This is a genomic window from Haloferax prahovense, assembly GCF_000723845.1.
GTDB classification, from domain to species: domain Archaea; phylum Halobacteriota; class Halobacteria; order Halobacteriales; family Haloferacaceae; genus Haloferax; species Haloferax prahovense.
In genome coordinates this window covers 1,726,057-1,778,331 of sequence record NZ_LK053000.1, presented here as the reverse complement: position 1 = coordinate 1,778,331, position 52,275 = coordinate 1,726,057, and the positions used below count along the sequence as shown (strand labels likewise).

The following is a 52,275-nucleotide window of genomic DNA, read 5'->3' as shown; positions in this document are numbered from 1 at the left end:
CACCGCCGAGGAGCGGCAGCTTCTCGACGAGGTGGACGCGGAGCTCGCGGGCGACGGCGGCGACGGACTCTGGGGGACGGACGAGTACGCGGTCGTCATGGGACATCCGAAGAATCACCCGATTTCGGTCGTCTGCACCCGCCACCCGGAGATTCCCTCGTCGTGGTCGCGGGGCGGGGAGAGCCTGACCGAACCGGAGCGCGAGCAGTTCAACGACCTCCTGTGGGACTACTGCGAACGCGTCCGCCGGTACGTCCAAGACGAGGTCAACGAGTTCGTCGGGGTCGCCGGCGTCCCCGAGGAGTAATCCGAGGCCGATGCGCGTCATCCACCCGGCGGACCACCGGCCCTGTTATCGCTGCGGCGAGCGCGCCGACGTGGTCGTCGCCCGCGGCCACGACCTGCGGTACTGCTGCTGGGACTGTTCGTACTCGCTTCTCGAACACGGCGGCGTCATCGTCGCGGGCGAACTGGGGAAGTCGCGACCCAGACCCCCGTGAGCCGGCGTCAGGCCACCAGAGCCCCGGATATCGCCGCTCTGGAGCTCCGTTCGCCTCGATTCCGACGCCGTGAGAACGAGTCCCGCATTCAAGCCCGCGGAGACCCTACCGGTCGACTATGAGCGACGCAGATACGCTGGACGCCGTCCGTGAGTTCGAACACGACGGAACCACGTACAAGATGGCGGACCTGACCGTTCTGGAAGAACAGGGGCTCTGCGAACTCGACCGACTGCCGGTGAGCATCCGCATCCTGCTTGAGTCCGTGCTGCGAAACGTCGACGGCGACATCGTCACCGAGGAGGACGTGCGGAACGCCGCCTCGTGGGAGCCGGACGTGCCGAACGTCGAAGTCCCGTTCACGCCGTCTCGCGTGGTGCTACAGGACCTGACGGGCGTGCCCGCGGTCGTCGACCTCGCGGCGCTCCGGTCGGCCGCCGACCGCGCCGGGAAGGACCCGAAACTCGTCGAACCCGAAGTCCCCTGTGACCTCGTCATCGACCACAGCGTGCAGGTGGACTTCTTCGGCTCGCCCGACGCCTACGAGAAGAACGTCGAACTGGAGTACGAGCGCAACGCCGAGCGTTACAAGGCGCTCAAGTGGGCGCAGAACGCCTTCGACAACTTCAGCGTCGTCCCGCCGGGGACGGGCATCGTCCACCAGGTGAACCTCGAACACCTCGGGCGCGTCGTCCACGACCGCGAGTGGCGCGGCGACCGCTGGCTCCTCCCCGACACGCTCGTCGGCACCGACAGCCACACGCCGATGATAGGCGGCATCGGCGTCGTCGGCTGGGGCGTCGGCGGCATCGAGGCCGAGGCGGCGATGCTCGGCCAGCCCATCACGATGAAGCTCCCCGAGGTCGTCGGCGTCAGACTCGACGGCGAACTGCCGGAGGGGGCGACCGCGACCGACCTCGTGTTGCACGTCACCGAACAGCTCCGCGAGGTCGGCGTCGTCGACCGGTTCGTCGAGTTCTTCGGCCCCGGCGTGGGGAACCTCTCGGTCCCCGACCGGGCGACCATCTCCAACATGGCCCCCGAACAGGGGTCGACCATCAGCGTCTTCCCGGTCGACGAGGCGACGCTGGACTACCTCGAACTCACGGGCCGCGAGCCCGAACACATCGAACTCGTCCGCGAGTACCTCGACGCGCAGGGCCTCTTCGGCGAGCAACACCCCGAGTACACGGAGACGGTCGACGTGGACCTCTCCGCCGTCGAGCCGAGTCTCGCCGGGCCGAAGCGCCCGCAGGACCGCGTCGCCATGGGCGACATGAAGGCCCACTTCCGCGAACTCCTCTACGGCGAGTTCGAAGACACCGTCGACGACGTGGACGAGGAGGCCATCGTCCGCTGGCTCGGCGAGGGCGGGGGCGACCCCGACGGCGAACTCGCGGGCGACGGCGGGACGCTGACCGAGACGCCAGAGACGGCCCCCGAAGAGCCCGACCTCGGGGAACTGACCAAACGCGTCGAAGTCGACCTCGGCGGCGAGACGGTCGAAATCGGCCACGGGAGCGTCGTCGTCAGCGCCATCACGTCCTGTACGAACACCTCGAACCCGTCTGTCATGGTCGCCGCGGGCCTCCTCGCGCGCAACGCGCTGGAGAGGGGTCTCGACGTGCCCGAGTACGTCAAGACGAGCCTCGCGCCGGGGAGCCGCGTCGTCACGGAGTACCTGAAGAAAGCCGACCTGCTCCCGCACCTCGAAGCGCTCGGCTACGACGTGGTCGGCTACGGCTGTACGACCTGCATCGGCAACGCCGGCCCGCTTCCGGAACCCATCGAGAACGCCATCGACGAACACGGGCTGTGGACGACGAGCGTCCTCAGCGGCAACCGCAACTTCGAGGCGCGCATCCACCCGAAGATTCGCGCGAACTACCTCGCCAGCCCGCCGCTCGTCGTCGCCTACGGCCTCGCCGGCCGGATGGACATCGACCTCGAGACCGACCCGATCGGTACCGACGACGAGGGCAACGCCGTCTACCTCGCCGACATCTGGCCGGACGCCGACGAGATTCGAGAGACCATCCACGACAGCGTCGACCCGTCGATGTTCCGCGAGAAGTACGCCGAGGTGTTCGAGGGCGACGAGCGCTGGGAGGCGCTCGAAGCGCCGACCGGGGACGTGTACGACTGGGACGACGAGTCGACCTACATCCGCGAGCCGCCGTTCTTCACGGACTTCCCGCTGGAGAAACCCGGCGTCTCCGACATCGAGGACGCCCGCTGTCTCCTGACGCTCGGCGACACGGTGACGACCGACCACATCAGCCCCGCCGGGCCGTTCGGGTCGAAGCTCCCGGCCGGCCAGTGGCTCATGGACCACGGCGTCGACCCCGTGGACTTCAACACCTACGGCTCCCGCCGCGGGAACCACGAGGTGATGATGCGCGGGACGTTCGCCAACGTCCGCATCGAGAACCAGATGCTCGACGACGTGGAGGGCGGCTACACGGTTCACCACCCGACGGGCGAGGAGACGACCGTCTTCGAGGCGAGCCAGCGCTACCGCGGGGAGGAAACCCCGCTCGTCGTCCTCTCGGGCGTCGAGTTCGGGACCGGTTCCAGCCGCGACTGGGCGGCGAAGGGCACGGACCTCCTCGGCGTGCGCGCGACCATCGCCGAGAGCTACGAGCGTATCTACCGGGACAACCTCGTCGGCATGGGCGTCCTCCCGCTCCAGTTCGAAGACGGCGACTCGTGGGAGTCGCTCGGCCTCGACGGCTCCGAACAGTTCGACATCCGCGGCCTCGACGACGGCCTCGAAGTCAACGACGAACTGACCGTGGTCGCCACGAAGGACGACGGAACCGAAATCGAGTTCGACGTGACCGCGCAGGTCGGCACGCCCGCCGCGGTGACGTACGTCGAAAACGGCGGTATCCTCCACTACGTGCTCCGTCGGCTCCTGACCGAGAACTGAATCAGGACGCTGCGCCGGTGAACTGAGTCGGAGCGGCGACCGGCCGCCTTCGACCCACGCGTCGGACTCGCCGAGAATCACGAACCGCCGAAGACGCGTAGATTCATCAGCCGTGGAGTGCTATGTTGTGGCATGGCAACCGTGACACCGGCGGTCCGCCCGACGTGGACAGACCTCATGCGTCGCGGAGCGGCGACCGCGGCGGTCGCGACCGTCACGAACGCGCTCCTCTTGACGCTCGTCCTCGAAACGGGCCTCGTCGAACCGTTCGCGCCGCTTTCGTACCCGCCGGTCGTGTTCCTCTCGGCCGCCGGCGCGGTCGCGGCGACGCTCGTCTACGGGCTGCTCGCGGGCCGTGTCGCGGACACGGACCGGACGTTCTTCAGGGTCGCCGTAGCGGTGCTCGTGGTGTCTTTCGCACCCGACCTCGGACTCCTGTACGTCGACCCCGGAGCGACGGTACCGGGCGTTCTCGTGCTGATGCTGATGCACGTCGTGGTCGCGGCGGTCTGCGTGGCGTCGCTCACCGAACTCGGCTGGGGCGTTCCGGAGGGTAAACGGCCGGACGCGACCGACGAGTGACCGCCTGACGCTCGACGCGCGGGCGCTCCCGTGTTACCCTCATTTAGGACAGCCTAAAAACCGAAGACACTATGTTGTTTTAGGTTGCCCTAAATAATATGACCAGAGCGGATTCCGAGGCAACCGCGTCGACGGCGCCCTCGCAGGGAGACTGAGATGAACGCTGAGCGCACCGCGGGCGTCAGGGACGCGCTGGACCGCGTCGAACGCGAGCGCGAACAGGTGCTGGCGAAGCGGCGGGCAGTCGAGCGGTTCGAGCGGCGCGTTCGAAAGCTCGCCGCACGGCCGGAGCGTCCACCGAGCGGGACCGCCCGAGCGACCGCCTGCGGGACCACATCGATACCCGCGACGACGCGACGAGACGCCGGCGCTGGCCCGGGGCGACGGCGGGTCCGCGAGCTATTCGCGGAGACGATACGACCACACAGCGTCTCCGACGTGAACGGGTCCGAACCGCTCGCGGTGACGATTCGCGAGGAGTTCGGCCCGGAGGTCGCGACGGCGCTCTCCCCCGACGCCGGGGGGCGGTTCACACCGGCGGTCAAGGAGGCGGTCGTGTCGGCGGCGACGGACCGGCAACGGGGACTCGACGGGATGCGCCGGGCGCTCGACGCCGAGGAACGGTCACTCCGGGCTGCGCTCGCCGTGCTGGACGAGTGCGAGAACTGGCTGGGGCGGGCGGACGCGACGCCGCTTTCGGAACTGGGGTTCGAGGGACTCCAGCGGCGTCACGAGACGCTCGCCGACCACCGGGAAGCGTGTGACCGGCTCGTTCACGAGCGACAGCGGCATCTCGACGGGGCGACCCGCCACACCGCGTCGGTCGAAATCGACCACCGGTTTCTCGCTGAGTATCTCTACGAGGACCGCGCGACCGACTACCCGGTCTTGACGGCCGCGACCCGCGCGGCGGGCGTCTGCGTGGATTGCCAGCGGGCCGTTCGCGACCACCTCGTCCGGCGCGTATGATCGGCGCGCCGCAGTACCTCCTCACGCTGTACATCGCCGAGCGGGAGGACGACGAGGAGACGCCGATTTCGCCGGGCTACGTCGCCGACGCGCTCGACCGCTCGCCGCCCGCGGCGACGGAGCGCCTCCAGAACCTCGACGCGAAGGGGCTCGTTCGCTACGAGCCCTACGAGGGCGCGACGCTCACCGACGAGGGCCGCGACGCCGCCGGAGAGCTCTACGACACCTACCGAATCCTCTCGCGGTTCTGTCGGGACGTGCTCGGCGTCGACGACCACGAAGACGAGGCGATGCAACTGGTCGGAAACGTCAGTCCGACGGTTGCCGAACGGCTCGCAGCGACGCTGCTCCGCGGGGGCGACAACCGCGGCGAAGCGACCGAGGCGGGCGAGGCGGCCGAATCGGCGTCGCAACCCTCTCCCGACAGCCCCGCGAGCTGAACACGTCGCGGTAAAGTCGCCCGACACTGATAATTGTCAACAAATGCCACGCAAATACCGCCGCAGAACCGCACCCTTTTTGTTTTAGGTTTCCCTAAACCCTCGTAATGGCCGCTGGTACGCAGTCGAACGCTGAATCCGCGTCGGAACCGGACCGACCCGACTCCCCCGAGATATCCGTCTGCAAGGGCGGGCCGGGGAAGTCGGTGTTCATGGAGTCGGGCAACAGCGATGGCTGGATTTCGAGCGACGTGACCGTCGACGTGACGCGGTAACTCCGTTCGACCTGGGTTGCGCGGAGTGTGGACCTGACGAGCGCAGTAGCTGAACAGCGCTGGCAGCTGTCGCAACAAAAAGCGTCGAACGTCGGAAACGTCGGAACGGGGGCGTCGTCCTCCGACGCGTCGGCGGCGGTGCTTACTGGACGAGCGTGTCGTCTTCGAGGTAGTGGTCGATGACGTGGGCGTGTTCTTCGATTTCGATGAGCTGCTCGCGGAGCATGTGCGCCGTCGCGTGGTCGCCGAGACCCGCGGCGAGTTCGATGTGTTCGCGGTAGCTCTCGATGATGTCGCCGTACATCTCGAGGTCGTTCGAGAGCGACGTGCGGATGTCGTAGACGTCCTCGTCTTCGGGTTCGACGGTCGCGGCCTCGCTCAGCGCGGGCATGCTGGCGTGGGGGACGCCGCCGATGGACTGGAGGCGCTCTGCGATTTCGTCCGCGGCCGCCTCGACTTCCTCGTAGGCCTCCTGGAGGAACTCGTGGATGCGGAGGTGCTCGGCTCCCTCGACGTTCCAGTGGTGCTTGTGGAGCTGGTGGTAGAGGACGTAGGCGTCCGCGAGGTCGGTGTTCAGCGCTTCGATTATCTGTTCGGCCTTTTCGGTGTCGAGCCGAACGGGGTTGTCGCCGACGCTGCCTGCTTCCTTGAGGACTGACTTCTGCGTGCTCATTACAATCAGTAGTTGGGGCTGAGGCCACTTAATACTTATCCGAGAACAAACAATTTTTCGTGTGGCCTAAAACATCGTTTTCCGGAATCGCCTGATTGCTTCTAAAACGACGAATGATGCGTGTGAGATGGACGCACGGGACGGGGCGTGGAGTCCGGTCGTTGGAGAGGACTGCCCACGAGCTATCATATTCGTTATGATTGTTCTGAGCGGTCGGCGCGGTGTCTCGTGGGGGTCGGAAGACGCGTTCCAACCGTCGGCGCTACCGACTGCGAGACTGCGGTAGAGTCCATCAAGAAACGTGTTCGAATCCAATCTGTCGGGTCGAACGCTCGCGTCTCGAATACCCGACTGAGCGCCGATATCGCACAGCAACGGAGGATACACTATGGGCTCGATTCCGTATGAAGAACGTATGGGCCCTATGGGGTTCGAACCCATGACCACCCGGTTATGAGCCGAGCGCTCTGACCAGACTGAGCTAAGGGCCCTCGGTCGATTCTTTCCCGTCGTCCCTCTTATGTCTTATCAGAAGCCGCCGCCGGCGAATCGGAGACGAACCGCTCACCGGCGCGAGAAACGGAGAAGCGCCACCGCCAGGACTCGAACCTGGGACAACCTCGTTAACAGCGAGGTGCTCTACCAACTGAGCTACGGCGGCTTTCGTCTGCACTCTCTCGTATTCGATGTTTCTTGATAGGGCTTTCGTTTTTACCCGACGGCTGGCGGATGCCACCGCCTGACGCGGTCGGGGGAGCACCGTCACGCTTTCGCCCGCCCGCGGGAAACCAGCGGGCATGACGAACTCGGACCTCGACGCGGTCGTCGCCGCGGTCCGCGAGCGCATCGACCCCGACGAGGCGGAGCGTCGGGCGCTCGCGGAGGCCGCGTCGGCCCTCGAATCCCGCGTCCACGACGCCCTCGCAGACCTGCCGGTGGACGCCGACGCGCTCCAAGTCGGCAGCACCGCCCGCGGCACGTGGCTCTCGGGCGACCGCGACATCGACCTGTTCGTGCGCTTCCCAGCCGACCTCGACCGCGAAGAGCTCGAAACGTACGGCCTCGAAGTCGGCCACGCCGTCCTCCCCGACGGCCACGAGGAGTACGCCGAACACCCCTACGTGAAAGGCGACTACGACGGCTTCGACGTGGACCTCGTCCCCTGTTACGACGTACCCACCGCCTCCGACATCCGCTCGGCGGTCGACCGGACACCCTTTCACAACGCCTACCTGACCGAACGCCTCGACGACGACCTCGCGGCCGACGTGCGCGTCTTCAAACGGTTCCTGAAGGGAATCGGCGCGTACGGGAGCGACCTCCGCACCGAGGGCTTCTCCGGCTATCTCGCCGAACTCCTCGTGGTCGAACACGGCGGCTTCGAGCCGCTGCTTCGGGCGGCCGCCGACTGGAGCCCGCAGGTCGATTTCGACCCGGAAAACCACGGAACGCGGCGTTTCTCGGACCCGCTCGTCGTCATCGACCCGACCGACCACGAGCGGAACGTCGCCGCAGTCTGCTCGGCTGAGAACGTCGCCCGGCTTCAGCACTACGCCCGCGACCTGCTCGCTGAGCCGCGCGAATCGCTGTTCTTCCGGCCCGACCCGCCGGCGCTCGACGCCGACGGCGTTCGGGGTCACCTCGACCGCCGCGGGACCACGGCCGTCGCCGTCGTCTTCGACTGCCCGGACCTCGTGGACGACCAGCTCTACCCGCAGCTGAGAAAGTCGCTGAACGGCGTCGCCGACGGCCTCGACAGGCGCGGCTTCGACGTGTTCCGGCGCGCGACGTTCGCCGCCGACGCCGACGAGGGCGACGCCGTCCTCTTCGCGGAACTCTCCGTGGCCGAGCGTCCCGCGGTCGAGCGCCACGAGGGGCCGCCGGTCCACGTCCGCCGCCACGCCGAGGGGTTTTACGGCGCGTACGAGGACGGCGACGACCACTACGGACCGTTCCTCGACGGCGACCGCTACGTGGTCGAGCGGGAGCGGGAGTTCACCTCGGCGACCGACTTCCTCGAAAGCGACGCGCTGTTCGACGTGGCGCTCGGAAAACACGTGAAATCGACGCTCGGGGAGGACGGCTACGACGTGCTCGTCGGCGACGACGTGGCCGCGCTCGCCGAGTCGTTCGGCGCCGAGTTGGGTCGTTACTTCGCGCCGAGACCGTGAGCGGCGCGCACGTCGTCGACTAGCTCGACGTTCTTCTCGTCGGGGTCTTCCTCGGGGTCCATCGCGATGCGACCGTCGAACGTCTCGTGGACGGTCGCGACGCCCTCGGAGAGCGTGTCGAGGCCGTAGCCGCCTTCGAGGACGAAGGCGATGGCGGCGTCGGTCGCCTCACAGAGGTCCTGGACGCACTCGGTGAGCATCGCGTAGCCCTCGGTCGAGACGCGCATCCGCGAGATGGGGTCGTGGCGGTGGGCGTCGAAGCCGGCGCTCACGATGAACAGGTCGGGGTCGAACCGCTCGACTGCGGGGGCGACCGCCTCGTCGAACGAGTAGACGTAGTCGGCGTCGCCCGCGCCGGCGTGGAGCGGCACGTTGAGAGTCGTCTCCTCGCCGTCACCCTCGCCGGTCTCTTCGACCTCGCCCGTACCGGGGTAGAGGCCGTCCTCGTGGATGGACGTGTAGAACACGTCGCCGCGGTCGTAGAAGATGTCCTGCGTGCCGTTGCCGTGGTGGACGTCCCAGTCGAAGATGGCGACGCGCTCGGCGAGGCCGTCCTCGATGACCGCCTGCGCGGCGACGGCGGCGTTGTTGAAGAAACAAAAGCCCATGGCGTCGTCCTCGACGGCGTGGTGGCCCGGCGGGCGGCCGAGCGAGAACGGCGTGTCGCGGCCGTCGTCGCCGTCGAGGGCGGCCCGGGCGGCCCACTCCGCGAGACCGGCGGAGGTGAGCGCGGCGTCCCACGACGCCTCGACGGCGACGGTGTCGGGGTCCCAGTTACCGCCGCCGTCGCGACAGAAGTCGTGGAACTCGTCGACGTAGCCGTCTTCGTGGACGGCCGCGACGGTCGATTTCTCGGCGGGGGGCGCATCGACGTACTCGACGCCGTGGCGCTTCGCCAGCCCGCGTCGTATCGCGCGGAGTCGGTCGGCCGTCTCGGGGTGCCGCGGCCCGGTGTCGTGGTCGAGACACGTTTCGCTGTAGCCGAATTGCATTATTCGAAGAGGGAGAAGTAGGTCTCGATGTCCTCGGATTGGACTGTCCGTCGGTCGGCGTGGTGGGCGAGTTTGACGGCGGCGCCCGCCACGTTGACGGCGTAGTCTTCGAGGATATCGGCCAAGGCGATTCGAGCGTCCATCGCGACGCGGTAGCGGTCGTCGATTCGGAGGCGGGCGATGCGGTCGATGGGGGCGATAGGGAGGAGGAGTTCGTCGCGGTTGACGACCTGCTGGACGCCGAAGTCCTCGGCCATCAACGTCTTGCGACCGTCCGCCGTCGCCCGGTCGGCGGCGTCTATCGCGAGTTCGGCGCCGTGGTCCTGAATCCGGCGGGCGAGCGCCTCGGCGGCGCCGGCGCTCACTCGCAACTCACCTGCGTTCTGCCGGATAATCGCGTCTACCGGGGCGAACGGTAGCTCGACACTCATACCCACATATCGGGTCCGTGCGGCGTATAATCCTTTCCGTCGCGGCCCCTTCTGTATTTTATCGCACGCAGCGCTCCCGAGCGGTGAGATTTCGCTGTGAGAACCCGCAAAACCGGACGAACGATGAGTGGGATTCGATGGCCCGCCGACGGCGGGGCGGTGTGCGACTGCCGTCGATTCGCCGCTTCGCAGCGCCGTCGTTTCGTCGCGTCCTCGTCGTTACCGCTGTGCGCCGGTGTGGACCTCGACCGTCTCGGCGCTGATGCGGCCGTCGGTCTCCGTGCCGGAGACCGTCACCTCGTCGCCGAGGCCGAGGTCGGCGTCGGTGTCGACGGTCTTGGTCTCCGTGCCGTCGTCGAGGATGACCGGCGTCCCGGCCTGCACGACCGTCCCGGTGAACTCGACCGACTCGCCGGCGGACCCCGTCGCAGCCGCGTCCGAGGAGGTCCCGCCGTCCGCGGCGGACGTGTCGTCGGACGACCCGGACGATCCACCGGACGAACCGTCACCGGAGAACGCGCCGAGGCCCTGGTCGCTCGGCGGCGTCGGTGCCGAACCGCCGGCGTCGGTGCCGGCCGCACCCTCGGGGGCCTCGTCCATCACGGTGACGGACGACCGCCAGCCCGCGGAGGCTTCGAGGTCCTCCTGCCAGCCCTCTTTTATCTCCACGTCGGTGATGACGACGTAGTCCGCGAGGTCGACGTCGGCGTCGGCCTTCTCGCCCCAGAGGGCGACCCGGATGTCGCCGGTGCCGTCCTTGACGCGGATGTTGCGGACCTGTCCCTCGGAACCGTCGTCGCGGTCGAAGGTGCGCTTGCCGTCCGCCTCGATGACGCCGCCGGCGATGTCGACCGTCTGGCCGAGTTCGAGCGTGCCGATGTCGGTCGTCTCGGGGACGTACTCGATGTCCTCGTCGATGACTTCGACCGCGCCGCGGGAGCCGACGTGGAGTTCGAGCGAGCCGTCGCGCTCGCGGACGTAGCCGTCGACGACCTCGACCGACTGGCCGGTCTCGAGTTCCTCGGCGAGGTCCGCCCGCTCGTCCCAGAGCGTGACGCGGACGCGACCGGTCGGGTCGCCGACGGAGAGGTTCGAGACGCGGCCCTCGGTGCCGTCGTCGCGGTCGAACGTCCGGACGGTTCCGGTGTCGAGAATCTTGCCCTCGAGGTTCACGTCCGAGAGGCCGAGCGCGAGGTCTTCGACGCGGTAGGTGTCGAGCACCTGCACGTCGACCTCGGCGTCGAGGTCCTCTTCGACCTTGCTCGCGCTGACCTCGACGCCGTTGTAGCCGTCTTTCGGGCGACCGCCGATGCGGAGGACGGTTCCGACTTCGAGGTTCTCCTTCGCGCCGGCGGCCATCTCGTCCCACAGCGAGACGCGGATGCGGCCGGTCTCGTCGGCGACCTCGATGTTGACGACCCGCCCGTCTTCGTCCTCGCCGTCGCGTTCGAACGTCCGGACCTCGCCGATGCTGACGACCTTGGCGAGGAATTTCACGTCCTCCATGCCCGGTTCGATGTCGGCGATGCCGTTGACCTCCTCGTCGCGCAGTTCGTGGGCGATGAGCATCGCCGCCGTCTCCTCGTCGGCGAGGCCGCCCATCTGTTCGACCTTGTCGTTGACCGCCGCCTCGAACTTCTCGAACTCGACATCGGTGTCGAGGTCGTCGTAGACCTCCCGAATGACGCCCATCAGGCGTCACCTCCCGGAACGAAGCGCGCGCGTCGCGGCAGACCAAACGTCGTACTCATACTATGGACGAACAGGGAAGGGCGGCGCTTAAGCGTTGTTTTCCTCCGGATTGGACCGCCGAACCGGCCGCGCGAATCGAACGACATAGCGGGGGTGGCCGCGGCCTCGGATTTGAACCTTCGGACCGTCAGGCGTCCGCGTCGACGCGGGCGACCTCGCGGCGACCGTCGGCGTCGTCGTGGACGACGACCGCCCGACCGGGGAGGCCGCTTTCGAACCTGAGCGTCGCCTCGTAGCCGCGGGCGACCGGCGATTCGGCGCAGTTCTTCACGTCGGTCCGCTCGACGGCCTCGACGACGAGCGTGGCCGTGTCCGCGTCGGCGTCGTAGTCGGCCCGCGCGAGTCGGGCGATGGTACACTCGGTCGCCCCCGAGACACAGCCGACGACCGAGAACCCGGTCTCGGTCTCGGTCGCGAGCGCCCCGTCGGCCGGACAGGCGTCGGCGCGGACGGGCGTGAACGAGCGCCCGACGAGTCGCGGACGGCGGGGGGCCTCCGTCGGCGTCGGCGACGCGGTTCCGGTCTCGGTGCTCGCCGCCGACTGCTCCGCCGCGTCGTCGCCGCTCGCGCACCCCGCGAGCGAGGCACACAGTCCGGCGGTTCCGAGGAGGAGCGCGCGTCGGTTCACACACGAGGCTAGGCTCGCCGGCGAAAAAGTCCTTTGCGTGCGGTACGCACGGTCGCCGCGGCGGCGGAAACGCGCCGGAGACGGCGTGAGAAACGGTCGTCGTTCACGCCGGAGACCGGGTTCCGTGCCCGGCGTTCGACGCCAGCCTCGTGCCGTGGTCCCGCGGTTCACTGGGAGTTCACATCGTAACCGTCTTAAGTAACCGTCGAGTACCGAAGAATGCAGCAAGACAGTCCTGATAGGGTAGTGGACTATCCTCCTGGCTTGCGGAGCCAGGGACCGGAGTTCAAATCTCCGTCAGGACGTTTCTCTCTGGGAACTAACCTTCGAGAGCCTTCTGTTCTCTCGGGTCAGTCCACGTTCTCCGTACGGAAACCTGAACGGGGAGTGACTTCGGCGCGACCGGGTTCACCACTACGTCAGAACTCGACGTGGGCGGCCAGTCCGAGGTCCACTTCTTCGACCCCGTCGAGCACTAGGTCGGCCATGCGGCGCGCTCCGTGTTCGCTGAAGTGCGTGTCGTCGGCGATTCCATCGGGATAGTTCGGGTGTTCGCCCGGCTCCAGATGGTTGTAGAGCGCCGTCGAATCCGCGGGGCCGAGTTCCTCTAAGAGCGACCGCGTTCGCTCGTCCATGTCAATAAACGGCACGTCGCGGTCGCGCGCGACGGCTCTCGTCAGGTCGGCGTACTCGTGGTGGGTGTCCTTCGGGACGCCGTCGTCGAAGTGACGGCGCGCGATGGAGGTGAGCAACACGGGCGTCGCCCCCTGCTCGCGCGTCTCGCCGACGAACTTCCGGAGGTTGTCGACGAACGCCTCCTCGGTCGTGTGCTGTTCCTTCGACGGCACCTCGTCGTTGTGGCCGAACTGGACGAACACGTAGTCGGTCTCGGTCAACTGCCGGACGACGGGACGCCAGCGACCCTCCTCCAGAAACGTGCGGGTGCTCCGGCCGTTTCGGGCGTGATTCGCCACCGCGACGGCGTCGTCGAAGCGGTCGGCGAAGGGCATTCCCCAGCCGGTTTCGGGACGCTCGTTCGCATCCTTATCGGCCATGGTAGAGTCCCCGACGAGATGGACGGTAATCGACTCGGACGACATTTCGATAGCGCTCGTCCGGGCGGCGTATAGAGTCACCGGTCGGGTCAATCCGCGGGGCGAACGCGTCCCCTAACCGTCGCTAACGGGAGCCTACCCGTCGCGGGTACGAACGTAGCGGTTGACGAAACCGAACCCGGACCCCCGAGCGCACTCGGCAGTCTGGCCGGAAAAACGAGCTTACGCCTCGTCGTAGGGCGGTTCGAGGCCGGGCGACCGCTCGTCGTCCTCGCGGCGGCGGACCGACGAGGTCGTGCGCGGCCGCTGTGGACGGGGGCGAGGCGTCTCCTCGGACCGGGGCTTGGTGGCCCACGACCCGTGGCAGTCCCGACAGTAGTTGCCTTTGTACGCCCGCGTGAACAGGTACTGCTCACCGCAGCGGATACAAACCGGGGACTGGGTCATCGTACGACACCTCGGACGAGGGTTTCGAGGGCATTCATATGCTATCATACCACATATGTTCTCGAGAGGCATAAGTATGCAAGGCCTGCGGCGGGAGAGCCCGCTCTTCGCGAAATCTTTACTCGTGGACGGCGAACGGTTCGCATGGACGATTCGCTTCGCGCAGGCGTCGCCATCTACAACGCGGGCGCGTACCGGGCGGCCCACGGCGCGTGGGAGGCGACGTGGCTCTCGCTCGACCGCGGGGGCGACGACGAGCGGTTCCTCCACGGCCTCATCCAGTTCACCGCGGCGGTCCATCACGCCCGCGACGGCAACGACTCGGGCGCGGTCGGCCTCGCCCGGAGCGCGCGGGAGTACCTCGACGGCCTCGGCGACGACTACCGCGGCGTCGACCTCGCCGGCGTTCGGACGTTTCTCGCACGACTCGAAGCCGACCCCGCCGTCGCCGACGACCCGCTCGCGCTCCGACTCGACGGGGGAGTCGTCACCTACGACGACCTCGATTTCGACGCGGTCGCCGTCGCGGCCGAGACGCTCGCGGAAGAACTCGACGGCTACGACGAGGATATCGTCGCCGACGCGGTCGCGTACGCCCGCGACGAGGTCGCCGACGGGGCGCAGACGCAGTTCACGGCGATGGTGTTCGACTTCGTGCGCAACGAGGCCCAGCGCGGGCTGGTGTTTCAGCGATTGAGTGAGCACGTCCGCCGTCGGCGGCGGCGCGAAGACGACGTGAGCGGCCTGTTCGAGTGAGAAGAGAGAGATGCCGAACGTCGTTGGTGACGATATCGTTTCAGAAATACGCCTCTCGAATGACGAGCAGTAGCCAGACGACCGGGGCGAGGGCGATGAGCAAGCCGACGATACCTAGCAGGTAGTTCCCTTCGACGAGTCCCCGCGCCCATCCCCTCCCGAGGTGAAAGATGAACAGGGAGCAGAGGAGTAAAACCGCGTTGCGGAGCGAAACTCCTGCTCCCTCCGCGGTGGAACTGAGTGATGACATTTCGTATACATTATCGTCGTATTTCTATAAGTATTCTCCCGTCACGTTCGCACGCCTCCTGACCGGCTGTTTCACACGACGACTCATCTGAAGAATCGGCGTTCAACGGGGTCGAAAATCGGGGTTCCGACGACGCAATCAGGCCTCGTCCAGCGGTTCGCCCTTGAAGGTGAACTCGGCGGAGTTGTCCTGCGGGTCGTAGCCGAGCACCGCGCGGGCGCGGTCGATGGAGTAGTACTTCCGGTCGTTGTCGGAGATACCGTAGACGATTTCGTAGTCGTAGTCGGCCTCGATACAGCACTCGAAGAGGTGCGCACAGTCGCGGTACGACAGCCACATCGCCTGGCCGCGCTCGTACTCCTTCGGCGGGTGGTGCTGGGTGAGGTTGCCGATGCGGACGTTCACGACCGAGATGTCGTGGTGGTCGTGGTAGTACCGGCCGAGCGTCTCGCCGGCCGCCTTGCTCACGCCGTAGAGGTTACTCGGACGCGGGAGTTCGGTCCCGTCGAGTCGGAACTCGTGGTGCGGACGGTACATGTCCGGGGTCCGGTCCATCGTCTCGTACGCGCCGACGGCGTGGTTCGAGGAGGCGAACGCGAACTTCTCGACGCCCGCGTCGACGGCGGCGTCGAACATCTGTTGGGTGCCGTCGATGTTGTTCCGCAGGACGCTGTCCCACGGCGCTTCGGGACGCGGGTCGCCCGCGAGGTGGATGACGGCCTCGGCGCCGTCCATGGCGTTTCGCACGGCGGTCTCGTCGGTGACGTCGGCGACGTACACCTCCGTGGGGTCGACCGAGTCGGGTATCTTCTCGTCGGAGAGTGGCTCGCGGTCCAGCAGCCGCCAGTCGTAGGCGTCGCCGATGTGCCCTAGTATCGCCTGGCCGACGCGCCCGCCAGCCCCCGTCAGCAAAACCGGCTGGTCCATTCGGTGTAAGTTCTAACAAGAGAGGCTAAGTAAGGACCGGTTCGCGCTCGCGCGACCCCTCAAACCGCCGAACTTTACCCGAGGGCGACGGAGTTCCGGGCATGGTCACAGACCCGCAGACGGCCTGCTTCGAGGCGGGCATCAAGTTCGGAACGCTCTACCACCAGTTCGCCGGGACGCCGGTCTCGCCCGACAGCGCCCGGAGCCTCGAACGGGCCATGGCCGAGGCCATCGAGAACCAACCGTACTGCGAGTCGGTCTCCGTGCACATCCTCGACGGGGCGCTGGAAGCCGAACTCGCCGAGTCGGCCGCCGACTACACGGAACTCACGGGCCGGTTCATGGAGGTCGAGATGGAAATCGACTACGAGGGCGTTCGCGTCCGGACGCGCATGGAGATGGAAGACGGCTACCCGCTGATGAAGCTCGTGTCGGTCGAATGAGCCGGCCGCGAAGCGCCGCCCGCGGACTCGTCGTCCGCGACGGCGAACTCCTCACGATTCGGTACCGTACCGACGGCGAGGACTGGTACGTCGCACCCGGCGGCGGCCAACAGCGCGGTGAGTCGCTCGCGGAGACGGTCCGCCGGGAAGTGTACGAGGAAACAGGCTACGAAGTCGCCGTCGGGTCGCTCGCGTTCGTCAGGGACTTCGTTCCCTCGACGCACTACGACGACAGAGGCGACGACGGCCACCAAGTGGACCATTTCTTCTGGTGCGAACGAGTGAGCGAGGACCCGGACGACCCGACAGAGCGAGATTCGGTTCAGGTGGGCGTGCGGTGGCTCCCCCTCGACGAACTCGGCGAGGTCCGGTTCTTCCCCGGCCCGCTCGGCGACCGACTTCGGGACGTCGGCCCCGACGAGATGGGCGACGGACACGACGCGGTCTACCTCGGCGACGTGGACTGAGAATCCACCCGCGACGAGCGCGGAGTCGTTCGATTTCACTTTCACTTTCGGGGTCGTTTTTAAACCCCCGCGCGCCGAACGTGTGGGCATGAGTCAAAGCACGCTCGACGACGACGACCTGTTCGGAGAGGCGGCGGCGGAGATGCGCACCGACGTCGAGGAACACCTCGGCGAGGCCCGGTCGGTGCTTCCCGACCCGGACGACGTGTGGGAGGCCGACGCCGACAACGTCCTCGGCGTCCTCAACGGCCTTCGCTCCTCGCTCAACGTCGAGGGTGCGGCCGAACACGTCCGACAGGCCAAGAAGTGGTACGTCATCGGCCAGCGCGCCGAGGCGTTCGACGACCCCGAGGACCTCGAAGAAGCCATCGAAGAGCTCGAAGAACTCATCGAGATGGTCGAGGAGGCCCACGAACTCGTCGGGGAACTCACCAACACGATGCCGCAGCTCCGCGGCGCGCTCACCGACGCGGCGGAGCCGGCAGCGGCCGACGACGAGGACGAAGAAGACGGGGAGTAACCCGCCAAACGTCAGCCGGTTCGCGGGCCGTTCAGTCGAGTTGCCGGCGCTCGACCGCGTCGAGGAGCGACGCGAGCGCCTCGGCCGCGAGCGATTCCAGTTCCGCGCCGCGTTCGGCGTCGCCCTCGGCTGGGTCGCCGACGACCCCGTTGTCGGTGAACTCGTCGGAGTCGTGGGCCAGGTTGACGCCCGAGACCCACTCGCCCCAGCGGTCGGCACCTCCATCGCGGGCCTCGTCGATTCGGTCCTCACGGACCAGTTCGGGGTGCGTGTGGCGGAGTAAGGCGGTTTCTAGCGGGCCGCCGTGGCCCATGTCCGAGGAGTGGTCGCCGACGGCGTCGAACCACGTGAAAGCGACCGCGTAGACGTCGCCCGTCCGCGAGACGCGCCGGCAGAGCTCCGCGAGCGCGTCGATGTTACCGCCGTGGCCGTTGACGACGACGACGCGGTCGAAGCCGTGGTGGGCGAGCGATTCGATAGTCTCGCGGACGTACGCGCGGAAGGTGTCCGGCGAGACCCAGAGCGTGCCGTCGAAGGCGCGGTGTTCCTCGGCGACGCCGACCGGGATAGTCGGGCCGACGACGACCTCGCCGTCGAACGCGTCGGCACCGACCTCGGCGACCGATTCGGCGTTGAGCGCGTCGGTGCCGAGCGGCGCGTGCGGGCCGTGCTGTTCCGTGCTTCCGACCGGGAGGAGCGCGAGGTCGCCGTCGAGGTCAGCGACCTCGGTCCAAGTGGCTTCGGAGAGTCGCATGCCGAAAGAAGTGTTTGCCCCCTCCTTAGTGGTACGCGAAGCCTCAGTCGTCGCCGGCGTCGACCTCGGCCTGCCGGCGGGCGGCGCGCTCGACGAACTCGTCGGGGAGTTGGTCGATTTCGCCCGCCTGAACCCCCCAGAGATGGGCGTAGAGACCGTCTTCGGACAGGAGGTCGTCGTGCGCCCCGCGCTCGACGATGCGCCCGTCTTCGAGGACGACGATTTGCTCCGCGTCCTTGATAGTCGACAGGCGGTGGGCGATACTGAACGTCGTCCGGTCGGCCGTGAGTTCGTCCAGCGAGCGCTGGATGAGCATCTCCGTCTCGGTGTCAACGTCCGAGGTCGCCTCGTCGAGGACGAGGATGTCCGGGTCCTTCAGGATGGCGCGGGCGATGGAGACGCGCTGGCGCTGGCCGCCCGAGAGCTTCACGCCGCGCTCGCCGACCTTGGTGTCGTACCCCTCGGGGAGGTTCGAGATGAACTCGTGAGCCTCGGCGGCTTTCGCGGCCGCGACGACCGCCTCGTCGTCGGCGTCGAACGTGCCGTAGGTGATGTTGTCGCGGACGGTCCCGTAGAACAGGAACGTCTCCTGGCTGACGTAGGCGATGGACTCCCGGAGGCTGGAGATGGTCACGTCGCGCACGTCTTGGCCGTCGATGTTGACGTGCCCCTCGTCGGGGTCGTACATGCGCATCAGGAGCTTGAGAATCGTCGATTTCCCGGCGCCCGTGGGGCCGACGAGCGCGAGCGTCTCGCCGCCGTCGACCTCGAAGGAGATGTCCTCGACGATGGTCTCGCCGTCGCCGTAGCCGAAGGTCACGTCGTCGTACTCGACGCGGCCTTCGGAGACGGCGAGGTCGGGCGCGTCGGGCTGTTCGGCCAGCCGCGCGGGCTCGTCCATCAGGCCGAAGATACGGGCGCTGGAGGCGTGGGCACGCTGGTACATGTTGATAATCTGCCCGAACTGGGCGAGCGGCCAGACGAACTGCTGGGTGAGCAGGATGAAGGTGACGAACTCGCCGACCGCGAGGTCGCCGGTGAAGGGACCGGGGCCCTGTCCGTTGATGACCCACAGGCCGCCGACGACGAAGGTGAGGGTGAAGCCGATGCCCGCGAGGATTCGGAGCGCGGGGAAGAACTTGATGCGGGTGTTGATGGCGTCCCAGTTGGCGTCGAAGTAGTCCATCGAGACGCCGTCGACGCGGTCGGACTCGTGGGGTTCGGCGTTGAACGTCTTGATGACTTGGATGCCGCCGAGGTTGTTCTCCAACCGGGAGTTGAGTTTGCCGACCGACGAGCGCACGTCGGCGTACTTCGGCTGGATGATATCGACGAACTTCCACGTGAACAGCGCGATGAGCGGGACCGGCAACAGGGCGACGAGGGCGAGCTGCCAGTTGTACGACATGAGAACCACCGCGATGGCGACGACCATCACGGAGAGGCGGAAAAACGAGTTCATCCCGTCGTTGAGGAACCGTTCGAGCCGGTTCACGTCGTTCGAGAGGATGGACATCATCTCGCCGGTCTGCTTGTCGGCGAAGAAGTCCATGTTGAGCAGTTGCATCCGGTCGTAGGTGTCGGTCCGGACGTCGTGTTGAATCTGCTGGGCGTAGGCGTTCCAGCCCCAGTTTCGGAGCCAGTGGAACAGCGCGCCGGCGGTGAAACTGAACACGATGATGCCGACGGCAAAGAAGAACTGACCGTCTCTGGTCGCGGGGACGTACGGCGCTATCCACGCCTCGGGGAGGACGGGAAACCCGGCCGCGAAGGACTTGTCCTGCCGGATGATGGCGTCGATGGCGAGGCCGAGGATGACCGGCGGCATGAGATCGAGCACGCGGGCGGCGACGCTCGCGAGGACGCCCACGACGAACTCGAAGGTGTTCTCGCGGCCGTACTCGGCGAACAGCCGCCGCATCGGGTTGTCGACCCGCGCTCGTTGGTCCTCGAACGGGTCGTCGTCGTCGATATCAGGGGGCACGACAACGGTTCAGGGGGCGCTCGCAGTAAAGTACTCGGGTGGGGGAGCGGCCCGCCGGTAGATTAACACGAGGCGTTCTGGACCGTATTCCCGGTCGAGCCGCCGGATTCGACGACCGGTTGTTGGCTGACGCCGCAGAGGTCGTTCTGGACGAGTCGGTTGCGATGAGAGTCGTCCAGCGTGACGCCGTGGGCAAGGAGGCCGGTCGTCACGACGTTCTTACGAATTACGTTGCGGTCGCTTCCAGCGAGTTCGAACCCGGCGATGATGATGCGGACCTCGTTTTCGACGAAGCGGTTTCGATGGCTGTCGCGGAGTCGGAAGCCGGGGCCCTCTCCGTCGACGAGGTTTCGTTGGAAGCTGTTTTGCGTGCTCCCATACAGAGAGACCTGAAGCGTGTCGGTTCTGAACTCACAGTCGACGAACTCGTTTCGGTGCGAATCCGTGAGCGTGAGCACGACCGGACTGATGAGCGTACACGACTCGAACCGGGTTCGCACTACGCGGTCGAGAACCACGCCCCTGACGCTCGGCGTGAAGAAGCTCGTGTTCGTCACCGCACAGCGCGACGAGTCCGCGACGACGAACTGTGGCCTCCAATCGTCCGGATGGCCAACGACTTGCGAGTTCGCTATCGACACCCGGCTCGAATCGGTGATTCGACCGCCCTTCGTCAGCACGATGTCGGCTATCGAGACGCGACTGCCCGAAATCGTCGTCTCGCCGACGACGGCGTGCCCCCGGCCATCGATTCGGACGTCGTCGGCGAGAACCTCCAGACAGTCGAGGTTGCCATCGAGGTAGTACCGACCCGGTTCGGTGACGCTCGCACATCCCGAAAGCACCTCCTCGCCGGTTCTCAGTTGCAACACACCCGGCGCGAGCGCCGGAAGCGCGGCGAGACCCAGTCCGCGAAGCGCCCCTCTCCTCGTGAGTCGAGTTGACATGACACCCTCTCAACTACAACACGTCGGGACAAATACAGATATTGTGAGATACATACCAACTACGTATCAGCATTCGTGACGTACTGCAACTCCGACCGGCGGGGCCGAGTCGGGTGCGTCCGGGGCGCTCAGACCACTCGGTCTTCGACGTCGGGGTCGATGCCCGCCTCGACGAGGTCCTGCCGGACGCGCTCGCGAAGCGGGTCTGGGACCGTGTCGCGACTGACGGGAACCGCGACCTCGCCGTCGCCTTTTACCTTCCAGTAGAGGACGCAGTCGGACGGTTCGTAGTACTCGATGCTGTAGGCGTCGTCCGCCCCGCGATAGTGGACTCGTGCGGCGAACCCCTCGGCGCGCCAGCCTTCGAGTTCCGAGAGCGCCGCGACGTGTGCTGTCATAGTGGGGTCAACGGTCGCCGGCCCTTCGGGTGTTTCGCATCTACTCGGCTTCGACCCGGTCTCCCGCATCGATGCCGGTCTCGTTCGTGTACCCGTACGGGAGTTCGAGGACGTACTTCCCGGTTCCGCGGTAGCGGGTGAGGTCGGACTCGCTCGTTCCCTCGGGGTCGAGTTCGGCGTGGTGGATGCGCGTGATGGTGCCGTTTTCGGCGACAAAGACGATGTCCAGCGGGAAGTCCATGTCGCGCATCACGTAGGCGTAGGTGCCAGACGAGTCGTGGACGAACCACATCCCCTCGTTTTCGGCGAGCGACTCGGTGTCGCTCAGGCCGGTAAAGCGCTTGGCGCGGGTGTCGGCGACGCGGGCGTCCACGGTCGCCAGCGTCTCTCCGGTCTCGTCGTCGACGACGGTGAGCGTGGTCCGTTCGTAGTCGTCGGTCGAGCCGGGGACGACCGCGGGGTTGGTGAGGTACGCGACGCTCGCGACCGCGACGACGACGGCGACGACGAGCAGCGCGGTTCGCGCGCGGGAGGTCATTGCCGGACGTGACGGTCGCCGCGGGTCTAAGGGTTCCGGGGACCGGTCGAAACGAAAACCGTTATGAGCGCGAACCGGTTCGATTGAGATGCAGGGCTCGTGGTCTAGTTGGTTATGACGCGGCCTTTACAAGGCTGAGGTCGGTGGTTCGAATCCGCCCGAGCCCACTTCTGACGACACAGTACGACGAGCGTAGCGAGGAGTCTGTGTCGGCTGAGTGGGCGACAAGGATTCGAATCAGGGAGCAACTCGCAGAGTTGCGACCGAGGTTCGAATCCGCCCGAGCCCATGAAATCCGTGAGCGCAGCGAGCGTGATTTTCTGCCGCGAGGGCGGTTGAACCCTACGAGACGAGCGCAGCGAGTCTCGGTCCGGTTCGAATCCGCCCGAGCCGACTCACGCGCTCCGTTGCATCACCAAAAGCGACATCGGGACGCTGGCGGCGACGAGGCCGTACGCACCACCGAGGAGCGGTTCGACACCCAGCGACGGGGCGAGGAGGTAGCCGCCGACGAACCCGAGCGGGTCGAAGACCAACGCGAGGATGATGAGCTGTACTGCGAACGATTTGGAGGTGAACCAGCGGGGGAGCATCTGTGACACAGTCGTCCCGGAAGTGTTGATCTACGGACCATTTAGTTCTGTGTGATAGCGCTCAGAGCCACGAGGACGCGAACCCTTTTAGCCCAACACGAACCCACAACCGAGTAGTGAACACAGTCGCGCGGCTCCGTGAGACCCCTCGGCGGGCGGCCGTCGCGCTCGGCTACGCGCTCGTCGTCCTCGTGGCATCAATCGTTCCGACGCCGCCGGGGAGTCTCGCACCGATGGGTCCGCTCGGACTCGTCGGCCTCGATAAGTGGGTCCACGCGGCCGGGTACGCTGGTCTCGGGCTCGCCTTCGCGTCCGCGGTGCGCGCCAGGGAACGCAAAGAAGTCGTTGGAGCCGTCGTCGTCGCCGCCGCGTTCGGGACGGGTATCGAACTCGTGCAGGCGGTGCTGCCGTACCGGTCGTTCGGCGTCGCCGATGCGGGGGCGAACCTCCTCGGTGCGGTCGTGGGTGGGGCGCTCTGGGTCGCGGTCGCGTGGGTCGCGGAACCCCGGAGGTAGGGTTATCTCACCCCCTCACGAAGGGCGAACGAACGGTGAAGGCAATGGGCACGAGACGACTCATCCGGGCACTCGGTCTCGCGGGAATCGGCGTCGTCGGGACGTACCTCCTCGCGGTTCGACCGTGGCACAGGCGCTGGGGGACCACCGACGATGAGGCGACGGGCTGGCTCCCCGGCGACGACTTCGTCGGCGACGCGGACGTCACCTCGACGCGGGCGATTACGATTGCGGCCCCCGCGCGGGCGGTCTGGCCGTGGCTCGTCCAGTTAGGGCAGGACCGCGGCGGCTTCTACAGCTACGAGCGATTGGAGAACCTGTTCGGCCTGCAGATTCACAACGCGGACCAAATCCTCCCGCAACACCAGCGGCTCGACGTGGGCGACGAGATACGACTCGGCCCGCCGGGCTCGGGCGCGCCGTCGTTCCGGGTCGCGCTGGTCGAACCCGAGCGGACGCTCGTGTTGAGTGCGCCGGGCTGGGAGACCGGTGAGAGCGCGGCGGTATGGACGTTCGCGTTGCACGAGGTGGCTCCCGGCGCGACGCGGTTGATCATCAGATACCGCGGCCGGTCGGAGACGCTCCGCGGGCGCGCGATGAACCGCTTGGTCGTCGAGCCGGTCCAGTTCGCCATGGAGCGGAAGATGCTCAAGGGAATTCGGTCGCGGACGGAGCGGGCGCGGGCGAGCGCGACGGGCGGCCGGCACCGCTGACCCAGCGCCGACGGGCGATTCGAAAGTCTTTTTGATGCGGTCCGGCTTCGGAAGAGTGCGAGCCGCCTTAGCTCAGACTGGGAGAGCACTCGACTGAAGATCGAGCTGTCCCCGGTTCAAATCCGGGAGGCGGCATTTTCCTGCGAACTACCGAGAGAGCGTTGCAACCGAGTCGTGAGCAGTGAAAATGTCGCCTCCCGGATTCTGAACCAGCGAGCGACGCGAACAAAGTGAGCGAGCGAGTGAGGTTCAAATTCGGAAGGCGGCAGTCGAGTTCTCAACGACCAATCGGAACAACGCCCGAGTTCAGCGGCTCAGACCCGTAGACTCGAACACACAGCACCACAGAGACCTGCGGCGTTCTTCAGAAGACTTATGCGCGTGAGGTCGCTGGATGCAAAGGCAATGGCGAAAGGTAAGGTCGACTTCTTCAACGACACTGGCGGCTACGGTTTCATCTCTACTGACGACGCGGACGACGACGTGTTCTTCCACATGGAAGATGTTGGCGGTCCGGACCTCGAAGAGGGTCAGGAAATCGAATTCGACATCGAGCAGGCCCCCAAGGGCCCGCGCGCGACGAACGTCACCCGCCTCTAAGCAGGCTTCCGTTCACCGCAGTACATTCACAAACTGACGAACTTTCCTCCGTTTTTCACGACCGCGAGCGACGGCGTTTCGGCGACCGGGTGACTGAGTCACAGACATGCGGAAGGGTTATCCGTCCGCAGGGTCGTTGTACAGTTGCAATGGCGAAAGGTAAGGTCGACTTCTTCAACGACACTGGCGGCTACGGTTTCATCTCTACTGACGACGCGGACGACGACGTGTTCTTCCACATGGAAGATGTTGGCGGTCCGGACCTCGAAGAGGGTCAGGAAGTGGAGTTCGACATCGAACAGGCCCCCAAGGGCCCGCGCGCGACGAACGTCACGCGCCTGTAATTCGGTTTCCGAATTCAGCAGACAGACGAATCGATTTCTGAGAGTTTTTTTACGCACCCCTGAGCCGTGAGGCTGTGCTGTAGGACCCCCCGCCTCGAGTAGACGCAGTCCCGACCGGGCGTCACGAACCTGTCGAACCCAGAAGGCTCTTATCCTCTCGTAGTTGTGCATCAAACGAACAACAATGTCCGACGACGGGGAGCTGGAACCTCCCGCGGGAATAGACGACACCCATATCGGCGCGGGCGTCTTCGACGAGACGATGGGCCCTGGCTCGTCGTTTGCGCACCTTTACCGGGGCGAAATACACCGGATGAAGTCGTGGCGCGAGCGGCTCGACCGGACCAGTAACTGGGCGATTACGCTGATGGCCGGGATTCTGACGTGGTCGTTTTCCGCACAAACGCACCCGCACTACATCATCCTCCTCGGGGTAGTGACGCTGAGTATCTTCCTCTGTATCGAGGCGCGGCGCTTCCGCGCGTACGACATCTGGCGCTCTCGGGTCCGGATGATTCAGCAGAACGTCTGGGCCTACGCGCTCGACCCGGACGGCGGCGTCCTCGACGAGGACTGGCGGGAGAAACTCGGGGAGGACTACCGTACGCCGAACATGAAGATACCCTTCGAGGAGGCGCTTGCCCACCGGCTCCGACGGGTGTACCTCCCGCTGTTCGTCGTGATGCTCGTCGCGTGGGTCATCCAGCTCACGGCGTACACGGACGGGGCGACGCTCGTCGGGAGCGCCGGCGTCGGCGGCGTCCCCGGAAACATCGTCGTCGCCTTCGTCGCCGGGTTCTACGCGACCCTGCTCGGTATCTCGTTCCGCCCGCGCGAGTGGCACGTCAACGGCGAACTCATTCCGAGCGACGTGACGGGATGGGAGCAATCGGAGTACGGCGACTCGTAGCGTCGCAATTCGAAATGGTTTTTTCGCTCCTGCGCGTCTGTCGAATCGCGCCGCCTTAGCTCAGACTGGGAGAGCACTCGACTGAAGATCGAGCTGTCCCCGGTTCAAATCCGGGAGGCGGCATATTCTGAGATTCTGAGCGGAGCGAAGAATCGAAGAAACGACGCCGGACTGATTTGAACCAGCGAGCAAATCTCCGATTTGCGAGTGAGGTTCAAATCCGGGAGAACTACCCATTTTCAGACCGAGAGTGAGAGTCAAAGCTCCGCTTACGCCCGCGCCTCGTCGAGCCACGCGGGTTCGTCGACGGTCGTCGAACCGACGCCCGTAAGCGAGTACTCCCACGAGCCGCGTACCTCGGTGCCGTCGTCCATCCGCCCCGAGAACGCCCACGATTCGTGGCGCGAGAGGCCGTCTTCGTCGACGAGGACGGCGTACTCGAAGTTCGTAACCTCCAGATTCCCGGGGTCGCCCTGCGCCGCGGCCGACCCGGCGAGAATCAGCGCCTCGCTCGCGGTCGATAGCTCGTAGCGCTCGACCGACACCCCGTCGAACGTCTCGGTGCCGGCGAACGTCAGGTCGTCGTCAGCGCCGTACGCGCGAGCCTGCGAGAGCGCGATGGCGGTGGTGAGAACCTCCATCGACCCCTCGTACGAGGTGTACGTGGCCTCGTCGCCGTCGCCAATCCGGACGTACGTCACGCCGTCGGCGACGTACTGCTCGACGGCTCCCGAGTCGGGCTGGCCGTCGGTCGCCGAGGTCGTTCGACTGTACGACCGCTCGGCTTCGAGGTCGGCGTAGAACTCGCGGGTGACTTCGGTCTCGACGCCGTTCGCGTCGACGCCGGTGTACGACCAACTGACGGTGAAGCTCCCGGCGTCGCGGAGGACACGCTCGGGGTCGCTCAACTCGAAGTCGTCGGTTCCGCTCGCGTCGGAGTCCGCGCTGTCGCCGCCTCCATCGGGCTCGTCGATGTCGTCGGTCTGGGCGCCCGGCGCAACGTCCGCGCCGCCGGTACAGCCGGCGAGGAGCACGAGAACCGCGACAATCAGGACGGGAATACGGTTGGAATACACGACAACCATACGACGAGTAGAATCTTAAGTAGGCGCAGTGACTCGCGGCCGATTCGACGCGGCCGGCGGCGAAGCCGGCGAACGAAAGCGCGAGTGCGCCGCTCAGACCGTCACCGACGCCGACGTCGCCACGTCGCGGTGCGAGACGCGGACCTCGACCCCCGACGGGGTGACGGAGACGGTCACGTCGTCGACGGTGCGTTCGTACTCGGCGGTGTGGCTGCCGGACCGGGAAACGCGCAGGCGCTTCGAGAGGAGGCCGGCGTCCACGAGCGGGTCGAGTTTTCGGTACGTCGTCGAGAGCGGGAGGTCGCACGCCTCCGAGAGTTCGCTCGCCGAGCGGGCGACGCCGTCGGTCGCGTCGAGGATGCATCGGCAGTCGTCGTCTTCGAGAAGCGAAAAGAGCGCGTCGACGGCGGCGTGGTCGTCGACGACGCGGGGTTCGGACGAGGCGGTCGGGGAGCGAACGGCGAAGGGGAGCGAAGCCTGACTCATACTTCTGTAGAGTCGGCGGACCGGGACCAACGGACAACCACGATAGCGTGGGACGTTTATATACCTCCATCCCCTCACCCCGCCGCCGACCGCGGCGGCGAAATCGCTACCCCTCTTCGAGGACGTCGCCGAGCAGTTTCGTCAGGGCGGCGGCGAGGTGTTCCGAGAACGTCGATTGGTTGATGTCGAGTTCGGCCGCGACCTCGGTCGCATTGGCTCCGCGCGGGCGCTCGAAGTAGCCCATGTCGTAGGCCGTCTGGAGGACTTCGAGCTGACGGGCCGTGAGCTTCCCGCGGTCGACGAAGACGCTGTCGCCGGGGGCGTCGCCGGTGGGCGAGCGCACGAGGCGCTTGATGTCGAGTCCGGGAAAGCGGTCGCGAAGCTCGCCGATGACGGCCTGCAACTGTTCGTAGTCGGCGGCGTGGAAGACGAGCGTCAGACTGCCGCGCTGGGCGAAGTAGCGGTCGACCGGACAGCCGAACTCGCCGAGGCACTCGCACGGACAGCCGGCGCTCCCGTCGTGGGTGTAGCGGTAGAGGTGCTTCGAGCCGTAGGAGAAGATGGGTTCGAGCGCGGACGCCTCCGGAGGGTCGTCGGCCTCGACGACGAACTCGGAGACGCTGACGTCGCCCGGGGTAGAGACGACGCTGGTCGAGACGGAATCGACGACGGAGTCCGTCGAGTGAGCGACCGAGGCGACGGGACAGACCGACGGCGAGTCGAATTCGACCGTGGCGCGAATACCGGCGGGCATCGTGTTACGCGCGGGCGACTCGGTGTTCGCCGCGGGACGCGACGACCACGGACATTACTGGTCGGACTCCGCGACGTCCAGTTCGACCGCCCGGCCGCCCAGCGTCTCGGGGTCGAGTTCGAACAGTTGGATGTCGAGGTCGCGCTTCGTCTCGCCCCAGATTTCGAACAGCGGTCGCTTGGCCTTACCGTACTGGACGATGCGTTCGACGGTCAGCTCGTCGGGGTCGACGCGTTCGAGCGTCCCCTCGGCGATGATGCTCCGGTAGCTCCCGTCGTTCGACTCGTGGACGACGAGTCGGGCCCGCGGGGACGACGTGAGGAACTGCCGCTTTTCGCTTTCGGGCGTGGAGACGAGACGGAGATAGAAGCGACCGCTCTCGCCGTCGTAGCCGTAGGAGATTGGAATCGCGTATGGTTCGTCCGCCTTCGCGAGCGAGAGGACGCCCGTCTCGTGACGGGACAGGACCTCGCGTATCTCGTCGGGCGAGAGTTCGGTCTGTTGGTCCAGAGACATCGGTTCGTACCACCAGACTCGCGGCCGACGTAATTACTGTTACTTCTCGGCGGTGTCCGAGAGACACCAACCGGGCGATATCGGCGGGGTCGGTCGCAGGCGCGAGTCGCTCAGGCGGTCGAGAAGGCGTCCGGCGTGAGCGCGGCGCTGCAGATGACACAGCCGTTTTCGAGGAGGGCGTCGCGCATGGAGTCGTTGACCAGCATGGACTCCGCACACTCCGGGCAGACGAATGTGTAGTCCGCGCTGTCGCTCATGTGGTTCGTAGTACGCGTGGCACACGTATATGTAGCCTACTGTTTTTCGAACGCCCGGGGCGCGGTGGAGCGAACGTCCCAACCGGGCACAGAGAAGAATGGAACCTCACGCGGAACATGGAGCGAACGCCTCGGTCGAGGTCGGACTCCCGCAGATGGGACAGCCGCGTTCGAGGACCGCCGCACGCATCCCGTCGTTGACGGCGAACCGCTCACCGCACTGCGAGCACGTGAACTCGTAGTCGTCCGTCGGCGACGTGGCGCTCATCAGTCCACCTCCGGCGATGCGAGCGTCGCCGTCATCGCGACCGCCCCTCCTCGCCGTCTTCGCCGCCGTCGGTGGCGACCTGCCGGAACGCGAGCGACACGCCGGCGTCGTCGAACGAAACCGAGAGCGTGTCGAAGGTGGTCGCGAACTCCCGCGGGTGGTGCGTTGCGGTCTGAATCCGCAGTCGCTCGTCGAGGAGCGACGCCTCGGTGAGCAGGTCGAGTTTCCGGTAGACCGTCGACAGCGGCACGTCGCAGAGTTCGGCGCACTCCTGCGCGGTCCGCGGGGCCCCGTCGCAGGCGGCGAGGATTCGCCGGCTGTCGCCGTCGCTGAGCGCAGAGAGGACGGCCGACGGCTCCGCGGCGACCTGCTGGGGCCGGGTCAGGTCGAGCGTCGATGCACCACGGGCGGCGAAAGCGGAAGAGGAGTTCATACTTCGATAGACGACGGACAACGGGAGGTATCTCCGCCCGCGCTATCCGGGGAGGTTTAAGTACTCGACCCGTCTCCGGCTTCGAGTTGAGCCAGTCTGCGGCGCACCGCGGGGTTCGAACTCGGCGCGAGGATGAAGTGGCCCGCGCCCATCGTGAGGCTCCGCAGGTACCAGTAGACAGCGCGCTCGACCGGGCGGAACCGGCCGTCGGTCAGCGCGACCGCGCCGCGCCACGCGTTCCGCCGCCCCTCGCGGAGCGTGAAAAACGACAGCGCCTCGTCCAGCCGACCCAGCGACTCGTCGATGTCGGCGACGCCGTCGGCGTACCGCTCGGCGATGAGGTCCTGTTCCTCGTCGACGAGGCGGCGGAGGACCCGGTTGATGCGGCGGTGGTCGTCGTACTTCGCGGGGCGGTCGGGGTCGATGCCGACCTCGTGGAGCGCCAGCGCGAGGTCGTAGTTCACGTGCGCGTTGACGCCGAGCAACACGTCCTGCACCACGAGCGACTCCCCGGCGAGCGCCGTCTCGAAGGAGAGTTGCCACGGGTCGGGCACGTCGTCGTGGTCGCCGCGCTCGAAGGCGCGGAACGCCCGGCGGTAGTGGTCCGCGAAGGTAACGAGGTAGTCGGCGACCCACTCGGGGTCGGTGAACTCGCCGCCGCCGAGTCCGCGGTCGACCTCGGCGGTGACGCGGACGTAGATGGTCAGGAAGGCGGCGCGGCGGTCGCCGCGCTCGTACAGGAGCGATTCGAGCGCCGACAGCCGCTCGTGGGCGTCGGCCACGTCCCGGAACGGCGCGTCGACGAGTTCGAGAACCTCCTCGGTCGCGTCGCGGGCGACACCGGAGAGCGACGGATTCGGCGTCCGCACCGCGGCCGCGAGCTTTCTTCCCTCCTCGAACGTCGTCCGTCGCATGGGTTGGCCGTCCAGACGGTCCCGCCTTCGATAACGATACCGGCGCGCACGCGCTCGCGACCGAGAATCAGCGGGTGGGACGCTCACGCCCGGCGCTGGAGACCGGACCGGGAGTCGATACGAAGCTCCCACCCGAGGATGTCCTGCATCGGCTCCGTCTCCGAAAACAGAGTCGGATACCACGCGTTGTCTTCGAGCACGTCGTGGACGCGGTCCCAGTCGCCGTCGTCGACCCGGCGGAGTTCGCCGTCGACGACGACGCTCTCCCACTCGTCCCGCGAGGGGGCGTTCCAGACGGCGAAGCTCGCGCGGGCGGTCCGCTCGGCGAAGTCGGCCTTCTTCGAGGACTCGCCGGGGCGGAGGAAGACGAAGTAGAGTCGTCCCCGGTCGGCGTCGTAGCCGAACGAGAGGGGGATCCCGTAGGCGACGCCGTCGTCGGCGAGCGAGAGGACGCCGACGCCCTCCTCGCGGAGCAGGCGGTCTATCTCCTCCGACGGCATCTCGATTCGGTTGTGTTCGGCGAAGTCAGGGCCCATGGGAGATATACGCACGGAGATGACATAAGCCTGCCAGCGACCCGGAGACCGGCGACTAGCGACCGACGAGTGGCCGCCGCGGCGCTCGCTCGGCCCCGACGCGCGACGCGGGGCTTATCCCCGGCGACGACGAACCGCGGGACGACACCCGGATGACGGTGAACACACTCCACCGGCCGACGCACCGCGACGCCCTCGTCCACCTCGAAGCCGCCTTCGAGCGCGACGACATGGTGACCGTGTTCGGTCGGTGCACGGTCGACTACGACGGCCGCGCGACGAGCGAACTCGGCCCCGGCGACCGGCTCGTCGTCCTGAAGCCGGACGGCTCGATTCTGGTCCACACGGACGAGAAACGGACGCCCGTCAACTGGCAACCGCCGGGATGTACCCACTCCGCGAGCGTCCGCGACGGCCGGCTTCGGGTCCGGAGCACGCGCACGAGCCCCGACGAGCGACTCGACGTGCACTTCGAGCGCGTCGAGCAGTGTTCGGCCTACGCCGTGAACGACCGCAGCGACCTCGAACTGGTCGGCAGCGAGGAGGACCTGCGGCAGCACATCCTCTCGGACCCCGACATCCTCGAACCGGGCTTCGAGCCGCTCGAGACCGAGCGGCAGAGCGACGCGGGCGCAATCGACATCTTCGGCGAGGACGCCGACGGCGTCCCGGTCGTCGTGGAGTTGAAGCGCCGGCGCGTCGGCCCCTCGGCGGCGAGTCAGCTCCGACGGTACGTGGACGCGCTCCACCGGGAGTTCGGCGACGACGAGCCGGTTCGCGGCGTCCTCGTCGCTCCCTCGGTGACCGAGCGAGCGGCGGACATGCTCGACCGCGAGGGGCTGGAGTTCGTCGCGCTCGACCCCGAGACGGGCGAACCTCCGGTCGAGGAGGACGACGGCGAAAACAGCGGTTCAGACGGGGCCGAAGCGGAAGAAGACGGCGCGGCCGGCGACGAGGCCTAAATCAGTCCAGACCGGCGGCGGCGACGAAGTTCTCGACGGTCCGAGCGGCCGTCACGTCGTCGAAGTCGCGGTCGGCGCCACCGTCGGGCCAGCCGAAGTCGTCGGCGATGCGGTCGAGGAGGTCGGCCGTGAACTCGGGGTGGTACTGGACCGTCCAGACGGGCGCGTCCTCGTGGCGCGTCGCGAGGTGGTCGTAGTAGTCCGCGGCGGCGACGGTCTCCATGCGGTCGCCGGGGGCGACGACGTAGTCGCCGTGGACCATCGGAATGCGCCCGGAGACGCCATCGAACAGGGGGTCGTCGCCGAGGTCAACGTCGGCGATGCCGCGGCGCTGGTCGCCGGCCTCGACGGTGCCGCCGAGCGCGTCGTTGACGAGTTGGTGGCCGAAACAGACGCCGAGCGTGGGCAGTTCGCGGGCGACGAGGTCGCGGACGAGCAGGCGAGCGTCGGCGAGCCACGGGCGCTCGTCGGCCTCGTAGACGCCCGCGGTGCTCCCGGTGAGCACGACGGCGTCGACGTTCGAGAGCGTCGGGAGGCCGTCGTTGGGGAGCGAGTGAACGGTCCCCTCGCGGCCGTCGAGGGCGAGGTCGGCGAGCGCGTCGGTGAAGTACGCGGGGCCGTCCGCAGCCATGCAGTCGCAGACGAGCAACATGGTCCGAACCGTAGCGACGGCGGCGCATAAGCGTGTCTCCCGGTCGAGGGGTCGACTCGCCCGCCGCCGGGGACCGGTGGGACTCGAATGCGGTTCGGTGGCCCATCGCGGCGAACCGACGTGCGAGCCCCTGACACGACCGCGGCGGGCGAATGAAGCTTCGAAGCGTTTTTAGCCCGCCTGACCCTTCGGTTTCACAAGTAACCATGTCAGACAAACCCGCCTCTATGTACCGGGAGATTACGAGCCCGGCGTACACCCGACGCGAGTACATCACGGGTATCCCCGGTTCGAAGATCGCACAGCACAACATGGGCGACCTGCAGGCCGACCCCGAGGACTACCCCGTCCAGATCAGCCTGAAGGTCGAAGAGGAAGTGCAGATTCGCCACGGTTCGCTCGAATCCGCGCGTCTGTCTGCCAACCGCCTCATGCTCAAGCACGCGGGCGAAAAGCAGTACAAGATGATTCTGCGCAAGTTCCCGCACCACGTCATCCGCGAGAACAAGCAGGCGACCGGTGCGGGTGCGGACCGTGTCTCCGACGGGATGCGCCAGTCGTTCGGGAAGGTCGTCGGGACCGCCGCTCGCATCCCCAAGGGCGAGACGGTGTTCACCATCTACTGCGACGTCGAGGACGCCGCGACCGCGAAGGACGCCTTCCGCCGCGCGTACAACAAGATGTCGCCGCCGTGCCGCATCGTCGTCGAGCGCGGCGAAGAGCTGCTCGTCGCGTAAGTTCGCGACCTCGCGCCGGCGCGTGTTCGGAACGCGCCTCGCCTCGAACCCATCATTTTTCCCCCGGGACGTCACCTCGTAGCGTATGCTTCGGTTGGCGGTCACCACCTCCAGCGAGACGTTCGAGCGAATGCGCGGCCCGCTCGGCGACCGCGGCATCGACGTGGGTCACCTCCCCGCCGAGGGGTTCGCACTCGACCTCTCGACGCCGCCGGCCGGGTCGTTCGACGCCGGCTTCGTCTACCCCTCGCGTCCGATGGAAGGCGGCGTCGTCACCGCCAGACACGACATCCCGTGGGTGAACACGCGCGAAGACGTGCTCACCTCGCGGAACAAGGCGGGCGTCATCGCGACGCTCGAACGCGCCGGGGTGCCGGTTCCGCGGAGCGTCTACGTCTCCAACCCGGCCGACGAGTCCGACCTGCTCGACGCCGTCGAGTCCGCGGGTCTCGACTATCCGGTCGTCGTCAAGCCGAACTCCACGACGCGGGGCGTCGGCATCGCCAAGGCCCACGACCCGGACTCGCTTTCGGGGCACGCGGACGTGCTGAGCCTCGTCCACGACTTCCGGGCGACCGGCGACAAGTCGTTCCTGATTCAGGAGTGGCTGCCGGACGCCCGCGATTACCGAGCGATGGTGCTCGACGGCGAGGTGGTCGGCGCGGTGGAGCGCCGACTGACGGAGGGCGCGCGCGACGGCGGGCGCTGGAAGCACAACGTCCACCGGGGCGCGGAGGCGGTCGGGGCGGACCTCCCGAAGCGACACCGCGACCTCGCCGAAGCGGTCGCCGACGAGTTGGGCATCCGCTATCTCGGGGTTGACCTGCTGGAATCCGACGGCCGGGTCGTCGTCTCGGAGACGAACGCCCGGCCGACCATCGACGACGACGCGAAGTACGACGACGGCTTTTTCGACCGACTGGCGGCGCTCGTCGAGCGGGTCGCAAAGAAGTCCTGAGCGGGCCGCGCGAAGTCGAGTCGCTACTCGACGTCGATTGCGGCGGAGTCCTCGGCGCGGTCGAACGTGACCTGCAGGACGCCGTTGTTGAAGGTGGCCGATGCGGAGTGCTCGTCGACGCGGGCCGGGAGGCGGATGCGTTCGTCGTACTCGCGGCGGTCACCGGCGGCGCTGATAGTCAGCGTCTCACCGTCGCACTTGAGGTCGATAGCGTCTTTGTCGACGCCCGGGAGGTCCGCGACGAGTCGGAGTGTAGAGCCCTCATCGTACACGTCGATGTGGGTCTCGGAGGCGAATCCGGCGTCGCCTCCGGTCATGTCGTTCATCATCCGTTCGATTTCGTCGAAGATGTTGTCGAACGGGTCGTCGCGGTCGTCTCTGACCATGGGGGCCGCTATGAAATCGGAGGATAAAACGTTTCTGCCTGTGACAGTCACCTGGCAGCGAATCGCCAGTATTCGGCCGCGAGCGACCGTCTACGGACAGACAGTGCGTCCCCGTTCGGGCGTGTCAATTCTCGTCCGTGTCTGATTAGTTGTGTTTGTTTCTGTGTCAATATTGATTGCTGATGAAAGGTAACGTTCGATTCAGTCGGATTTACCGAAACAGATATACTCTTGCGCCCGGCATATCAATACGGATACTACTCGAACATGAGTGAAAAATCCTACCTCAGCGCGGGCGAGAACGTGGATGAATCGGACGTGGTGCGGGTGGCACTCAACGGCTTCGGCCGCATCGGCCGAAACATCTTCCGTGCCGTCCTCGACAACCCGAAGGTCGAACTGGTCGCCATCAACGACGTCATGGACTTCGACGACATGGCGTACCTCGCGAAGTACGACTCCGTCATGGGCCGACTCGACGGCGTCGAGCGCGACGGCGATTCGCTGTCCATCGGCGGCACCTCGGTGAGCCTCTACAACGTCCAGTCCCCCGCGGAGCTTCCGTGGGGCGAACTCGACGTGGACGTGGCGCTCGAATGTACGGGCATCTTCCGCACGAAGGAAGACGCCTCCGCACACCTCGAAGCGGGCGCGGACAAGGTCGTCATCTCCGCGCCGCCGAAGGGCGACGAGCCGGTCAAGCAGATCGTCTACGGCGTCAACCACGACGAGTACGACGGCGAGGACATCGTCTCGAACGCCTCCTGTACGACCAACTCCGTCACGCCGGTCGCGAAGGTGCTCGACGAGAAGTTCGGCATCGAGAACGGTCTCCTGACGACCGTCCACGCCTATACGGGCAGCCAGAACCTCATCGACAGCCCCCACGCGAAGCAGCGCCGCGGGCGCGCCGCCGCCGAGAACATCGTCCCGACGACGACCGGCGCGGCGCAGGCGGCCACCGAGATTCTGCCCCAGCTCGACGGCAAGCTCGACGGCATGGCGATTCGCGTCCCCGTGCCGAACGGCTCGCTCACCGAGCTCGTCGTCCGCCTCGAAGACAAGCCCTCCGTCGAGGAGGTCAACGACGCCTTCCGCGCCGCGGCCGACTCCGGCCCGCTCGCGGGCGTCCTCGGCTACACGGACGACGAAGTCACCTCGCGTGACATCCTCGGCCTGCCGTTCTCCAGCACCGTCGACCTCAACACGACCAACCAGGTCAACGACGGCGGCCTCTACAAGATACTGACGTGGTACGACAACGAGTACGGCTTCTCCAACCGGATGCTCGACGTCGCCCACTTCGTCACCCACCAGTAGACGCCCCCACGAATCGCCCGCCCTTTCAGCGCGACTTACCCACCACTAAGTAATTCCTCTACGTTCTTCCACCCGATGTTCAAGACCCTCGATGACCTCGACCCGGAGCAGCGCGTACTCGTCCGACTCGACCTCAATTCGCCGGTCGAAGACGGCGAGGTCCAAGACAACCGACGGTTCGACCGCCACGCGGAGACCGTCCGCGAACTCGCCGAGGCCGGCCACCGCGTCGTCCTCATGGCCCACCAGGGCCGTCCCGGCGACGACGACTTCGTCTCGCTCGAACAGCACGCCGACATCCTCGCGAGCCACATCGACCGCGACGTGGGATTCGTCCCCGACACGTACGGCGACGCGGCCATCGCCGCCATCGACGCGCTCGAAGCCGGCGAGGTGCTTCTCCTCGAAAACACGCGGATGTGCGACGAGGAACTCCCCGAGGAGGACCCCGAGGTCAAGGCCGACACCGAGTTCGTCCGAACCCTCGCCGAGCACGTCGACGCCTACGTCAACGACGCCTACTCGGCGGCCCACCGCTCGCACGCTTCGCTGGTCGGCTTCCCGCTCGTGCTCCCCGCCTACGCGGGCCGCGTGATGCAGACCGAGTACGAGGCGAACTCCTCCATCGCCACCCGCGAGTTCGACGGACAGGTGACGATGGTCGTCGGCGGGACGAAGGCCACCGACGTCATCGACGTCATGAACAACCTCGGCGACAAGGTCGACCAGTTCCTCTTAGGCGGCATCGCCGGCGAACTGTTCCTCCGCGCCGCCGGCAACGACGTTGGCTTCGACCTCGAGGGCATGGACTTCTTCGACGACCAGTGGGAGGCCAATCGCGAGACCATCGAGTCGCTGCTCGACGAGCGCGGCGACCAGATTAAGCTCGCCGTCGACCTCGCCTACGAGGACGAGACCGACGACCGCGGCGAAATCGCGGTCGCCAACATCACGGAGAAGGACCGCGCCTACCTCGACGTTGGCTCGATGACGGTCGACGAGTACGACCCCATCATCCGCGACTCCGAGGCCGTCTTCGTGAAGGGCGCGCTCGGCCTGTTCGAAGACGAGCGCTTCGCGGTCGGCACGACCGGCGTCCTCCGCGCCATCGCCGAGACCGACTGCTTCTCCGTCGTCGGCGGCGGCGACACCTCCCGCGCCATCGAGATGTACGGCATGGACGAGGACGACTTCGGCCACGTCTCCATCGCCGGCGGCGCGTACATCCGCGCGCTGACCGGCGCGCCGCTCGCCGGCGTCGAGGCGCTGACGCAGGACTGAAGCCGCGTAGCGTCACCCGTCTCTCTTCTCGGCGAACACGCCAGCCGCGCCATCGACGAGAATCGCGACGCCGCCCGCGAAGACCAACAGCGTGAGGAGTCCGCCGACGGCGTTGTCGTCGGGGAAACTTCCCGAGGCGCGAACCGCCAGCGTCCACCCGGCGCTGAACGCCGCGTAGCCCGCCATCGCCGCGCCGACGGCGACGTTCGTTCCGCCACCGAGCGTCACGCTGAGCGCCGGCAACCCGACTGCCCCGGCGTCGTCGGCGGTCTCGGCGGAGCCGTCAGTCTCGCTCGCGTCGCCGTCGGTGCCGTCTCGTTCTGACACGCCCCGAACGGGGACCGCGCGGGCCATAAGTGTCACCCAACGTTGATAGCCGACGCCGCCGAACCGACGCGCATGAAACTCGGCGTCGTCTCCGACACGCACGACAACCTCGATTACGTCGAAGCCGCGGTCTCGCACTTCGAATCTGAGGGCGTGGACGCGGTCGTCCACTGCGGCGACATCGTCGCGCCCTTCTCGGCCGCGCCGTTCGACGCGGACTTCGACTTCCACGCCGTCCGCGGCAACAACGACGGCGAGTGGGCGCTCCGCGAGGCGGTGGAATCGTTCGGCACCTACCACGGTGACTTCGCACACCTGACGCTCGGCGGCCAAGAGATAGCGGTCTACCACGGCACCGAGGCCGGACTGGTCGACGCGCTCGTCGAGTCCGAAACGTACGATTTCGTCCTGCGCGGCCACACCCACGAGAGCGTGGTCGAACACCGCGGGGCGACGACGCACATCAACCCCGGCGGCCTGCCGATTCCCGGCGCGGACGACGAGTTCCACGTCGCCGTCGTGGACCTCGACACCGGGAACGTGGCGTCGCGGTCGCTCTGAGCGTCAAGCGAGTGGGCGGCCCGTTCAACGCCTATTATTAGCGGTTTGTTGTGTGAAACAGCCGCTCAGTAGAGAGCGCGTATCTATCGCACCTTCTGTATCAGTATCCTCGCTACGAGAACTATCGCTAATCCGATTAACAGCCAGAATACGACCGATGCAGCGATTCCAAGCCCACCGGGTGATGTGGGAAATGGGGAGGGCATACCAAATAATAGGATACTCAATTGATAAATGCAACCTCTGTACTGACCGGACAGAGTCAGAATACACCACCCGCTAAGGATTCCAAGGAGCCGAGTGGGTGGAAAAGCCGCGACCGCACCGAGCCGTACCAAACCGAACCGCACCCCACCGAACTGAGCAGTCGATCCGCGACTAGTCGTCGGCGAACTCCGCGCGCGCCTGCTCAGCGAATCCGGACGGACTACCGGAGATACCGATACCGAGCGTCTGGTCCGTGAGTTCCATGCTCGTCTGCTGGTCTTCGGTGTCGAACATCGCGCGGATAGCGTCGACGTTCTCGGGAATCACGTCGGACTGCTGGTGGATGGCCTGGAACAGATAGAGGTCGCGGCCGTTGACGCCGATGGACTCGCCCCACACGCAGTTCTCCCACATGTCGCCGCGCGGGCGGCCCGCGTCGAGCGCGAAGTCCATGAGCTTGCCCGCGCCGTCGATGCCCATCCCCTCCGGGATGACGTAGACGCGGTTCTCGCCTTCGAGCAGTTGTCGGACGTGCGCGCCGGTCACGTCGTCTTCGAGCGTGACGTTGAGCGCGTGGACGTGCATCAGCGTCGCCGGGACCTTCAGCCCGAGCGTGTCGATTTCGAGGTCCGGGAAGATGGTCTTCACGTCGGGGCCGTGGTGCGAGGGAATCTTGATGGGGTTCGGGAGAATGTCGTTTATCGGCCCGCGGGAGTTCTGACCGGGGTCGCCGCCGCGGCGGACGAGCGTCGCCCGGACCTTCTCGACGCCGTACTCGGCTTCGAGCGGCGCGATGATGCGCGAGAGACCGGTCGTGTTACAGGAGACGACGCGGACGTAGTCGGCGTCGCGGGCGGCGTCGAAGTTGGCCCGCGCGTTGAAGCTCACGTCGGCCACGTCGGCGTCTTCGCCGCCCTGGAAGATGGCGGGCGTGTGGTGTGTCTCGTACAGTTCGCGGTTCTCTGCGCCGATGCCCGACGGCGTGCAGTCGACGATGATGTCCGCCTTGGCAACCAGTTCGTCCACCTCGCCGGCGAGGTCGACGCCGGCCTCGGAGAACAGCGGCGAGCGTTCGGGAATCGCGGCGTACATCGGGTAGCCGCGTTCGCCCGCGGTGTGCGCTTCGAAGTTGGGCTGGGTCTTGGCCACGCCGATGAGTTCCATGTCGGGCTGCGCATCGACCGCGTCGGCGACGCGCTTTCCGATTGTGCCGTAGCCGTTGACACCCACTCGTATCATGGGTGACAAACGACCGGGCCCGACTATAGTTATTTCGATGGTTAATACTTAGAAATTAACTCTCAGGCGAGTGAGTCCCTCGATTACCTCCGAGGCGAGTGAAACCGCCGATTCGGGGCGGCGGGGCGGGAACCGAACGCGAGGGGGCAGATGGGAACGCCTAACAGCGCCGCCGGCGCAGGTTCCCCCATGCCCGAATCCGACGCAGACCTCCGCGCCGCCAGCGAGACGGCGGTCCGCCAGTGTCTCGACCTCCAGCCCGACGAGTCGCTCGTCGTCGTCACCGACGACAAACGCGAGCGCATCGGCGAGGCGCTCTACGAGGTCGCCAGCGAGGTGACCGACGACGCCACAATCGTCCGCTACCCGCCGGGCAACCAACACGGCGAGGAGCCGCCCGCGCCGGTCGCCGCCGCGATGCGGTCCTGTGACGCCTTCCTCGCGCCGACGACGAAGAGCCTGAGCCACACCCGCGCCCGCGGCGACGCCTGCGACGCCGGCGCTCGCGGCGCGACGCTTCCGGGAATCACCGAGGAAGTGTTCGTCACCGGCCTCGACGCCGACTACGACGCCATCTACGACCACAGCGCGGCGATGCTCGACGCCGTCGGCGACGCCGACGAACTCCGCGTCACGACCGAGAAGGGCACGGACATCACGTTCGTCCGCGGCGACCGCGAGTGGCTCGCCGACACCGGCGCAATCGCAGACGCCGGCTCGTTTTCGAACCTCCCCGCGGGCGAAATCTTCCTCAGCCCCGCGTCCGCGACGGGCACCTACGTCGTCGACGGGACGATGATGCCCCACGGCCTCCTCGACGAGGGACAGGAACTCCGCTTCGAGGTCGAAGACGGCTACGTCACCGAGATTTCCGACGACGACATTCGCGAGCAGGTCGAGGCCGCCGCAGAGGAAGTCGGTCGGGACGCCTACAACCTCGCCGAAATCGGCATCGGAACCAACGTCGGCGTGACCGACCTCGTCGGCTCCGTCCTGCTCGACGAGAAGGCCGCGGGCACGGTCCACATCGCCATCGGCGACGACGCCGGCATCGGCGGCGACACCGACGCGCCGCTCCACCTCGACGGCATCATCCGCGAGCCGACGGTGTACGCCGACGGCGAGGAAGTCGACCTGCCGCAGCCCTGAGCGGGTTCGCGCCGCGACCGCGGCCGGCCGTTCGGTTCGCCGAACGGGCGTCCTGCCACCGACTCTCACGCCGAAACGGAGAAAGGCGGCTTTTTACGGCCTGATGGGCTAGCGACCCGTATGAGCCTACCCGACGCCGGCGAGCGCGTCCCCCTCTCCTGTCCGACGTGTTCGCCCGACGAACCCACCGTTCACGAGGTGCTGAAGCCCGGCGGTCACTCGACCGTCCGGTGTACCGAATGCAGCCACGTCCACAAGGAGAACGTCGAGATTCCCGACGAAACCGAGATGAACGTCGTGGTCTCGCAGGACGGCGACTCCGTCTCGACCGAAGTGCCCGTGCCGGTCGGCACGACCATCGAGGTCGGCGACGAGTTCATCGTCGACACGCCCGAGGCGATTCAGCTCGTGCGCATCACGGGCATCGAAGTCGGCCCCGAACAGCGTGCCGACGAGGCCGAAGTCGCGGACGTGAAGACCGTCTGGACCCGCGTCGTCGACAACGTCGCGGTCAACGTCACCATCCACCCGAAGGACGGCAAGCGCGAGGACACCCGCAGCGTCACCGTCAACGTCCCCGGCGACTACGAGTTCGTCGTCGGCGAGACGGAGGCGTTCGGCGACGAGGAGGTCGAAATCGAAGGACTCGTCGTCCGCTCGGACGCCCCGGAGTACCGCCACGGCAAGCTCGACCACCCCGGCGACATGGTGTACGCGAAGGACGCGAAACGCGTCTACGCCCGCGACCAGAGCTCGGCGGCGTGGTCGGCCTGGTAAGACGGAACCGAGCCACTCCGACCCGCCGACGAGCCGTTCCGCCCGCCCAACACACGACCTTTTGTCTCCCGACCCGTCGGTGCGACCATGCCTACCCGCGACCGGTCGCAGTCGTCGGTCGAATCGCTCGCGCTCCTATGGGCCGCCCGCGAGAGCGGGGTCATCGACGCGCTCACGACGAGCGCCGGCACCGCCGAGGCCGTGGCCGAGACCGCCGGTATCGACCCCCGAGCCGCCCGCATCACCGTCGAGGCGCTGGCCGCGATGGGCTTCATCAAACGCGTCGGCGACGAGTACGAGATAACCAACCGCGCGCTCGGCTTCCTCGCCAAGCGCGACGTTCGCTCCATCGGTCGCCTCCCGCACGCGCTCGACCGCTTTTCGCTCTCCGCCGACCTCCCGGAGACGATGGCGTCCGGGGAGTCGCCCGCGTTCCCGGACGACTGGCTTCGGAACCGGCTCGGCGCGCACGACGCCGCCGAGGAGTCGGTCGTCCGCGCCTGCGTGACCGCCGCGGTCCGCGAGGCCCCCGACGCGACGCGCGTCCTCGACCTCGGCGGCGCGTCGGGCGTCTTCGCCCGCGAGTTCGTCGCCCGCGGCCGCGACGTGACGCTCGTCGACGACGCGGACACCGTTGAGGTCGTCCGACCGCTCCTCTCGCGCGCCGGCGTGGACCTCGTCGCGGGCGACCCGACCGACCCGCCGGCGTCGGGATTCAGCCTCGTCTTCGTCGGCGACGCCTTCGCCGGGCGCGACCCGGACGGCGCACGAGCGCTCGTCGCTGGCGCGCACGACGCCCTCGAACCCGGCGGTGCGGCGGTGTTCGTCGATAGTCTCCACGGGCGCTGTCCGACCGAGGCGACCGCGGGGCGGGCGGTGGACGCGCTCGCCACCGGTCGCGGCGACCTCCACGACGAGCCGACGGTTCGCTCGTGGGTCGAATCGGCCGGATTCGGCGGCTGTACGGTCCGAGACGTGCCGGGGACCGACATGCAGGCGGTCGTCGGCGAGCGTGCGGTTGATTAGGACCGACCTCCGAGTTCGGCTATGGACAACTCGGTGCTGCGCGACGACATGGTCGACGGCCTGGAGCACTCGCTGGAGTCGCTCCCGGAGGCCGTCTCCATCGCCATGCGCAGCGTCCCGCGACACGAGTTCGTCACCGACTCGCCGTATCAGAACCGCCCGACCGAGCACCGCGACACGAACACGACCATCCTCGCGCCGACGACGGTCGCGCGCCTCCTCTCCGCGCTCGACCCCCAGCCGGACGACGAGGTGCTCGTCGTCGGCGCGGGCGTCGGCTACACCGCCGCAGTCCTCGCCGAAATCGTCGGCGACGCTCACGTCCACGCGGTCGACATCACGCGCTCGCTCGTCTACGAGGCGCGCGAGAATCTCCAGCGCGCCGGCTACGGCGGCGTCCTCGTGGACTGCCGCGACGGCGCGGAGGGGCTGGCCGACTACGCGCCCTTCGACCGCATCCTCGTCGAGGCCTCGGCGGTCCGCCCGCCCGCGCGACTCCTCGCGCAACTCGCCGACGACGGCCGACTCGTCATGCCGAAAGGCGTCGGCGAGCAGACGCTCGTCGCCGTCGAGGACGGCGAGGTGGCCGAATCGTTCGGCCCGCTGTCGTTCAAACCGCTGCTCGTGGACGGCGAGCAGACGGGGAGCATCGTCAGAAACCGGACGCGACGCGAGGACCCCGAGTACGAGGGCCGGGGCTGGCACGCCGGCCACGGCTGGGAACAAGACTGGATAGACTGGGGCGGTCGCGGGTAGAGTGAGGCGAAAGCGGGACGCTCCGACGCGTCGGCCGGCGCGACAGTCACGCTTCTCCGGGCGCGGGAATCACCAACCTACGATTTAGCTACGGAGCGCGTAGTTAGAGCCGGTGAATTAACCATGGAAAAGAACGTCGGCGGCTACGACCGTATCGCGCGCGCCGTCCTCGGACCGGTGCTCATCGTCGTCGGGGCGGCGAGCCTCGCGGGCTTCCTGACCATCGCGGCCGGAACCCTCGGACTCGTCGTCGCGGTTGCGGCGCTCCTCGTCGGGGCTGTCCTCGCGACCACGGCGGTCACCCAGAAGTGCCCGCTGAACGACCTGCTGGGCTTCAACACCTACGAGGGCGCGAAGACGACCGAGACCGAATCCGCGGGCAAGCCCCGCGTGCAATAATCATTTTCGAGTGGGCCGCGAGTGTCGCCCCGTGTTTCGATGTGTGAACCACGCAAGCGGACGCCTCGCAGCCAGACCCTATTATCAAAACAGATATCCCGCGGGAAACACCTTTCTCGCCCCTCCCGAGACCAGGAGTAGCGATGACGCCACCACTCCCGACGCGGGAACAGCTCCCGGACGACCTCCTCGAACGGGCCAACTGGGTCGGGTGGCGAACACAGACGCGCAGTGGAGCGGAAACGACGGTTCTGAAGGACGCGACCGGCGGGCCCGCGTCGGTGACCGACCCTTCGACGTGGACGACGTTCGACGAAGCGCTCGCGTCCGCGCGGGACGGCCCCACCGACGGGGTCGGGTACGTTTTCACCGACGACGACCCGTTCGTCGTCGTCGACATCGGCGAGTGCCGCGACAGCGAGACCGGCGCGACCGAGCGCTGGGCGTGGGAACTCGTCGACCGCCTCGACTCCCGCACGGAGGTAACGCCCTCGGGGACGGGGTATCGCGTCCTCGTCCGCGGGACGCTTCCGTCGGGGGGCGGCCGAACCGGGAACCTCGAACTCTCGGACGGTGCGGGCTTTTTCCCCGTGACCGGCGACCGCCTCGAGGGCACGTCCGCGGCGATTGCCGAGCGGAGCGACGTGCTCGCGGCGATTCACGGCGCGTACTTCGAAGCCGACCCGGAACCCTCGCCGACCCCGGCGGTCGAGTCGGTCGCTCCGGATTCGCCCGAAACGCCCGTCGACGCACGTCTCGACGAGGTGAGCGGCCCGAGCAACGACCTCGCGGACGACGAGGTTATCGACCGCGCTTCGACCGCCGTGAACGGCGTGAAGTTCACCCATCTGTGGCGGGGAGACACGAGCGGCTACGACGACCGCGACGAGGCTGACGCGGCGCTGTGTTCGATTCTCGCGTTCTGGACGGCCGGCGACGCGCGCCAGATGTGCCGCCTGTTTCGGGACTGCGGGCTCTTTCGGCCGAAGTGGGACGAGGTGGCGCACGCGGACGGGTCGACCTACGGCGCGAAGACGGTCCACCGCGCGATTCGAGAGACGAGCGAGTTCTACGACCCGTCCGGCTGGTCGAGCGCGGTTCGGCCCGCGGCGACGCCCACGGACGAGGACCGACGGGGTGACAGCCGGTCCGACAGCGCGCTCGACGGACAGTCCGACGACCCGGGGAGTGAACCGCGGGGACCGCCGCCGACCACCGCGTCGCCGGTCGGCGAGCGCGAAGCGTTCGACCGCTTCAGCGAGCTCCGGGCGCGGCTCGACGAGGCTGTCGACGAGAACCAGCGACTCCACGACGAGCTCGACGCGGAGCGCGAGCGACGACGCGACCTCGAAGCCCGGAGACGCGGCGGCGGGGACGGAGAGAGAGACGAAAAAGCGGGGCGCGGGTGGTCGCTGTTCGACTGGCTTCGGTCGTGAGCGACGCTACGTTAGCTGTGTTCTGAGCGAATTCACGATTTGAGTCCGCTTCCGGTGAGCGGTACGACCACGTCGGCGTCGCGGTCGAGGACGCCCGAGAGCCGCAGTTCGCGGAGCGCCGCGGGCGCGACGGCGCAGGTCGGTTCCGTGTAGAAGCCGTGGCGATGGAGCCTGTCGAGTTCGTCTTCGACCGCGTCGGACGAGAGCGCGATGGCGTCACCGCCGGTGTCGTCGAGCGCCTCGTGAATCTCGGCCTCGCGGACGGGGTCGAGAATCTGGATGCCGTCGGCCACGTCGTTCGTCTCGTCGGGCGTGTGGTGGCGGGCGTCGGCGATGGGCGAGTAGCCGGCGGCCTGCGCGCCGTACAGTTCGGGTATCCGGTCGGTCCAGCCCGCTTCGTAGAGCGCACGGAAGCCGCGGTACGCGCCGAGGAAGAGCGTCCCGTGGCCGAGCGGCGTGACGACCGCGTCGGGAACCGACCAGTCGCGCTGGGCGGCGATTTCGTAGGCGACGGTGGCCGTCCCCGAGAAGAAGGCGGGGTTCCACGCGTGGCTCGCGTACCACGCGTCGTCGGCCTCGACGGCCTCGACGCAGGCGTCGGTCACGTCCTGTCGAGTGCCTTCGATGCGGACCGGTTTGGCGCCGGCGCGCTCGATGGCGCGGACCTTCGAGGGCTTGACCGACGCGGGCACGTAGATCTCGGCGTCGATGCCGGCGCGGGCGGCGTAGGTCGCGACGGCGGCCCCCGCGTTGCCCGACGAGTCCTCGACGACGCGCTCGACGCCGAGTTCGGCGGCGAGAGAGAGCATCGTCGTCGCGCCGCGGTCCTTGAACGAGCCGGAGGGAAAGACGTACTCCAGTTTGAACGAGGCCTCCCACTCGGCGGCGTCGACGAGGGGCGTCATCCCCTCGCCGAGGGTCGCGTGCGGCTCGGTCGGAAGGAACTCGTCGAACGCCCAGAGCCCGTCGCGGTAGTCGAGGTCGGCGTCGCCGGGGGCGGCCGCCGACGGCGTCGGGTCGGACGCGAAGTCCAGCGGCTCGCCGCAGGTGCAGCGCCAGCGCCACGCGTCGTACGTCTCGCCGCAGGCGTCGCACGCGAGCCGGAGCCGAGCGGGGAGGTCGTGTGATGTCGTCATGGGAAGTGAGGTGGGTGTGGGGTGGGTGTAGGGTGGGTGTGAGGTGGTTCGGGTGAAGTGAGCCAGCAGTCAGTACGTGTCGAGGTCGATGCCGACCGAGCAGACGTACTCGCCGGAGGCGACCTGCGGGAGGCGGCGCGCCCGCCAGAAGATGCCGTCGTGGTCGGCGGTGACGCGGGCTTTGAGCTTCCCGAACACGTCCGTCACTTCGAACACCACGTCGCCGGCGGAGACCCGCTCGCCGAGGTCGCGCTTGAACCGGACGAGGCCGCCGACCGGCGAACCGTACTGGTCGAAGCCGCGGGCGCGGGTCTGGGCTTCGAGCTCCACGTCGCCGTCGAGGAAGTCGTAGCCGCGGAGGACGTTGTAGACGCCGCGGACGCCCTTCTCGATGCTCTCTTCGTCCCAGCCGACACAGCCGCCGAGTTCGGGGTCGATAGTCGGGATGCCAGCGTCCGGGCCGGCGCGGGCGAGCTGGCCGTCGGGGCCCTTCTGGTCGAGGACGTAGCCGCAGCCGAACGTCTTGGCGAGTCGGAGGCACTTGGCGTGCATCCGGTGGTGACGGCCGCAGCGGACGCGGACCTCGTCTATCATCTGGCTCGTCGAGCCTTGGTGGAGGTCGACGATGAGGTCGGCGTCGCGGGCGGCGGCGAACGTCGCGGCCGCGGTGCGCTCCGAGGAGGTGCCGCGCTCGTCGCCGGGGTACGCCCGGTTCATCTTCGTGTCGTCTATCGGGTTGCGGTGCTGTGCGACCTGAAAGGCGTGGTAGTTGACGATGCCGACGACGAGAATCGTGCCGGAAATCTCCGCGGGGTCGAGCTGCGGGACGACCCGCTGGATGACGCCGACGCCGTTGAGTTCGTCTCCGTCCGAGGCCGCCTGCATGTAGAGCGTCTTGCCCGACGACGCGCCGTTGATGACGGCGACGGGTAGGCCGACGCTCCCGCCGTCGCGGGACTCGCCGACTTCGAGACGGCCCACGTCCATCTCCCCGGGGGCCGCACTCGCCGTTCCCAAGGTAATCATATCGCCAACCTCGGACCCGCCTCCCTTTAGGGGTTCGGTCCGCTGACCCCCCGAGGAAAGCGTTGCCGCTATGGTCTCGCGGCCGCTACCGGCGACCGTGACAGACGACGTTCCCGAACGGCCGCCGACGGGGGGACTGGTACAGGCGCTGGACGTGCCACGAAACGCCGCTATCGGGGCGGCCGTCGGCCTCGCGTTGGCCGTCGTCGCCTACCTCTTTCGGGTCCTCGAACTGTTCGGCCCGTTCGCCGGCACCCGCGAGTATCCGATACTCGGCCCCGAGGGCTGGTTCCTCATCCTCGCGTTCGTCCTCGCCTCCGCGACGGCGCTGCTCGTCGCGACAGTGCTCACGCTCGTCTCGGCGTATCGACTGAGTAAAACGCTCTGAGCCGTCGGTTCGGTCGGTTCCGACAGTTCGTCCTCGGCCTACTCGTCGAACTCGCGCTCGTCGCCGACGAGTTCGCCCAGTCGCTCCGCGCCGGCTCTGGTCCCTTTCGCGATGATGAGGTCGCCGCCGTGGAGCCGCGTTTCCGACCCCGGCGAGACGACCCACTCGCGGCCGCCGGCCCGGCGGACCGCGATGACGCGCATCCCCGTCTCGGTCTTGACGCGCCGGTCGCCGAGGGTCGCCTCCGCGAGGTCGCTCCGGGGGGCGACCCGCAGGCGGATGATGACCTCGTCGGACTCCTTGACCGCGGCGGCGACGACCGGGTGGGCGTCGATGCCGCGGAGGACGCCCTCGGCGATTTCGAGCGCGGCGTCGGAAATCATCTCGGTCGCGCCCGCGAGTTGGACGAGTCCGCGGAGCGAGACAGGGTCTTCGACGCGGCTCGCCGCGCGGAGCGTCCACGCCTCGAACCGGGACTTGAGCGCGTCCACCTCGGCTTCGAGCTCCTCGACCTCCTCGGCGACGCCCTCGCTGTCGAACAGCACCGCGCCGTAGGCGAGGTCGACCGCGAGTTCGCTCATGTCTTTCATCAGGACGATGGAGTCGACGGCGCGTTCGAGGTCCTCGATGGTCGACTCCGGCACGTCCGGCGGGTCGTATCGGAGGCCCGTGGCGGCCTCGTGGACGGTCTGAAGGCCGTCGTCGCGGCCGCGGAGGAGGAGCACGTCGTCGGCGCGGAGCGCGGTCTCGTGGTCGGGGTTCGTCACCCACTCGCCGGCGCGGTGGATGGCGACGACGCGGACGCCCGTCTCGGTCTCCATGTTGATGTCGCCGAGCGTGCGACCCGCGTACGGCGACTCGTCGGTGAGTTCGCACCGGATCGTCGTCTCGACCGCCTCCGGAAGCGCCGCGCGGATGGCGTCCGGGAGGCCGATGTCCTCGATGACGACCTTGGCGATGTCGCCCGCGGCGTCCGAAATCTTCTCCGCCGCGCCGACGACGCCGAGGACGGGAGCGAGTTCCTCCGCGTCTTCGGGGCTGCGGGCGGCCATCATCAGGCTCATGCGCGCCTGTAGTTGGAGGATGTCCATCCGCTCTTCGAGGTCGAGAACCTCGGCCGCGAGGTCCTCGTTGCCGTGGAGGACGGCGGAGTACGAGAGGTCGATGAGTAACTCCGCGGTGTCTTTCATCTCGGCGAGGACGGCCTTGACGCTGACAGGCTCGTACTCGATGTCCTCCGGATTCATGCGCCCGCCTTCACGACGGGACGGCAAAAGGCTTGCCAGGAGTAGTGGTGCCACCGTAGTTCGAGAGAACTACGTCGCCGGCGCATATGACTTCGTGGGTCGCCAGAACGGCGCGCGCGGCGCTCTCGGGAGCCCCCGTATAAGGGGACCGAAAATAACGACAATTGTCGAACACTATTTTAGACACCGACTTCCCACGAAATCGGCAGACGGGGCTGCCGTTGTATGTGTATGGCGGTCGATAACATATGAGTGAAAACGATAACGCTTTTTTGATATGGTAGGCAACGTTCTGGGTATGTCAGGCGAACTGAAGCGGGGGCTGGAAGGTGTGCTGGTCACCGAATCGAAACTCAGCTTCATCGACGGCGACGCGGGACAACTCGTTTACTGCGGTTACGACATCGAAGACCTCGCACGGGACGCAAGTTACGAGGAAGTACTCTATCTCCTGTGGCACGGAGCGCTTCCGACGGGCGAGGAACTCGACGCGTTCTCCGACGAGCTCGCGGCCCACCGCGACCTTGACGACGGCGTCCTCGACGTGGCACGCGAACTCGCCGAACAGGACGAGTCGCCGATGGCGGCGCTCCGAACGCTCGTCTCGGCGATGTCGGCGTACGACGAAAACGCCGACTTCGAGGACGTGACCGACCGCGAGGTCAACCTCGAGAAGGCAAAGCGCATCACGGCGAAGATGCCGTCGGTGCTCGCGGCCTACGCCCGCTTCCGTCGCGGCGACGACTACGTCGAACCCGACGAGAGCCTGAATCACGCGGCGAACTTCCTCTACATGCTCAACGGCGAGGAGCCGAACGAGGTGCTCGCCGAGACGTTCGACATGGCGCTCGTGCTCCACGCCGACCACGGACTGAACGCCTCGACCTTCTCCGCGATGGTCACGTCCTCGACGCTCTCTGACCTCTACAGCGCAGTCACGTCCGCAATCGGCACGCTCTCGGGGTCGCTCCACGGCGGCGCGAACGCGAACGTCATGCGGATGCTGAAGGACGTCGACGACAGCGACATGGACCCGACCGAGTGGGTCAAAGACGCCCTCGACCGCGGCGAGCGCGTCGCCGGGTTCGGCCACCGCGTCTACGACGTCAAGGACCCCCGCGCGAAGATTCTCGGCGCGAAGTCCGAGGCGCTCGGCGAGGCCGCCGGCGACATGAAGTGGTACGAGATGTCGGTCGCCATCGAGGAGTACATCGGCGAGGAGAAGGGCCTCGCGCCGAACGTGGACTTCTACTCCGCGTCGACGTACTACCAGATGGGCATCCCCATCGACCTCTACACTCCCATCTTCGCCGTCTCGCGCGCCGGCGGCTGGATTGCGCACGTCCTCGAACAGTACGAGGACAACCGCCTCATCCGGCCCCGCGCCCGCTACACCGGCGAGAAGGGTCTCGACTTCCCGTCGGTCGACGAGCGATAGGCAGCGAGTCAACGAGTCGCACGCGACTTTTTCCCGTTCCCCGTCTCCCGGAGCGACGCGTCGTCCCCCGCGGTCGCCCCGTTCCTCGCTTCCGCGTTCTCCGCGCCGTTCCGCGTCGCCGGTTCCGTCTCGCGGTCAGTCGTCTTCGCCCGCGTCGTCGACGCCGACGCTTCCGCGTTCGACCATGAGCGAGTCGGCGTGGCCCGCCCAGTCGGCGTAGTAGAACGCGACGAGCGCGAACAGCCCCATCCACGTGAACGACAGGACGATGCCGATGCGTGCGCCGAGCGGGCCGTAGTCGAACACCTCGACGAGCAGGTAGGACGCGCCGACGAAGAAGCCGAACACCCCGGTCAGTCGAGCGACGAAGGGGATTCGCGTCGCGCCCGCGCCCTGCAGCGACCCGGAGAGACCGACGAAGAGCGCCAGTCCCGGCGCGGCGAGGCCGTAGGCGACGGCGAACTTCACGGCCCACTCGAGGTCCGCGCCGCCGCCGGAGCCGACGAGGCCGACGATGGGCTCGGTGAACGCCGCGAGGAAGAGCCCGATACCGCCGACCGTGACGACCGACAGGAGCGCCACCACCCCGCCTTGATACCGCGCGGTCTCGCTGTCGCCCGCCCCGAGCGCCTGCCCGACGAGGACGCTGGCGGCGACGTTGTAGCCGCGCGCCAGCGGGCTGGCGACCTGCTGGTAGACCCGGCGGCCGATTTGGAAGCCGGCGTTGACGGCGTCGCCGAAGCCGAGGAGCAGGGCGTTGAACGGGAACTCGGCGAGTTCGGCGGCGAGGCCCTCGCCGACCCGCGGGGTGGCGATACGCACGAGTTGGCTGGCGACCGTCCGGTCGCGGGGCCGAACCAGCGAGGTCGGCGACGCGGGTCGGGCGAGCGCGGCGAGGAGCAGTCCCGCCGAGAGGACGTTGGCGGTCGAGGTCGCGAGTCCGACACCCAGCACGCCGAGCGCGGGCAGGCCGACGAGGCCGAAGCCGAGACCGACCGACAGACCGATGTTGACGACGTTGGCGAAGACGTTGACCAGCATCGGCGTCCGGGTGTCGCCGACGCCCTGAAGCGACCGCGAGCCGACGAGCGAGACCAACCGGGCGGGCGAGGTGGCGAAGATGACCGCGAGATACGTCGTGCCCAAGGCGACCGCCCTGTCGCTCGCAGGGAACGCGCCGATGGCGGCCTCACCCAGCGTGAACCCGAAAATCAGGAACGGGATGCCAGCGAGGAACGCGAGGAGGAGCGCCGTCGAGATGGCCTCGCTCCGGTTGGCGTCCGCGCCGCTCCCCGTGTCCTGACTGGAGAGCGCGATTGCGCCGCCGCCGAGTCCGAGACCGATTCGGAGGGGAAACCGAGCGTAGAGGTCGGCGAGGCCGATAGCGACGACCGCGGCGGGAGAGAGCGCGGCGGTGACGGCCACGTCCACGGTCCGCATCGCCGTCTGGGCGGTCTGCTCGGCCATCACCGGCCAGGCGAGCGAGAAGATGCGCTTCCAGACCCGCCGGAGGCGGCCGAGGTTCATGCCGAGGCCACGGACCTCGCGCAGTTGACAGTATCGGAAGCGGCGGTCCCGTCGGGCACTCTCGATGCGACGCCCGAATGACGAGTGTCATACGCGAGCGATGGGTCGCCGCTGTCGTGCGTTTTCACTTTCACTCCGGGTGGGGGACGTTTATATGCACGGGGACCAGAAAGACAGTTGCACGTCACACGCGTGCATTCCCCCTTTCCCCTTTCCCGACCGACGAGCGACGGCGACGGCGCGCGTTGACGGAGCCGAATCCGAGTCCTCAACCGACGACCATGAGGGTTGACATCACGGCCCTGATACGGACGAGTTCCCGAACGATTAAACACAGACACGGGCGATTTCTGACCATGCTCACGCTTGACGACGTACGCGCCGCCCGCGAGCGCGTCGAAGCGGTCGCCCGATGGACACCGCTGGAGTACTCGCACACCTTCTCGGAGATGACGGGTGCAGAGGTGTACCTGAAACTGGAGAACTCCCAGCGCACGGGGTCGTTCAAGATTCGCGGGGCGACGAACCGCATCACCACGCTCTCCGACGAGGAGAAGGACGCGGGCGTCGTGACCGCGAGCGCCG

At 67.3% G+C, this 52,275-nt stretch carries 64 protein-coding genes and 6 tRNA genes (2 of these 70 cut by a window edge); 36 read left to right on the top strand and 34 right to left on the bottom strand.

The annotated features are described in order from the left end of the window. The 7 genes from BN984_RS08985 to BN984_RS19720 all read left to right on the top strand — a co-directional run. Positions 1-307: the 3' portion of a DUF7539 family protein gene (locus tag BN984_RS08985; protein ID WP_008091801.1), read on the top strand. 113 nt of this gene lie to the left of the window's left edge; the window shows 307 of its 420 coding nt (coding positions 114-420); its start codon lies off the left edge, out of view; its stop codon occupies positions 305-307. Between the two features lie 10 nt (positions 308-317). Further along, positions 318-500 (top strand): hypothetical protein, encoded by a 183-nt coding sequence (locus BN984_RS08980; protein ID WP_004973290.1) that lies wholly within the window; start codon positions 318-320, stop codon positions 498-500. A gap of 118 nt (positions 501-618) precedes the next feature. Further along, complete coding sequence (locus tag BN984_RS08975) at positions 619-3,432, top strand: aconitate hydratase (RefSeq protein ID WP_049968061.1); 2,814 nt, start codon at positions 619-621, stop codon at positions 3,430-3,432. Between the two features lie 132 nt (positions 3,433-3,564). Then, a complete protein-coding gene (locus tag BN984_RS08970) occupies positions 3,565-4,014 on the top strand; it encodes a DUF6069 family protein (RefSeq protein ID WP_049913352.1) in 450 nt (149 codons plus the stop codon). 156 nt (positions 4,015-4,170) lie between these two features. After that, positions 4,171-4,983 (top strand): DUF7260 family protein, encoded by an 813-nt coding sequence (locus tag BN984_RS08965; protein ID WP_008091793.1) that lies wholly within the window; start codon positions 4,171-4,173, stop codon positions 4,981-4,983. Next, the gene (locus BN984_RS08960; protein ID WP_008091791.1) at positions 4,980-5,423 is read left to right on the top strand and encodes a metal-dependent transcriptional regulator; all 444 of its coding nucleotides are present in this window, start codon (positions 4,980-4,982) and stop codon (positions 5,421-5,423) included. Before BN984_RS08965 ends, BN984_RS08960 begins: the two co-directional genes overlap by 4 nt. A 107-nt stretch (positions 5,424-5,530) precedes the next feature. After that, the gene (locus BN984_RS19720; RefSeq protein ID WP_004973301.1) at positions 5,531-5,698 is read left to right on the top strand and encodes a hypothetical protein; all 168 of its coding nucleotides are present in this window, start codon (positions 5,531-5,533) and stop codon (positions 5,696-5,698) included. A gap of 142 nt (positions 5,699-5,840) precedes the next feature. Here the strand turns inward: BN984_RS19720 and dpsA are convergent, their stop codons facing one another. The 3 genes from dpsA to BN984_RS08945 all read right to left on the bottom strand — a co-directional run bounded on the left by dpsA (position 5,841) and on the right by BN984_RS08945 (position 7,032). Beyond that, on the bottom strand, positions 5,841-6,371 hold the full coding sequence (dpsA, locus tag BN984_RS08955) for a DNA starvation/stationary phase protection protein DpsA (protein ID WP_008091787.1): 531 nt from the start codon (positions 6,369-6,371) through the stop codon (positions 5,841-5,843). 416 nt (positions 6,372-6,787) lie between these two features. Next, positions 6,788-6,862 (bottom strand) — tRNA-Ile (locus BN984_RS08950). 97 nt (positions 6,863-6,959) lie between these two features. Next, a tRNA-Asn gene (locus BN984_RS08945) sits at positions 6,960-7,032 on the bottom strand. A gap of 136 nt (positions 7,033-7,168) precedes the next feature. On the opposite strand from BN984_RS08945, the gene cca reads away from it, so the two are divergent. Then, complete coding sequence (gene cca / locus BN984_RS08940) at positions 7,169-8,542, top strand: CCA tRNA nucleotidyltransferase (RefSeq protein ID WP_049968060.1); 1,374 nt, start codon at positions 7,169-7,171, stop codon at positions 8,540-8,542. On the opposite strand, the gene BN984_RS08935 is transcribed toward cca, so the two are convergent. The 4 genes from BN984_RS08935 to BN984_RS08920 form a co-directional block, all read right to left on the bottom strand. Beyond that, positions 8,521-9,534: a histone deacetylase family protein gene (locus tag BN984_RS08935; RefSeq protein ID WP_049968059.1), complete on the bottom strand. Its 1,014-nt coding sequence runs from the start codon at positions 9,532-9,534 to the stop codon at positions 8,521-8,523. The genes cca and BN984_RS08935 overlap by 22 nt on opposite strands. After that, entirely contained in the window at positions 9,534-9,965 is a 432-nt protein-coding gene (locus BN984_RS08930; RefSeq protein WP_008091782.1) for a histone, read from the bottom strand. Before BN984_RS08930 ends, BN984_RS08935 begins: the two co-directional genes overlap by 1 nt. 219 nt (positions 9,966-10,184) lie before the next feature. After that, a complete protein-coding gene (locus tag BN984_RS08925; RefSeq protein WP_008091781.1) occupies positions 10,185-11,657 on the bottom strand; it encodes a single-stranded DNA binding protein in 1,473 nt (490 codons plus the stop codon). A gap of 187 nt (positions 11,658-11,844) precedes the next feature. Next, the gene (locus BN984_RS08920) at positions 11,845-12,345 is read right to left on the bottom strand and encodes a hypothetical protein (RefSeq protein WP_008091779.1); all 501 of its coding nucleotides are present in this window, start codon (positions 12,343-12,345) and stop codon (positions 11,845-11,847) included. 232 nt (positions 12,346-12,577) lie between these two features. Here BN984_RS08920 and BN984_RS08915 point away from each other — a divergent pair. Then, positions 12,578-12,650: transfer RNA gene (locus tag BN984_RS08915), tRNA-Arg, on the top strand. A gap of 114 nt (positions 12,651-12,764) precedes the next feature. Here BN984_RS08915 and BN984_RS08910 read toward each other — a convergent pair. Then, a complete protein-coding gene (locus BN984_RS08910; RefSeq protein WP_049968058.1) occupies positions 12,765-13,445 on the bottom strand; it encodes a GDSL-type esterase/lipase family protein in 681 nt (226 codons plus the stop codon). A 177-nt stretch (positions 13,446-13,622) separates the two neighbouring features. Beyond that, positions 13,623-13,847: a DUF7564 family protein gene (locus tag BN984_RS08905; RefSeq protein WP_008091774.1), complete on the bottom strand. Its 225-nt coding sequence runs from the start codon at positions 13,845-13,847 to the stop codon at positions 13,623-13,625. Between the two features lie 144 nt (positions 13,848-13,991). On the opposite strand from BN984_RS08905, the gene BN984_RS08900 reads away from it, so the two are divergent. Then, on the top strand, positions 13,992-14,603 hold the full coding sequence (locus BN984_RS08900) for a DUF309 domain-containing protein (RefSeq protein WP_049968057.1): 612 nt from the start codon (positions 13,992-13,994) through the stop codon (positions 14,601-14,603). Positions 14,604-14,643: 40 nt separating this feature from the next. Here BN984_RS08900 and BN984_RS08895 read toward each other — a convergent pair whose 3' ends face one another. Continuing rightward, positions 14,644-14,853, bottom strand: a complete 210-nt coding sequence (locus BN984_RS08895; RefSeq protein ID WP_049968056.1) for a hypothetical protein — start codon at positions 14,851-14,853, stop codon at positions 14,644-14,646. Between the two features lie 138 nt (positions 14,854-14,991). Then, positions 14,992-15,780: an NAD-dependent glucose-6-phosphate dehydrogenase gene (gene azf / locus BN984_RS08890; RefSeq protein WP_004973324.1), complete on the bottom strand. Its 789-nt coding sequence runs from the start codon at positions 15,778-15,780 to the stop codon at positions 14,992-14,994. A gap of 101 nt (positions 15,781-15,881) precedes the next feature. Here azf and BN984_RS08885 point away from each other — a divergent pair, with 101 nt between their 5' ends. From BN984_RS08885 to BN984_RS08875, 3 genes are all read left to right on the top strand, one after another. Next, positions 15,882-16,223: a dihydroneopterin aldolase family protein gene (locus BN984_RS08885; RefSeq protein WP_049968055.1), complete on the top strand. Its 342-nt coding sequence runs from the start codon at positions 15,882-15,884 to the stop codon at positions 16,221-16,223. Then, a complete protein-coding gene (locus tag BN984_RS08880; protein ID WP_008091766.1) occupies positions 16,220-16,690 on the top strand; it encodes an NUDIX domain-containing protein in 471 nt (156 codons plus the stop codon). The genes BN984_RS08885 and BN984_RS08880 overlap by 4 nt, the downstream gene beginning before the upstream one ends. An 88-nt stretch (positions 16,691-16,778) precedes the next feature. Beyond that, positions 16,779-17,210 carry a DUF5790 family protein gene (locus tag BN984_RS08875; protein ID WP_049968054.1) on the top strand — a complete coding sequence of 144 codons (432 nt, stop codon included), beginning with the start codon at positions 16,779-16,781 and terminating at the stop codon, positions 17,208-17,210. 31 nt (positions 17,211-17,241) lie between these two features. Here BN984_RS08875 and BN984_RS08870 read toward each other — a convergent pair whose 3' ends face one another. The 5 genes from BN984_RS08870 to BN984_RS08850 all read right to left on the bottom strand — a co-directional run bounded on the left by BN984_RS08870 (position 17,242) and on the right by BN984_RS08850 (position 21,831). Beyond that, positions 17,242-17,964, bottom strand: a complete 723-nt coding sequence (locus BN984_RS08870; RefSeq protein WP_008091763.1) for a creatininase family protein — start codon at positions 17,962-17,964, stop codon at positions 17,242-17,244. A 43-nt stretch (positions 17,965-18,007) separates the two neighbouring features. Next, a complete protein-coding gene (locus BN984_RS08865) occupies positions 18,008-19,885 on the bottom strand; it encodes an ABC transporter ATP-binding protein (RefSeq protein ID WP_394295172.1) in 1,878 nt (625 codons plus the stop codon). Positions 19,886-20,010: 125 nt separating this feature from the next. Further along, positions 20,011-20,895, bottom strand: a complete 885-nt coding sequence (locus BN984_RS08860; protein ID WP_049968053.1) for a NosD domain-containing protein — start codon at positions 20,893-20,895, stop codon at positions 20,011-20,013. A gap of 128 nt (positions 20,896-21,023) precedes the next feature. After that, on the bottom strand, positions 21,024-21,293 hold the full coding sequence (locus BN984_RS08855; RefSeq protein ID WP_008091757.1) for a DUF7538 family protein: 270 nt from the start codon (positions 21,291-21,293) through the stop codon (positions 21,024-21,026). Positions 21,294-21,333: 40 nt separating this feature from the next. After that, positions 21,334-21,831: a DUF192 domain-containing protein gene (locus BN984_RS08850; RefSeq protein ID WP_008091755.1), complete on the bottom strand. Its 498-nt coding sequence runs from the start codon at positions 21,829-21,831 to the stop codon at positions 21,334-21,336. Between the two features lie 93 nt (positions 21,832-21,924). On the opposite strand from BN984_RS08850, the gene BN984_RS08845 reads away from it, so the two are divergent. Beyond that, positions 21,925-21,998 (top strand) — tRNA-Val (locus BN984_RS08845). Positions 21,999-22,226: 228 nt separating this feature from the next. Here the strand turns inward: BN984_RS08845 and BN984_RS08840 are convergent. Beyond that, entirely contained in the window at positions 22,227-22,424 is a 198-nt protein-coding gene (locus tag BN984_RS08840; RefSeq protein ID WP_008091754.1) for a hypothetical protein, read from the bottom strand. A 116-nt stretch (positions 22,425-22,540) separates the two neighbouring features. On the opposite strand from BN984_RS08840, the gene BN984_RS08835 reads away from it, so the two are divergent. The 7 genes from BN984_RS08835 to BN984_RS08805 all read left to right on the top strand — a co-directional run bounded on the left by BN984_RS08835 (position 22,541) and on the right by BN984_RS08805 (position 25,629). Continuing rightward, positions 22,541-22,939, top strand: a complete 399-nt coding sequence (locus BN984_RS08835; protein ID WP_049968052.1) for a VanZ family protein — start codon at positions 22,541-22,543, stop codon at positions 22,937-22,939. A 44-nt stretch (positions 22,940-22,983) separates the two neighbouring features. After that, positions 22,984-23,652 carry a hypothetical protein gene (locus BN984_RS08830; protein WP_008091750.1) on the top strand — a complete coding sequence of 223 codons (669 nt, stop codon included), beginning with the start codon at positions 22,984-22,986 and terminating at the stop codon, positions 23,650-23,652. Positions 23,653-23,713: 61 nt separating this feature from the next. Further along, positions 23,714-23,787: transfer RNA gene (locus BN984_RS08825), tRNA-Phe, on the top strand. A 270-nt stretch (positions 23,788-24,057) separates the two neighbouring features. Beyond that, positions 24,058-24,252: a cold-shock protein gene (locus tag BN984_RS08820; protein ID WP_004057907.1), complete on the top strand. Its 195-nt coding sequence runs from the start codon at positions 24,058-24,060 to the stop codon at positions 24,250-24,252. A 149-nt stretch (positions 24,253-24,401) separates the two neighbouring features. Further along, on the top strand, positions 24,402-24,596 hold the full coding sequence (locus BN984_RS08815) for a cold-shock protein (RefSeq protein ID WP_004057909.1): 195 nt from the start codon (positions 24,402-24,404) through the stop codon (positions 24,594-24,596). Positions 24,597-24,780: 184 nt separating this feature from the next. Continuing rightward, positions 24,781-25,506 carry a DUF2270 domain-containing protein gene (locus tag BN984_RS08810; RefSeq protein ID WP_049968051.1) on the top strand — a complete coding sequence of 242 codons (726 nt, stop codon included), beginning with the start codon at positions 24,781-24,783 and terminating at the stop codon, positions 25,504-25,506. 49 nt (positions 25,507-25,555) lie between these two features. Next, positions 25,556-25,629 (top strand) — tRNA-Phe (locus BN984_RS08805). A gap of 146 nt (positions 25,630-25,775) precedes the next feature. On the opposite strand, the gene BN984_RS08800 is transcribed toward BN984_RS08805, so the two are convergent. The 9 genes from BN984_RS08800 to BN984_RS08765 form a co-directional block, all read right to left on the bottom strand. Further along, a complete protein-coding gene (locus BN984_RS08800) occupies positions 25,776-26,582 on the bottom strand; it encodes a DUF7537 family lipoprotein (RefSeq protein ID WP_049968050.1) in 807 nt (268 codons plus the stop codon). Between the two features lie 102 nt (positions 26,583-26,684). Then, positions 26,685-27,077 carry a winged helix-turn-helix domain-containing protein gene (locus BN984_RS08795; protein ID WP_008091733.1) on the bottom strand — a complete coding sequence of 131 codons (393 nt, stop codon included), beginning with the start codon at positions 27,075-27,077 and terminating at the stop codon, positions 26,685-26,687. Between the two features lie 106 nt (positions 27,078-27,183). Further along, a complete protein-coding gene (locus tag BN984_RS08790; protein WP_008091732.1) occupies positions 27,184-27,831 on the bottom strand; it encodes a DNA-binding protein in 648 nt (215 codons plus the stop codon). A gap of 54 nt (positions 27,832-27,885) precedes the next feature. Further along, a complete protein-coding gene (locus BN984_RS08785) occupies positions 27,886-28,347 on the bottom strand; it encodes a pyridoxamine 5'-phosphate oxidase family protein (protein WP_008091731.1) in 462 nt (153 codons plus the stop codon). 110 nt (positions 28,348-28,457) lie between these two features. Then, the gene (locus BN984_RS19715) at positions 28,458-28,604 is read right to left on the bottom strand and encodes a DUF7560 family zinc ribbon protein (RefSeq protein WP_008091730.1); all 147 of its coding nucleotides are present in this window, start codon (positions 28,602-28,604) and stop codon (positions 28,458-28,460) included. A 106-nt stretch (positions 28,605-28,710) separates the two neighbouring features. Continuing rightward, positions 28,711-28,872, bottom strand: a complete 162-nt coding sequence (locus BN984_RS08780) for a DUF7560 family zinc ribbon protein (RefSeq protein ID WP_008091728.1) — start codon at positions 28,870-28,872, stop codon at positions 28,711-28,713. Between the two features lie 31 nt (positions 28,873-28,903). Next, positions 28,904-29,305, bottom strand: coding sequence for a winged helix-turn-helix domain-containing protein (locus tag BN984_RS08775; RefSeq protein ID WP_008091726.1), 402 nt, complete (start codon positions 29,303-29,305; stop codon positions 28,904-28,906). Between the two features lie 56 nt (positions 29,306-29,361). Continuing rightward, on the bottom strand, positions 29,362-30,219 hold the full coding sequence (locus tag BN984_RS08770) for a DUF5995 family protein (RefSeq protein ID WP_008091724.1): 858 nt from the start codon (positions 30,217-30,219) through the stop codon (positions 29,362-29,364). Between the two features lie 83 nt (positions 30,220-30,302). Next, complete coding sequence (locus BN984_RS08765) at positions 30,303-30,755, bottom strand: pyridoxamine 5'-phosphate oxidase family protein (protein ID WP_049968049.1); 453 nt, start codon at positions 30,753-30,755, stop codon at positions 30,303-30,305. 152 nt (positions 30,756-30,907) lie between these two features. Between BN984_RS08765 and nucS the strand changes: the two genes are divergently transcribed. After that, complete coding sequence (gene nucS / locus BN984_RS08760; protein WP_049968048.1) at positions 30,908-31,717, top strand: endonuclease NucS; 810 nt, start codon at positions 30,908-30,910, stop codon at positions 31,715-31,717. A 1-nt stretch (position 31,718) separates the two neighbouring features. Here the strand turns inward: nucS and BN984_RS08755 are convergent, their stop codons facing one another. Continuing rightward, a complete protein-coding gene (locus BN984_RS08755; protein WP_049968047.1) occupies positions 31,719-32,369 on the bottom strand; it encodes a type 1 glutamine amidotransferase in 651 nt (216 codons plus the stop codon). Positions 32,370-32,575: 206 nt separating this feature from the next. Between BN984_RS08755 and BN984_RS08750 the strand changes: the two genes are divergently transcribed. Then, complete coding sequence (locus tag BN984_RS08750; RefSeq protein ID WP_049968046.1) at positions 32,576-33,106, top strand: 50S ribosomal protein L16; 531 nt, start codon at positions 32,576-32,578, stop codon at positions 33,104-33,106. A gap of 85 nt (positions 33,107-33,191) precedes the next feature. Continuing rightward, positions 33,192-34,064 carry an ATP-grasp domain-containing protein gene (locus tag BN984_RS08745; protein WP_008091716.1) on the top strand — a complete coding sequence of 291 codons (873 nt, stop codon included), beginning with the start codon at positions 33,192-33,194 and terminating at the stop codon, positions 34,062-34,064. Positions 34,065-34,087: 23 nt separating this feature from the next. On the opposite strand, the gene BN984_RS08740 is transcribed toward BN984_RS08745, so the two are convergent. Further along, entirely contained in the window at positions 34,088-34,450 is a 363-nt protein-coding gene (locus tag BN984_RS08740; RefSeq protein ID WP_004970480.1) for an Hsp20/alpha crystallin family protein, read from the bottom strand. Between the two features lie 267 nt (positions 34,451-34,717). Here BN984_RS08740 and gap point away from each other — a divergent pair, with 267 nt between their 5' ends. Further along, positions 34,718-35,770, top strand: coding sequence for a type I glyceraldehyde-3-phosphate dehydrogenase (gene gap / locus BN984_RS08735; RefSeq protein WP_049968045.1), 1,053 nt, complete (start codon positions 34,718-34,720; stop codon positions 35,768-35,770). A gap of 75 nt (positions 35,771-35,845) precedes the next feature. Continuing rightward, complete coding sequence (locus tag BN984_RS08730; protein WP_008091709.1) at positions 35,846-37,051, top strand: phosphoglycerate kinase; 1,206 nt, start codon at positions 35,846-35,848, stop codon at positions 37,049-37,051. A 12-nt stretch (positions 37,052-37,063) separates the two neighbouring features. On the opposite strand, the gene BN984_RS08725 is transcribed toward BN984_RS08730, so the two are convergent. Next, positions 37,064-37,378 carry a hypothetical protein gene (locus BN984_RS08725; protein ID WP_233514178.1) on the bottom strand — a complete coding sequence of 105 codons (315 nt, stop codon included), beginning with the start codon at positions 37,376-37,378 and terminating at the stop codon, positions 37,064-37,066. 72 nt (positions 37,379-37,450) lie between these two features. Here BN984_RS08725 and BN984_RS08720 point away from each other — a divergent pair, with 72 nt between their 5' ends. Beyond that, positions 37,451-37,939 carry a metallophosphoesterase gene (locus BN984_RS08720; RefSeq protein WP_008091706.1) on the top strand — a complete coding sequence of 163 codons (489 nt, stop codon included), beginning with the start codon at positions 37,451-37,453 and terminating at the stop codon, positions 37,937-37,939. Between the two features lie 378 nt (positions 37,940-38,317). Here the strand turns inward: BN984_RS08720 and BN984_RS08715 are convergent, their stop codons facing one another. Next, entirely contained in the window at positions 38,318-39,385 is a 1,068-nt protein-coding gene (locus BN984_RS08715) for a type II glyceraldehyde-3-phosphate dehydrogenase (protein WP_049913350.1), read from the bottom strand. Positions 39,386-39,574: 189 nt separating this feature from the next. On the opposite strand from BN984_RS08715, the gene BN984_RS08710 reads away from it, so the two are divergent. The 6 genes from BN984_RS08710 (at position 39,575) to BN984_RS08685 (ending at position 44,928) form a co-directional block, all read left to right on the top strand. Then, a complete protein-coding gene (locus BN984_RS08710) occupies positions 39,575-40,534 on the top strand; it encodes an aminopeptidase (RefSeq protein WP_008091704.1) in 960 nt (319 codons plus the stop codon). A gap of 120 nt (positions 40,535-40,654) precedes the next feature. After that, positions 40,655-41,311, top strand: a complete 657-nt coding sequence (locus tag BN984_RS08705; protein WP_049968044.1) for an HVO_0476 family zinc finger protein — start codon at positions 40,655-40,657, stop codon at positions 41,309-41,311. Between the two features lie 87 nt (positions 41,312-41,398). After that, positions 41,399-42,337, top strand: a complete 939-nt coding sequence (locus BN984_RS08700) for a class I SAM-dependent methyltransferase (protein WP_049968043.1) — start codon at positions 41,399-41,401, stop codon at positions 42,335-42,337. Between the two features lie 21 nt (positions 42,338-42,358). After that, positions 42,359-43,093 (top strand): protein-L-isoaspartate O-methyltransferase family protein, encoded by a 735-nt coding sequence (locus BN984_RS08695; RefSeq protein WP_004973396.1) that lies wholly within the window; start codon positions 42,359-42,361, stop codon positions 43,091-43,093. Between the two features lie 123 nt (positions 43,094-43,216). Further along, entirely contained in the window at positions 43,217-43,492 is a 276-nt protein-coding gene (locus tag BN984_RS08690; protein ID WP_049968042.1) for a YgaP family membrane protein, read from the top strand. Positions 43,493-43,635: 143 nt separating this feature from the next. Continuing rightward, entirely contained in the window at positions 43,636-44,928 is a 1,293-nt protein-coding gene (locus BN984_RS08685; RefSeq protein WP_049968041.1) for a phage NrS-1 polymerase family protein, read from the top strand. A gap of 32 nt (positions 44,929-44,960) precedes the next feature. Here BN984_RS08685 and BN984_RS08680 read toward each other — a convergent pair whose 3' ends face one another. Continuing rightward, on the bottom strand, positions 44,961-46,064 hold the full coding sequence (locus BN984_RS08680; protein WP_049968040.1) for a pyridoxal-phosphate dependent enzyme: 1,104 nt from the start codon (positions 46,062-46,064) through the stop codon (positions 44,961-44,963). A 69-nt stretch (positions 46,065-46,133) separates the two neighbouring features. Further along, positions 46,134-47,090: a succinylglutamate desuccinylase/aspartoacylase family protein gene (locus BN984_RS08675; protein ID WP_008091694.1), complete on the bottom strand. Its 957-nt coding sequence runs from the start codon at positions 47,088-47,090 to the stop codon at positions 46,134-46,136. 70 nt (positions 47,091-47,160) lie between these two features. On the opposite strand from BN984_RS08675, the gene BN984_RS08670 reads away from it, so the two are divergent. After that, the gene (locus tag BN984_RS08670; protein WP_004973404.1) at positions 47,161-47,478 is read left to right on the top strand and encodes a DUF7536 family protein; all 318 of its coding nucleotides are present in this window, start codon (positions 47,161-47,163) and stop codon (positions 47,476-47,478) included. Positions 47,479-47,516: 38 nt separating this feature from the next. Here BN984_RS08670 and BN984_RS08665 read toward each other — a convergent pair whose 3' ends face one another. After that, on the bottom strand, positions 47,517-48,725 hold the full coding sequence (locus BN984_RS08665; RefSeq protein WP_004973407.1) for a potassium channel family protein: 1,209 nt from the start codon (positions 48,723-48,725) through the stop codon (positions 47,517-47,519). 298 nt (positions 48,726-49,023) lie between these two features. Here BN984_RS08665 and citZ point away from each other — a divergent pair, with 298 nt between their 5' ends. Beyond that, the gene (gene citZ / locus BN984_RS08660; RefSeq protein WP_008091691.1) at positions 49,024-50,163 is read left to right on the top strand and encodes a citrate synthase; all 1,140 of its coding nucleotides are present in this window, start codon (positions 49,024-49,026) and stop codon (positions 50,161-50,163) included. Between the two features lie 135 nt (positions 50,164-50,298). Here citZ and BN984_RS08655 read toward each other — a convergent pair whose 3' ends face one another. Further along, complete coding sequence (locus BN984_RS08655; RefSeq protein ID WP_049968039.1) at positions 50,299-51,690, bottom strand: MATE family efflux transporter; 1,392 nt, start codon at positions 51,688-51,690, stop codon at positions 50,299-50,301. 356 nt (positions 51,691-52,046) lie between these two features. Here BN984_RS08655 and ilvA point away from each other — a divergent pair, with 356 nt between their 5' ends. Further along, on the top strand, positions 52,047-52,275 hold the 5' end (the start) of the coding sequence (gene ilvA / locus BN984_RS08650; protein WP_008091686.1) for a threonine ammonia-lyase. 983 nt of this gene lie beyond the right edge of the window; only the first 229 of its 1,212 coding nucleotides appear in the window; it begins with the start codon at positions 52,047-52,049; its stop codon lies beyond the right edge, outside the window.

Excerpts from the sequence above, each read along its gene's own strand:
- BN984_RS08840 (WP_008091754.1), bottom strand. The coding sequence starts at position 22,424 with ATGCTCCCCCGCTGGTTCACCTCCAAATCGTTCGCAGTACAGCTCATC.
- BN984_RS08965 (WP_008091793.1), top strand. The coding sequence starts at position 4,171 with ATGAACGCTGAGCGCACCGCGGGCGTCAGGGACGCGCTGGACCGCGTC.
- BN984_RS08715 (WP_049913350.1), bottom strand. The coding sequence starts at position 39,385 with ATGATACGAGTGGGTGTCAACGGCTACGGCACAATCGGAAAGCGCGTC.
- BN984_RS08710 (WP_008091704.1), top strand. The coding sequence starts at position 39,575 with ATGCCCGAATCCGACGCAGACCTCCGCGCCGCCAGCGAGACGGCGGTC.
- BN984_RS08905 (WP_008091774.1), bottom strand. The coding sequence starts at position 13,847 with ATGACCCAGTCCCCGGTTTGTATCCGCTGCGGTGAGCAGTACCTGTTC.
- BN984_RS08680 (WP_049968040.1), bottom strand. The coding sequence starts at position 46,064 with ATGACGACATCACACGACCTCCCCGCTCGGCTCCGGCTCGCGTGCGAC.
- BN984_RS08880 (WP_008091766.1), top strand. The coding sequence starts at position 16,220 with ATGAGCCGGCCGCGAAGCGCCGCCCGCGGACTCGTCGTCCGCGACGGC.
- BN984_RS19720 (WP_004973301.1), top strand. The coding sequence starts at position 5,531 with ATGGCCGCTGGTACGCAGTCGAACGCTGAATCCGCGTCGGAACCGGAC.
- BN984_RS08765 (WP_049968049.1), bottom strand. The coding sequence starts at position 30,755 with ATGGGCCCTGACTTCGCCGAACACAACCGAATCGAGATGCCGTCGGAG.
- BN984_RS08750 (WP_049968046.1), top strand. The coding sequence starts at position 32,576 with ATGTCAGACAAACCCGCCTCTATGTACCGGGAGATTACGAGCCCGGCG.
- BN984_RS08830 (WP_008091750.1), top strand. The coding sequence starts at position 22,984 with ATGGGCACGAGACGACTCATCCGGGCACTCGGTCTCGCGGGAATCGGC.
- BN984_RS08810 (WP_049968051.1), top strand. The coding sequence starts at position 24,781 with ATGTCCGACGACGGGGAGCTGGAACCTCCCGCGGGAATAGACGACACC.
- BN984_RS08665 (WP_004973407.1), bottom strand. The coding sequence starts at position 48,725 with ATGAATCCGGAGGACATCGAGTACGAGCCTGTCAGCGTCAAGGCCGTC.
- BN984_RS08860 (WP_049968053.1), bottom strand. The coding sequence starts at position 20,895 with ATGTCAACTCGACTCACGAGGAGAGGGGCGCTTCGCGGACTGGGTCTC.
- BN984_RS08980 (WP_004973290.1), top strand. The coding sequence starts at position 318 with ATGCGCGTCATCCACCCGGCGGACCACCGGCCCTGTTATCGCTGCGGC.
- BN984_RS08910 (WP_049968058.1), bottom strand. The coding sequence starts at position 13,445 with ATGTCGTCCGAGTCGATTACCGTCCATCTCGTCGGGGACTCTACCATG.
- BN984_RS08775 (WP_008091726.1), bottom strand. The coding sequence starts at position 29,305 with ATGAACTCCTCTTCCGCTTTCGCCGCCCGTGGTGCATCGACGCTCGAC.
- BN984_RS08815 (WP_004057909.1), top strand. The coding sequence starts at position 24,402 with ATGGCGAAAGGTAAGGTCGACTTCTTCAACGACACTGGCGGCTACGGT.
- gap (WP_049968045.1), top strand. The coding sequence starts at position 34,718 with ATGAGTGAAAAATCCTACCTCAGCGCGGGCGAGAACGTGGATGAATCG.
- BN984_RS08695 (WP_004973396.1), top strand. The coding sequence starts at position 42,359 with ATGGACAACTCGGTGCTGCGCGACGACATGGTCGACGGCCTGGAGCAC.
- BN984_RS08690 (WP_049968042.1), top strand. The coding sequence starts at position 43,217 with ATGGAAAAGAACGTCGGCGGCTACGACCGTATCGCGCGCGCCGTCCTC.
- BN984_RS08730 (WP_008091709.1), top strand. The coding sequence starts at position 35,846 with ATGTTCAAGACCCTCGATGACCTCGACCCGGAGCAGCGCGTACTCGTC.
- BN984_RS08960 (WP_008091791.1), top strand. The coding sequence starts at position 4,980 with ATGATCGGCGCGCCGCAGTACCTCCTCACGCTGTACATCGCCGAGCGG.
- BN984_RS08740 (WP_004970480.1), bottom strand. The coding sequence starts at position 34,450 with ATGGTCAGAGACGACCGCGACGACCCGTTCGACAACATCTTCGACGAA.
- BN984_RS08745 (WP_008091716.1), top strand. The coding sequence starts at position 33,192 with ATGCTTCGGTTGGCGGTCACCACCTCCAGCGAGACGTTCGAGCGAATG.
- BN984_RS08780 (WP_008091728.1), bottom strand. The coding sequence starts at position 28,872 with ATGAGCGCCACGTCGCCGACGGACGACTACGAGTTCACGTGCTCGCAG.
- cca (WP_049968060.1), top strand. The coding sequence starts at position 7,169 with ATGACGAACTCGGACCTCGACGCGGTCGTCGCCGCGGTCCGCGAGCGC.
- BN984_RS08785 (WP_008091731.1), bottom strand. The coding sequence starts at position 28,347 with ATGTCTCTGGACCAACAGACCGAACTCTCGCCCGACGAGATACGCGAG.
- BN984_RS08700 (WP_049968043.1), top strand. The coding sequence starts at position 41,399 with ATGCCTACCCGCGACCGGTCGCAGTCGTCGGTCGAATCGCTCGCGCTC.
- BN984_RS08870 (WP_008091763.1), bottom strand. The coding sequence starts at position 17,964 with ATGCGACTCTCCGAAGCCACTTGGACCGAGGTCGCTGACCTCGACGGC.
- BN984_RS08895 (WP_049968056.1), bottom strand. The coding sequence starts at position 14,853 with ATGTCATCACTCAGTTCCACCGCGGAGGGAGCAGGAGTTTCGCTCCGC.
- BN984_RS08935 (WP_049968059.1), bottom strand. The coding sequence starts at position 9,534 with ATGCAATTCGGCTACAGCGAAACGTGTCTCGACCACGACACCGGGCCG.
- BN984_RS08885 (WP_049968055.1), top strand. The coding sequence starts at position 15,882 with ATGGTCACAGACCCGCAGACGGCCTGCTTCGAGGCGGGCATCAAGTTC.
- BN984_RS08900 (WP_049968057.1), top strand. The coding sequence starts at position 13,992 with ATGGACGATTCGCTTCGCGCAGGCGTCGCCATCTACAACGCGGGCGCG.
- BN984_RS08865 (WP_394295172.1), bottom strand. The coding sequence starts at position 19,885 with ATGCGGCGGCTGTTCGCCGAGTACGGCCGCGAGAACACCTTCGAGTTC.
- BN984_RS08875 (WP_049968054.1), top strand. The coding sequence starts at position 16,779 with ATGAGTCAAAGCACGCTCGACGACGACGACCTGTTCGGAGAGGCGGCG.
- BN984_RS08855 (WP_008091757.1), bottom strand. The coding sequence starts at position 21,293 with ATGACAGCACACGTCGCGGCGCTCTCGGAACTCGAAGGCTGGCGCGCC.
- BN984_RS08795 (WP_008091733.1), bottom strand. The coding sequence starts at position 27,077 with ATGAGTCAGGCTTCGCTCCCCTTCGCCGTTCGCTCCCCGACCGCCTCG.
- BN984_RS08655 (WP_049968039.1), bottom strand. The coding sequence starts at position 51,690 with ATGAACCTCGGCCGCCTCCGGCGGGTCTGGAAGCGCATCTTCTCGCTC.
- BN984_RS08970 (WP_049913352.1), top strand. The coding sequence starts at position 3,565 with ATGGCAACCGTGACACCGGCGGTCCGCCCGACGTGGACAGACCTCATG.
- BN984_RS08670 (WP_004973404.1), top strand. The coding sequence starts at position 47,161 with ATGGTCTCGCGGCCGCTACCGGCGACCGTGACAGACGACGTTCCCGAA.
- nucS (WP_049968048.1), top strand. The coding sequence starts at position 30,908 with ATGACGGTGAACACACTCCACCGGCCGACGCACCGCGACGCCCTCGTC.
- BN984_RS08975 (WP_049968061.1), top strand. The coding sequence starts at position 619 with ATGAGCGACGCAGATACGCTGGACGCCGTCCGTGAGTTCGAACACGAC.
- BN984_RS08770 (WP_008091724.1), bottom strand. The coding sequence starts at position 30,219 with ATGCGACGGACGACGTTCGAGGAGGGAAGAAAGCTCGCGGCCGCGGTG.
- citZ (WP_008091691.1), top strand. The coding sequence starts at position 49,024 with ATGTCAGGCGAACTGAAGCGGGGGCTGGAAGGTGTGCTGGTCACCGAA.
- BN984_RS08675 (WP_008091694.1), bottom strand. The coding sequence starts at position 47,090 with ATGATTACCTTGGGAACGGCGAGTGCGGCCCCCGGGGAGATGGACGTG.
- BN984_RS08720 (WP_008091706.1), top strand. The coding sequence starts at position 37,451 with ATGAAACTCGGCGTCGTCTCCGACACGCACGACAACCTCGATTACGTC.
- BN984_RS08925 (WP_008091781.1), bottom strand. The coding sequence starts at position 11,657 with ATGGGCGTCATTCGGGAGGTCTACGACGACCTCGACACCGATGTCGAG.
- BN984_RS08755 (WP_049968047.1), bottom strand. The coding sequence starts at position 32,369 with ATGTTGCTCGTCTGCGACTGCATGGCTGCGGACGGCCCCGCGTACTTC.
- dpsA (WP_008091787.1), bottom strand. The coding sequence starts at position 6,371 with ATGAGCACGCAGAAGTCAGTCCTCAAGGAAGCAGGCAGCGTCGGCGAC.
- BN984_RS08685 (WP_049968041.1), top strand. The coding sequence starts at position 43,636 with ATGACGCCACCACTCCCGACGCGGGAACAGCTCCCGGACGACCTCCTC.
- BN984_RS08930 (WP_008091782.1), bottom strand. The coding sequence starts at position 9,965 with ATGAGTGTCGAGCTACCGTTCGCCCCGGTAGACGCGATTATCCGGCAG.
- BN984_RS08850 (WP_008091755.1), bottom strand. The coding sequence starts at position 21,831 with ATGACCTCCCGCGCGCGAACCGCGCTGCTCGTCGTCGCCGTCGTCGTC.
- azf (WP_004973324.1), bottom strand. The coding sequence starts at position 15,780 with ATGGACCAGCCGGTTTTGCTGACGGGGGCTGGCGGGCGCGTCGGCCAG.
- BN984_RS08820 (WP_004057907.1), top strand. The coding sequence starts at position 24,058 with ATGGCGAAAGGTAAGGTCGACTTCTTCAACGACACTGGCGGCTACGGT.
- BN984_RS08705 (WP_049968044.1), top strand. The coding sequence starts at position 40,655 with ATGAGCCTACCCGACGCCGGCGAGCGCGTCCCCCTCTCCTGTCCGACG.
- BN984_RS19715 (WP_008091730.1), bottom strand. The coding sequence starts at position 28,604 with ATGAGCGACAGCGCGGACTACACATTCGTCTGCCCGGAGTGTGCGGAG.
- BN984_RS08790 (WP_008091732.1), bottom strand. The coding sequence starts at position 27,831 with ATGCCCGCCGGTATTCGCGCCACGGTCGAATTCGACTCGCCGTCGGTC.